Origin of the sequence: Pseudomonas sp. WS 5503 (genome assembly GCF_012985385.1) — a bacterium.
GTDB classification, from domain to species: domain Bacteria; phylum Pseudomonadota; class Gammaproteobacteria; order Pseudomonadales; family Pseudomonadaceae; genus Aquipseudomonas; species Aquipseudomonas paracarnis.
Window position 1 is genome coordinate 285,300 of record NZ_JAAQWI010000005.1, and the last position, 57,671, is coordinate 342,970.

General features: G+C 58.4%; 40 protein-coding genes (2 of these 40 cut by a window edge). 19 read left to right on the forward strand and 21 right to left on the reverse strand.

Annotation, left to right across the window (positions count from 1 at the left end; genetic code table 11):
• The 4 genes in view from nagA to nagE are tightly spaced (at most 30 nt apart) and all read left to right on the forward strand, a layout consistent with a single transcriptional unit that may run on beyond the window.
• Positions 1–591, forward strand: the 3' portion of a protein-coding gene (gene nagA / locus HBO10_RS15520; protein ID WP_034128645.1) for an N-acetylglucosamine-6-phosphate deacetylase. 516 nt of this gene lie to the left of the window's left edge; 591 of the gene's 1,107 nt are visible here — the last part of the coding sequence; its start codon lies beyond the left edge, outside the window; its stop codon occupies positions 589–591.
• Complete coding sequence (locus tag HBO10_RS15525; protein WP_152612743.1) at positions 572–1,594, forward strand: SIS domain-containing protein; 1,023 nt, start codon at positions 572–574, stop codon at positions 1,592–1,594. Before nagA ends, HBO10_RS15525 begins: the two co-directional genes overlap by 20 nt.
• A 30-nt stretch (positions 1,595–1,624) precedes the next feature.
• The gene (ptsP, locus tag HBO10_RS15530; protein ID WP_034128647.1) at positions 1,625–4,138 is read left to right on the forward strand and encodes a phosphoenolpyruvate--protein phosphotransferase; all 2,514 of its coding nucleotides are present in this window, start codon (positions 1,625–1,627) and stop codon (positions 4,136–4,138) included.
• 26 nt (positions 4,139–4,164) lie between these two features.
• Positions 4,165–5,862, forward strand: coding sequence for an N-acetylglucosamine-specific PTS transporter subunit IIBC (gene nagE, locus HBO10_RS15535; RefSeq protein WP_034128648.1), 1,698 nt, complete (start codon positions 4,165–4,167; stop codon positions 5,860–5,862).
• 115 nt (positions 5,863–5,977) lie between these two features.
• Here nagE and HBO10_RS15540 read toward each other — a convergent pair whose 3' ends face one another.
• The 3 genes from HBO10_RS15540 to purL form a co-directional block, all read right to left on the reverse strand.
• Positions 5,978–6,271, reverse strand: a complete 294-nt coding sequence (locus tag HBO10_RS15540; protein WP_034128002.1) for a DUF6124 family protein — start codon at positions 6,269–6,271, stop codon at positions 5,978–5,980.
• A gap of 233 nt (positions 6,272–6,504) precedes the next feature.
• The gene (locus HBO10_RS15545; protein WP_034128003.1) at positions 6,505–6,816 is read right to left on the reverse strand and encodes a YqfO family protein; all 312 of its coding nucleotides are present in this window, start codon (positions 6,814–6,816) and stop codon (positions 6,505–6,507) included.
• Positions 6,817–6,820: 4 nt separating this feature from the next.
• Positions 6,821–10,717, reverse strand: a complete 3,897-nt coding sequence (gene purL, locus HBO10_RS15550) for a phosphoribosylformylglycinamidine synthase (RefSeq protein ID WP_034128004.1) — start codon at positions 10,715–10,717, stop codon at positions 6,821–6,823.
• Positions 10,718–11,003: 286 nt separating this feature from the next.
• On the opposite strand from purL, the gene mltF reads away from it, so the two are divergent.
• A complete protein-coding gene (gene mltF, locus HBO10_RS15555; protein ID WP_034128005.1) occupies positions 11,004–12,464 on the forward strand; it encodes a membrane-bound lytic murein transglycosylase MltF in 1,461 nt (486 codons plus the stop codon).
• A 136-nt stretch (positions 12,465–12,600) separates the two neighbouring features.
• On the opposite strand, the gene HBO10_RS15560 is transcribed toward mltF, so the two are convergent.
• The 5 genes from HBO10_RS15560 to treP all read right to left on the reverse strand — a co-directional run bounded on the left by HBO10_RS15560 (position 12,601) and on the right by treP (position 20,224).
• Positions 12,601–12,879: a PTS transporter subunit EIIB gene (locus tag HBO10_RS15560; RefSeq protein ID WP_034128006.1), complete on the reverse strand. Its 279-nt coding sequence runs from the start codon at positions 12,877–12,879 to the stop codon at positions 12,601–12,603.
• Positions 12,880–12,881: 2 nt separating this feature from the next.
• Positions 12,882–15,416 (reverse strand): phosphoenolpyruvate--protein phosphotransferase, encoded by a 2,535-nt coding sequence (gene ptsP, locus HBO10_RS15565; RefSeq protein ID WP_034128007.1) that lies wholly within the window; start codon positions 15,414–15,416, stop codon positions 12,882–12,884.
• 209 nt (positions 15,417–15,625) lie between these two features.
• Positions 15,626–16,846: a carbohydrate porin gene (locus HBO10_RS15570; RefSeq protein WP_034128008.1), complete on the reverse strand. Its 1,221-nt coding sequence runs from the start codon at positions 16,844–16,846 to the stop codon at positions 15,626–15,628.
• Between the two features lie 166 nt (positions 16,847–17,012).
• Entirely contained in the window at positions 17,013–18,659 is a 1,647-nt protein-coding gene (gene treC / locus HBO10_RS15575) for an alpha,alpha-phosphotrehalase (protein ID WP_034128009.1), read from the reverse strand.
• 122 nt (positions 18,660–18,781) lie between these two features.
• Positions 18,782–20,224 (reverse strand): PTS system trehalose-specific EIIBC component, encoded by a 1,443-nt coding sequence (gene treP / locus HBO10_RS15580; protein WP_034128010.1) that lies wholly within the window; start codon positions 20,222–20,224, stop codon positions 18,782–18,784.
• A 254-nt stretch (positions 20,225–20,478) separates the two neighbouring features.
• Between treP and treR the strand changes: the two genes are divergently transcribed.
• From treR to HBO10_RS15595, 3 genes are all read left to right on the forward strand, one after another.
• The gene (gene treR, locus HBO10_RS15585) at positions 20,479–21,183 is read left to right on the forward strand and encodes a trehalose operon repressor (protein ID WP_034128011.1); all 705 of its coding nucleotides are present in this window, start codon (positions 20,479–20,481) and stop codon (positions 21,181–21,183) included.
• Positions 21,184–21,197: 14 nt separating this feature from the next.
• Complete coding sequence (locus HBO10_RS15590; RefSeq protein WP_034128012.1) at positions 21,198–21,968, forward strand: APH(3')-II family aminoglycoside O-phosphotransferase; 771 nt, start codon at positions 21,198–21,200, stop codon at positions 21,966–21,968.
• Between the two features lie 327 nt (positions 21,969–22,295).
• A complete protein-coding gene (locus HBO10_RS15595) occupies positions 22,296–24,368 on the forward strand; it encodes a TerD family protein (protein ID WP_034128013.1) in 2,073 nt (690 codons plus the stop codon).
• Between the two features lie 429 nt (positions 24,369–24,797).
• Here the strand turns inward: HBO10_RS15595 and HBO10_RS15600 are convergent, their stop codons facing one another.
• Together HBO10_RS15600 and HBO10_RS15605 are read right to left on the reverse strand one after the other, a co-directional pair.
• The gene (locus HBO10_RS15600) at positions 24,798–29,654 is read right to left on the reverse strand and encodes a type ISP restriction/modification enzyme (protein ID WP_169922022.1); all 4,857 of its coding nucleotides are present in this window, start codon (positions 29,652–29,654) and stop codon (positions 24,798–24,800) included.
• 103 nt (positions 29,655–29,757) lie between these two features.
• The gene (locus HBO10_RS15605; protein ID WP_169922023.1) at positions 29,758–30,132 is read right to left on the reverse strand and encodes a CopG family transcriptional regulator; all 375 of its coding nucleotides are present in this window, start codon (positions 30,130–30,132) and stop codon (positions 29,758–29,760) included.
• Between the two features lie 285 nt (positions 30,133–30,417).
• On the opposite strand from HBO10_RS15605, the gene HBO10_RS15610 reads away from it, so the two are divergent.
• From HBO10_RS15610 to HBO10_RS15630, 5 genes are all read left to right on the forward strand, one after another.
• The gene (locus HBO10_RS15610; protein ID WP_169922024.1) at positions 30,418–30,783 is read left to right on the forward strand and encodes a TraK family protein; all 366 of its coding nucleotides are present in this window, start codon (positions 30,418–30,420) and stop codon (positions 30,781–30,783) included.
• Positions 30,784–31,200: 417 nt separating this feature from the next.
• Positions 31,201–31,896 carry a P-type conjugative transfer protein TrbJ gene (gene trbJ, locus HBO10_RS15615; protein ID WP_186353443.1) on the forward strand — a complete coding sequence of 232 codons (696 nt, stop codon included), beginning with the start codon at positions 31,201–31,203 and terminating at the stop codon, positions 31,894–31,896.
• Positions 31,897–31,898: 2 nt separating this feature from the next.
• Positions 31,899–32,084 (forward strand): hypothetical protein, encoded by a 186-nt coding sequence (locus HBO10_RS15620; protein WP_053932020.1) that lies wholly within the window; start codon positions 31,899–31,901, stop codon positions 32,082–32,084.
• A gap of 2 nt (positions 32,085–32,086) precedes the next feature.
• Positions 32,087–33,703: a P-type conjugative transfer protein TrbL gene (trbL, locus tag HBO10_RS15625; RefSeq protein ID WP_169922025.1), complete on the forward strand. Its 1,617-nt coding sequence runs from the start codon at positions 32,087–32,089 to the stop codon at positions 33,701–33,703.
• Positions 33,704–33,705: 2 nt separating this feature from the next.
• Positions 33,706–34,026 carry a hypothetical protein gene (locus HBO10_RS15630; protein WP_169922026.1) on the forward strand — a complete coding sequence of 107 codons (321 nt, stop codon included), beginning with the start codon at positions 33,706–33,708 and terminating at the stop codon, positions 34,024–34,026.
• A 283-nt stretch (positions 34,027–34,309) separates the two neighbouring features.
• Here the strand turns inward: HBO10_RS15630 and HBO10_RS15635 are convergent, their stop codons facing one another.
• Both HBO10_RS15635 and HBO10_RS15640 read right to left on the reverse strand, forming a co-directional pair.
• Entirely contained in the window at positions 34,310–35,665 is a 1,356-nt protein-coding gene (locus HBO10_RS15635; protein WP_169922027.1) for a replication protein, read from the reverse strand.
• Positions 35,666–35,791: 126 nt separating this feature from the next.
• Entirely contained in the window at positions 35,792–36,010 is a 219-nt protein-coding gene (locus HBO10_RS15640; RefSeq protein ID WP_169922028.1) for an AlpA family phage regulatory protein, read from the reverse strand.
• 82 nt (positions 36,011–36,092) lie between these two features.
• Between HBO10_RS15640 and HBO10_RS15645 the strand changes: the two genes are divergently transcribed.
• Positions 36,093–37,043 (forward strand): LuxR family transcriptional regulator, encoded by a 951-nt coding sequence (locus HBO10_RS15645; protein ID WP_169922029.1) that lies wholly within the window; start codon positions 36,093–36,095, stop codon positions 37,041–37,043.
• 121 nt (positions 37,044–37,164) lie between these two features.
• Here the strand turns inward: HBO10_RS15645 and HBO10_RS15650 are convergent, their stop codons facing one another.
• The 6 genes from HBO10_RS15650 to HBO10_RS15675 form a co-directional block, all read right to left on the reverse strand.
• Positions 37,165–39,303 (reverse strand): hypothetical protein, encoded by a 2,139-nt coding sequence (locus tag HBO10_RS15650; protein ID WP_169922030.1) that lies wholly within the window; start codon positions 39,301–39,303, stop codon positions 37,165–37,167.
• 318 nt (positions 39,304–39,621) lie between these two features.
• Complete coding sequence (locus HBO10_RS15655; protein ID WP_169922031.1) at positions 39,622–40,833, reverse strand: site-specific integrase; 1,212 nt, start codon at positions 40,831–40,833, stop codon at positions 39,622–39,624.
• A 307-nt stretch (positions 40,834–41,140) separates the two neighbouring features.
• On the reverse strand, positions 41,141–42,718 hold the full coding sequence (gene guaA / locus HBO10_RS15660; protein WP_014719806.1) for a glutamine-hydrolyzing GMP synthase: 1,578 nt from the start codon (positions 42,716–42,718) through the stop codon (positions 41,141–41,143).
• A 126-nt stretch (positions 42,719–42,844) separates the two neighbouring features.
• Complete coding sequence (gene guaB / locus HBO10_RS15665) at positions 42,845–44,314, reverse strand: IMP dehydrogenase (protein WP_034128014.1); 1,470 nt, start codon at positions 44,312–44,314, stop codon at positions 42,845–42,847.
• A 271-nt stretch (positions 44,315–44,585) separates the two neighbouring features.
• Positions 44,586–45,134, reverse strand: a complete 549-nt coding sequence (locus HBO10_RS15670) for a hypothetical protein (RefSeq protein WP_005791157.1) — start codon at positions 45,132–45,134, stop codon at positions 44,586–44,588.
• Positions 45,135–45,271: 137 nt separating this feature from the next.
• A complete protein-coding gene (locus HBO10_RS15675; RefSeq protein WP_034128015.1) occupies positions 45,272–46,039 on the reverse strand; it encodes a sulfite exporter TauE/SafE family protein in 768 nt (255 codons plus the stop codon).
• A 100-nt stretch (positions 46,040–46,139) separates the two neighbouring features.
• Here HBO10_RS15675 and HBO10_RS15680 point away from each other — a divergent pair, with 100 nt between their 5' ends.
• The 4 genes from HBO10_RS15680 to HBO10_RS15695 all read left to right on the forward strand — a co-directional run bounded on the left by HBO10_RS15680 (position 46,140) and on the right by HBO10_RS15695 (position 53,589).
• Positions 46,140–47,030: a LysR family transcriptional regulator gene (locus HBO10_RS15680; RefSeq protein ID WP_034128016.1), complete on the forward strand. Its 891-nt coding sequence runs from the start codon at positions 46,140–46,142 to the stop codon at positions 47,028–47,030.
• Positions 47,031–47,040: 10 nt separating this feature from the next.
• Positions 47,041–48,420, forward strand: coding sequence for an exodeoxyribonuclease VII large subunit (xseA, locus tag HBO10_RS15685; RefSeq protein ID WP_034128017.1), 1,380 nt, complete (start codon positions 47,041–47,043; stop codon positions 48,418–48,420).
• A gap of 3 nt (positions 48,421–48,423) precedes the next feature.
• Positions 48,424–49,245, forward strand: a complete 822-nt coding sequence (locus tag HBO10_RS15690) for a M23 family metallopeptidase (protein WP_034128018.1) — start codon at positions 48,424–48,426, stop codon at positions 49,243–49,245.
• Positions 49,246–49,647: 402 nt separating this feature from the next.
• On the forward strand, positions 49,648–53,589 hold the full coding sequence (locus tag HBO10_RS15695) for a membrane-targeted effector domain-containing toxin (protein WP_178112611.1): 3,942 nt from the start codon (positions 49,648–49,650) through the stop codon (positions 53,587–53,589).
• Between the two features lie 133 nt (positions 53,590–53,722).
• On the opposite strand, the gene HBO10_RS31355 is transcribed toward HBO10_RS15695, so the two are convergent.
• Positions 53,723–53,944, reverse strand: a complete 222-nt coding sequence (locus HBO10_RS31355; RefSeq protein ID WP_229999534.1) for a hypothetical protein — start codon at positions 53,942–53,944, stop codon at positions 53,723–53,725.
• A 43-nt stretch (positions 53,945–53,987) separates the two neighbouring features.
• Here HBO10_RS31355 and leuA point away from each other — a divergent pair, with 43 nt between their 5' ends.
• A complete protein-coding gene (gene leuA, locus HBO10_RS15705) occupies positions 53,988–55,667 on the forward strand; it encodes a 2-isopropylmalate synthase (RefSeq protein WP_034128019.1) in 1,680 nt (559 codons plus the stop codon).
• A gap of 167 nt (positions 55,668–55,834) precedes the next feature.
• Here leuA and HBO10_RS15710 read toward each other — a convergent pair whose 3' ends face one another.
• Both HBO10_RS15710 and HBO10_RS15715 read right to left on the reverse strand, forming a co-directional pair.
• Positions 55,835–56,626: an amidohydrolase gene (locus HBO10_RS15710; protein ID WP_034128020.1), complete on the reverse strand. Its 792-nt coding sequence runs from the start codon at positions 56,624–56,626 to the stop codon at positions 55,835–55,837.
• Positions 56,614–57,671: the 3' portion of a pyridoxal phosphate-dependent aminotransferase gene (locus HBO10_RS15715; protein WP_034128021.1), read on the reverse strand. It continues 91 nt past the right edge of the window; the window shows 1,058 of its 1,149 coding nt (coding positions 92–1,149); its start codon lies off the right edge, out of view — the gene reads right to left on this strand; it ends in the stop codon at positions 56,614–56,616. The genes HBO10_RS15710 and HBO10_RS15715 overlap by 13 nt, the downstream gene beginning before the upstream one ends.

Sequence of the window (57,671 nt, forward strand, 5' to 3'; positions counted from 1 at the left end):
AGCCAACGCGGCGTGCGCATGCAGATCGGCCACACCCTGGGCAGCTATGAAGAAGGCGTTGCCGCCCTGGCCGCTGGCGCCACCAGTTTCACTCATTTGTACAACGCCATGAGCCCGCTGCATCACCGCGAACCCGGCATCGTCGGCGCCGCGCTGGCCCACGCCCAGTACGCCGAGCTGATCCCGGACTTGCTGCACGTGCACCCCGGCGCCATGCGCGTGGCCCTGCGCTCTATCCCGTGCCTGTATTGCGTCACCGACTCCACCGCCGCCGCCGGCATGCCCGACGGAGAGTACAAGCTGGGCAGCCACACCGTGACCAAATGCCTGGGCGGCGTGCGCCTGGCCGACGGCACCCTGGCCGGCAGCACGCTGACCATGGATCAGGCGCTGCGCAACCTGGTGAAAATCGGCCTGCCCATCAGTGAAGCCTCACAACGCCTGTCGCAATTTCCTGCGGACTACCTGGGCCTGGAAGAACGCGGCCGCCTGCAACCGGGCAGCTTTGCCGACTGCGTGCGTCTGGACCGCTCCCTGACACTCACCGACGTAATGGTCGAAGGAGAAACCATTGACTTCAAAAATGCTTGAAGAGGCCCTGGCCTCCTGCGACGCCGTCGCGGCCCAACTGCAGCGCCTGGACCCGATGCTGGAAGAAGTCGCCGGCCGCCTGCGCCGCCAGCCGCCGCAAGTGGCGATGACCATCGCCCGCGGCAGCTCCGACCACGCCGCCAGTTACTTCGCCTACCTGGCCATGCAACACGTGGGCATTCCGGTGGCGTCGCTGCCGATGTCGGTGGTGACCCTGTTGCAGGCGCCGATGAAAGTCAGCGGCCAGGTAGCGTTTGGTTTTTCCCAATCGGGGCAGAGCCCGGACCTGGTCAACAGCCTGCGCCTGCTACGCAAGCGGGGTGCCTTGAGCATCTCCCTGGTCAATGCCGAAGACTCACCGCTGGAAGCCGCCTGCGAGTTCCACGTGCCGCTGTGCGCCGGGCCGGAACTCAGCGTGGCCGCCACCAAGAGCTTTATCGCCACCCTCAGCGCCAGTGCACAGTTGATCGGCCACTGGAATCAAGAAGCCGACTTGCTGCAAGCCTGTCGGGCCTTGCCCGAGGGCCTGCGTGACGCCGCCAGACAGGATTGGCGCCTGGCCGTCGACGCCCTCAAAGGCAGCCAACGCTTGATGGTGATCGGCCGTGGCGCCGGGTTTGCCATCGCCCAGGAAGCCGCGCTCAAGCTCAAGGAAACCTCGGCGATCCAGGCCGAAGCCTTCAGCAGCGCCGAAGTGCGCCACGGGCCGATGGCCTTGATCGACGAGAACTACCCCCTACTGGTGTTCGCCCCCCGCGGCGCCGAGCAGGCCGGCCTGCTGAGCCTGGCCGCCGATATGCGCCAACGCGGTGCTCGCGTGTTGCTGGCTGCGCCGGACGATATCGCCGAACGCGACCTGACGCTGAGCCGCGCCGAACACCCGAGCCTGGACCCGATCCTGGCTATCCAGAGCTTCTACGTGATGGCCGCAGGCCTTGCTGAGGCACGGGGCATGGACCCGGACCAGCCGCGCCACCTGAGCAAAGTCACCCGCACGCACTAAAGCGGCGTTTTCCTGATGAGTACCGTGCCCATGCCCAACAACAATAATCCATTGACCCTTAGCGCCCCCTTGAGTGGGCCGGTGCTGGCCCTGAACCGCGTCCCCGACGAAGTGTTCGCCAGCGGCGCCATGGGCGACGGTCTCGCTATCGACCCGTTGAACGACTGCCTGCACGCGCCCTGTGACGGCGTGATCATCCACGTCGCCCGCACCGGGCACGCCCTGACCATCCGCGCCGATAACGGTGCTGAGATGCTGATGCATGTGGGCATCGACACCGTGGAGCTCAATGGCGAAGGCTTTGCCTTGCTGGTGAAGGAAGGCGCACGGGTGAGCGAGGGTCAGCCGTTGGTGCAGTTTGATCTGGACCGCATTGCGCGCCAGTGCAAGAGCCTGGTGAGCTTGATCATCCTGACCAACAGTGAGCGCTTTGAGCTGACGCCCGTGGCGCTGAAGACGGTCAAGATCGGTGAGCCGTTGTTGCAGATTGCTGCGCGCACCACCGCCACCGCCCAAGCAGCTGTGGATAACTCCAGCTTCGAGGCCAGCGCCAGCGTACGCATTACCCATCGAGGCGGTTTGCATGCACGCCCTGCCGCCCTGATCCGCAAGACCGCCCAGGGTTTCAGCAGCCAGTCGCACCTGCACTTCGCTGATAAATCGGCGTCGTGCGACAGCCTGATTGGCTTGATGGGACTGGGCATCGGCGAAGGCGACGAAGTGCGGGTGAGTTGCCGTGGCCAAGACGCAGAGGCGGCGTTGCAAGGGCTGGTCGCGGCGCTATCCGTGGCGGTCAGCGAAGCCCATCACGCCCCGGTAGCCACTGCTGCGCCACGTCGCGCCAGTGTGGAAGCCGATGTGCTGCAAGGCGTGTGTGCAGCACCCGGCCTGGTGTGCGGGCCACTGTTCCGCCTGTCCGGCATCGAGCTGCCCGAAGACACCGGTAACCATAGCGCCGACGAACAACAGCAGCGCCTCGACACGGCACTGGAGCAGGTGCGTGACGAAATCCGCAGCACCCTCGAGCATGCCCGCCAACGCAAGAATGTCGAGGAAGAAGACATCTTCGCCGCTCACCTTGCACTGCTCGAAGACCCGGCGCTGCTGGAAGCGGCCACCGACGCCATCGCCCACGGCAGCGCTGCCACCCACGCCTGGCGTGATGCGATCCAGGCCCAGTGCGCCGTGCTGTTGGCGTTGGGCAAGCCGTTGTTTGCCGAGCGCGCCAACGATCTTCGCGACCTGCAACAACGCGTATTGCGGGCCTTGCTGGGTGAGGCCTGGCACTTCGAGTTACCCGCCGGATCGATTGTCAGCGCCCATGAACTGACCCCGTCAGACTTGCTGCAACTGAGTGAGCAGCACGCAGCCGGTATCTGCATGGCCGAAGGCGGCGCCACCTCCCACGTCGCGATTCTTGCCCGAGGTAAAGGCTTGCCCTGCGTGGTCGCACTCGGTGCCGAGGTATTGGATGTGCCTCAGGGCCAGCGCGTGGTGCTGGACGCCGTTAATGGCCGGCTGGAACTGGCCCCTACGGACGCGCGCCATGCTGAAGTACACCAGATTCGCGACGCGCAAAAACTGCGTCGCCAGCAGCAACAGGCCCAGGCGCAACAACCGGCACGCACCAGCGACGGTGTGAGCATTGAAATCGCCGCCAATGTTGCTTCCAGCAGCGAGGCCCAAGTGGCGTTTGAAAACGGTGCCGATGGCGTCGGCCTCCTACGCACCGAATTCCTCTTCGTCGACCGCCGTACCGCGCCGGATGAGCAGGAACAGCGTCAGGCTTATCAGGCCGTATTGGATGCCATGGGCGACAAGTCGGTGATCATCCGCACCATCGACGTGGGCGGCGACAAGCAGCTCGACTATTTGCCGCTGCCGATCGAGGCCAACCCGGTGTTGGGCCTGCGCGGCATTCGCATGGCCCAAGTGCGTCCGGAATTGCTCGACCAGCAACTGCGTGCCCTGCTGCAAGTCTCGCCGCTGGCGCGTTGCCGCATCCTGTTGCCGATGGTCAGCGAGGTGGATGAACTGCTGCAGATTCGCCAGCGCCTGGATGAACTGTGCGCCGAGTTGGGTTTGAGCCAGCGCCCCGAACTGGGGGTGATGATCGAAGTGCCCGCCGCTGCGCTGATGGCTGAACAGCTGGCCGAACATGCGGACTTTTTGTCCATCGGCACCAATGACCTGTCCCAGTACACCCTGGCCATGGACCGCGACCACGCAGGCTTGGCCGCGCGCGTCGATGCGCTGCACCCGGCCTTGCTGCGACTGATCGCGCACACCTGCGCCGGTGCGGCGAAACATGGGCGTTGGGTCGGCGTATGCGGTGCGTTGGCTTCTGACCCGCTGGCCACGCCGGTACTGGTCGGCCTGGGCGTCACCGAGCTGTCGGTGAGCCCGCCGCAGGTCGGAGAGATCAAGGACCGCGTTCGCCATCTGGACGCGGCGCAATGCCGGCAGCTGAGCCAGGAACTGCTCAACCTGAGCAGCGCCAAGGCCGTTCGCCAAGCCTGTCAACACCACTGGCCGCTGAGCTGAAAACAACAAGAATAGGGAGACACGCCATGTACCAACACTTTATCGAAGGCCTGCAACGCCTGGGCCGTGCACTGATGCTGCCGATCGCGATCCTGCCGATTGCCGGGCTCTTGCTGCGCCTGGGCGACACCGACTTGCTCAACATCGCGGTGATGCACGACGCCGGCCAGGCGATCTTCGCCAACCTGGCGCTGATCTTCGCCATCGGCATCGCCGTGGGTTTTGCCCGTGACAACAACGGCACTGCGGGCCTGGCCGGGGCGATTGGTTACCTGGTGATGATCTCCACGCTCAAGGTGATGGACACCACCATCAACATGGGCATGCTCGCCGGTATCGCCAGCGGCTTGATGGCCGGTGGGCTGTACAACCGCTTCAAGGACATCAAGTTGCCGGAGTACCTGGCGTTCTTCGGTGGGCGGCGGTTTGTGCCGATTGTCACCGGGTTCAGCGCGGTGGGCCTGGGCGTGATTTTCGGCCTGATCTGGCCCCCGATCCAGCACGGCATCAACAGCTTCGGCGTGCTGTTGATGGAAAGCGGCAGCCTCGGTGCGTTCGTGTTTGGCGTGTTCAACCGCCTGCTGATCGTCACTGGCTTGCACCACATCCTCAACAATATGGCGTGGTTCGTGTTCGGCAGCTTCACCGACCCGGTAACCGGCGCGGTGGTCACGGGCGACCTGACCCGCTACTTTGCTGGCGACCCCAAAGGCGGCCAGTTCATGACCGGCATGTTCCCGGTGATGCTGTTCGGCTTGCCGGCTGCCTGCCTGGCGATGTACCGCAATGCGTTGCCTGAGCGGCGCAAAGTGATGGGCGGGATTTTCCTGTCGATGGCGCTGACCTCGTTCCTCACCGGGGTGACCGAGCCGATTGAATTTGCCTTCATGTTCCTGGCGCCCTTCCTGTACCTGATTCACGCGCTGCTCACCGGCCTGTCGATGGCGGTCACCGACCTGCTGAATATCCACCTGGGCTTTACCTTCTCCGGTGGGTTTATCGACATGGTGCTGGGCTGGGGCAAGTCCACCAATGGCTGGTTGGTGGTACCGGTAGGCCTGGCCTACTCGGTGATCTACTACACGGTGTTCAGCTACTGCATCCGCCGCTTCAACCTGAAGACGCCGGGCCGTGAAGACATCCAGGTGGTGCAGGCTGAAGCGATGAGTGATAACCAGCGTGCGACGGCTTATATCCAGGCGTTGGGAGGCGCCGAGAACTTGCTGAGTGTGGGTGCTTGTACCACGCGGCTGCGCTTGGACATAGTGGATCGCAACAAGGCGGTGGATGCAGAGTTGAAAGCGCTGGGTGCCATGGCTGTGGTTCGGCCGGGTAACGGCGGCAGTTTGCAGGTAGTGGTCGGGCCGATGGCCGATAGCATTGCTGATGAAATCCGCTTGGCGATGCCGGGGTTTGTTGCTGCAGCGCCTGTAGCGGTTGCACCTGTGGATAAGCCGGTGACGGTGAATGTGCAGGAGGCCGAGAAATGGCTGAGTGCGCTGGGTGGCCGAGAGAATGTGCGCCAGCTGGAAGCGGTGGCTATGACCCGGTTGCGGGTGGAGTTGGGGGATGATTCGAGATTGTCAGAAGCTCAGCTCACTGCGCTGGGTTGCCAGGGTGTGAGTCAACTTAAAAGCGGTGTTTGGCACTTGTTGATGGGTGACAAGGCGTCCGGGTTGGGTGAAGCGTTGGAGCGGTTGGTGACTCGCCCGATCAACGCCTGATTTCCCCTGTGGCGAGGGAGCTTGCTCCCGCTGGGCTGCGCAGCGGCCCCAAAAATCCTGGGAGCGCTTCGCACTCCAGCGGGAGCAAGCTCCCTCGCCACAGAGTGTGGTGTATTCAGTTACTGGTGGGTACTTCGTGTAGATCCAGTACTCGATCCACCATCAACTGAATACCCTCTACCATCCGATGATTCCCCAGCACCGCATCACGGTGCGGGCCGTCGATTTCAAAAGCCAGATTACCCGCCAGTGCCTGTACGGATGCCAGGTCTTGGGAGGCATTGGCGAGCAGGGTTTCGGTGTTCAGACTGGGTAGTACGGTGAAGATCTGGTCGGACGGTGAATCACCAGCTTGGCGGGACTCGGCTTGAGATGAGATTGAACCAGTTAGCAAGTTGTCGCTGATCATCATTAAACTCCATATGGAATAGGCTCCTAGTGACTTTTCAGGCTTGTGGGAAAGGTCTGAGGTGCCTGAACCGACGCCATCGCAGGCAAGCCAGCTCCCACATGGGATTGATGTACGGTCTGACAACGGGGTCAAATGTGGGAGCTGGCTTGCCTGCGATTGGCACTTAAAACCAACAAAAAACCCGCTGACCAAACTGGCCCAGCGGGTTTCTTGTTTACACAATCAACGAATCAAAAATCCGCCAACTGCCACACCTCATACGCCGGAGTCTCATACGGGTGACTGAGTTTCAAAGCAGCCACAGCGGCCACGATCAATTCATCTGCCACCACCAACTCAACCTTCCACTCTTCAACTAGTTCAACCTGGCCCACCTGCCCGATAAACGGCTGACTGCCGTCCAACGCGCGGAATTGGCCCTGGCCCAGCACTTGCCAGGCGCAGCTGTCGTAGTCGCCGATGCGCCCGCCGCCGGCTGCGAAGACGGCGGTTTTTACCGTCTCCACATGGCTGTCGGGCACGAAGAAGGCGAGCTTGTACACGGCCTTAGTTCACCCACACGCGAGCGTTGCGGAACATGCGCATCCAGGCGCCGTCTTCGCTCCACTCTTCCGGGCGCCACGAGTTTTGCACGGCGCGGAATACGCGTTCCGGGTGCGGCATCATGATGGTCACGCGGCCGTCGCGGCTGGTAAGGCCGGTGATCCCGCGCGGCGAGCCGTTCGGGTTGGCCGGGTAGCTTTCGGTGACCTTGCCGTGGTTGTCGACGAAACGCAGGGCTACAGTGCCGGACAGGTCGGCTTCAAGCAGCGCTTCTTCGCTGCTGAATTCGGCGTGGCCTTCACCGTGGGCGATGGCGATTGGCATGCGCGAACCGGCCATGCCCTGCAGGAAGATCGAGTTGGACTCCTGCACCTGCACCATGGCGACACGGGCTTCGAACTGCTCGGAACGGTTACGCACAAAGTGCGGCCAGAACTCGCTGCCCGGGATCAGTTCGCTGAGGTTGGACATCATCTGGCAACCGTTGCACACACCCAGGGTGAAGCTGTCGTTGCGTTCGAAGAAGCCCTGGAACGCGTCGCGGGCACGGCTGTTGAACAGGGCCGACTTGGCCCAGCCTTCACCGGCACCCAGCACGTCGCCGTAGGAGAAACCGCCGCAGGCCACCAGGCCTTTGAACTCATTGAGGTCAACGCGACCGGCGAGGATATCGCTCATGTGCACGTCGATCGCATTGAAGCCGGCGCGATCAAACGCCGCGGCCATTTCCACCTGGCCGTTGACGCCCTGCTCACGCAGTACGGCAACTTGTGGACGAATGCCCTTCTTGATGTAAGGCGCGGCGATGTCCTGGTTGACGTCGAAGCTGAGCATGGTGCTCAGGCCCGGGTTGTCTTCTTCCAGGATCACGTCGAATTCCTGCTCGGCGCAGTCGGCGTTGTCGCGCAGACGCTGGATCTGGTAGCTGGTCTCGGCCCACTGGCGTTGCAGCAAGCGGCGCTGACCGGTAAAGACCGTGTCGCCGTTGAAGGAGATATTGACTTCGCCGTTGTTGATCGGCTGGCCAATCACCGCCACGCACTCGGCCAGGCCAGCGGCGCTGAACTGCGCGAGCACGTCTGGGGTCGCGTCCTGGCGTACCTGGATCACTGCACCCAACTCTTCGTTGAACAGGATGCCGTTGATTTCGGCAGCATCCTCGGCAACGCTGTCGAGCACGATGTTCAGGCCGCAGTGACCGGCGAAGGCCATTTCGACAACGCTGGTCAGCAAACCACCGTCGGAACGGTCGTGGTAAGCCAGCAGATGGCCGTCGGCGTTGAGGCCCTGGATCACGGCAAAGAAGGCCTTGAGGTCTTCGGCGTCGTCGACGTCCGGAGCCTGTTTGCCGAGCTTGCCATGGGTTTGCGCCAGGATCGAGGCGCCCATGCGGTTCTGGCCACGGCCCAGGTCGATCAGGATCAGGTCGGTGGTACCCTTGTCCATGCGCAGTTGCGGGGTCAGGGTCTGGCGGATGTCAGTGACCGGCGCAAAACCGGTGACGATCAGCGACAGCGGCGAAGTGACGCTCTTATCGGTGCCGTCTTCGTTCCAGCGGGTGGCCATGGACATGGAGTCCTTGCCCACCGGAATGGTGATACCCAGTTCCGGGCACAGCTCCATGCCGACGGCTTTGACCGTGTCGTACAGGCGCGCATCTTCACCCGGGTGGCCGGCAGCGGACATCCAGTTGGCCGACAACTTGATGTCGGACAGCTTGCCGATACGCGAGGCCGCGATGTTGGTGAGGGTTTCACCAATGGCCATGCGACCCGACGCCGGAGCGTCCAGCAGGGCCAGCGGTGTGCGCTCGCCCATGGCCATGGCTTCACCGGTGTACACGTCGAAGCTGGTGGCGGTGACGGCAACGTCGGCGACCGGCACCTGCCATGGACCGACCATTTGGTCACGGGCAACCAGGCCGGTGATGGTGCGGTCGCCGATGGTGATCAGGAAGCTTTTGCTCGCCACGGCCGGATGGTGCAGCACGCGTTCGATGCTGTTGGCCAGGTCCAGCGTGCTTGGGTCGAAATCATCGCCCAGTTCAGCTTCACGGTTGGCCGAACGGTGCATGCGCGGGGCTTTGCCCAGCAGCACTTCCAACGGCATGTCCACCGGGCTGTTACCGAAGTGGCTATCTGTAACCGTCAGCTGCGGCTCGGCAGTGGCTTCGCCGACCACGGCAAACGGGCAACGCTCGCGTTCGCAGATGGCCTGGAAGCGTGCGAAGTCTTCAGGGCCAACGGCCAGTACGTAGCGTTCCTGGGATTCGTTGCTCCAGATTTCGTGCGGGGCCATGCCCGGCTCGTCGTTTGGAATGTTGCGCAGCTCGAAACGGCCACCACGGTCGCCATCGTTGACCAGTTCCGGGAAGGCGTTGGACAAACCGCCGGCACCGACGTCGTGGATGAAGCTGATCGGGTTCTTGTCACCCAACTGCCAGCAACGGTCGATGACTTCCTGGCAGCGGCGCTCCATCTCAGGGTTTTCGCGCTGTACGGAAGCGAAGTCCAGGTCGGCCGAGCTGGTGCCGGTGGCCATGGAAGAGGCCGCACCGCCGCCCAGGCCGATCAGCATCGCCGGGCCGCCGAGCACGATCAGCTTGGAGCCGACCAGAATCTCGCCTTTCTTGACGTGTTCTTCACGGATGTTGCCCATACCGCCAGCCAACATGATCGGCTTGTGGTAGCCGCGCACTTCATCGCCACGCGGGGTGGTGATGGACTGCTCGAAGGTCCGGAAGTAACCGGTGAGCGCCGGGCGCCCGAATTCGTTGTTGAACGCGGCGCCGCCCAGCGGGCCTTCGATCATGATGTCCAGCGCGGTGACGATGCGCTCAGGCTTGCCGTACGGCACTTCCCACGGCTGTTCGAAGCCCGGGATCTGCAGGTTGGACACAGTGAAACCGGTGAGGCCCGCCTTGGGCTTGGCACCACGGCCGGTGGCGCCTTCGTCACGGATTTCGCCGCCCGAACCGGTGGCTGCGCCCGGGAACGGGGCAATCGCGGTCGGGTGGTTGTGGGTTTCAACCTTCATCAGGATGTGCACCGGCTCCTGCACCGCGCCGTACTGGCGGGTTTCCGGGTCCGGGAAGAAGCGACCGGCGACGGAGCCGACGATCACCGAGGCGTTGTCCTTATAAGCCGACAAAACGCCTTCGCTGTGCATCACGTAGGTGTTCTTGATCATGCCGAACAGGCTTTTTTCCTGGCTTTGGCCGTCGATGTCCCAACTGGCGTTGAAGATCTTGTGACGGCAGTGCTCGGAGTTGGCCTGGGCGAACATCATCAGTTCGATGTCGTGGGGGTTGCGCTTCAAGCCGGTGAAGGCGTTGACCAGATAGTCGATCTCGTCTTCGGCCAGGGCCAGGCCCAGCTCGGTGTTGGCCTTCTCGAGGGCGGCGCGGCCACCGCCCAGCACGTCAATCGCGGTGAGCGGCTTGGGTTCGGCATGGCTGAACAGGCCGGCAGCCTGTTCCAGCTGGCTGACGATGATTTGGGTCATGCGGTCGTGCAGGCTGCTGGCGATCAGCTCGGCCTCGGCGTCGCTGAACTGGCCGGCGACGTAGAAGGCGATCCCACGCTCCAGGCGCTGGATTTTATCCAGGCCGCAGTTGCGGGCGATGTCGCTGGCCTTGCTCGACCAGGGCGAGATGGTGCCGAACCGTGGCAGAACCAGGAACAAGCGGCCAGTCGGCTCTTGAACGGGAACGCTTGGGCCGTACTTCAGAAGGCGTGCCAGCACTTGCTGTTCGTCGGCGGTCAAGACGCCGGTTACGTCGGCGAAGTGAGCAAATTCAGCGTACAGGCCTGTAACAGCTGGAACCTTCTGGCTCAGTTGCTCAAGGAGTTTGCTGTGGCGAAAGGCAGAAAGGGCAGGAGCGCCGCGCAGGATCAACATCTTCGGGACAGCCTCGGGAAGGGGTGTGCTTTGAGGCCGTGCATTCTAGCGTAAACCTTCGCCAACGGCACCCGAAACGCTACCGGTGGCCGCCGCCGAACGTCAGTTGGCACGCTTTGCCTGCGATCACGGCGTTATCCAGGGTATTGGGCGCAGTTATTTTAACCGTCACAATCGCTCGCCAAGCCCCGTTTCTGCGGGCTGCAGCACAGTTTTACGCTGGCTAGCAGACAAGTGCACCGCTGTCGAGATATGGCGCCGTGAGCCGTTTGCGTATACTGCGCAGATGTTCTTCCCAACTGTTTCGCGCCTGCGATGCGCCAAATGGCTCATCGCCACCTTGCTCTTCCTGATGCTCAGTGCCTGTGTTGATAAACCCAGCACACTGGAGCGAATCAAGGAGGATGGCGTATTGCGGGTGGTCACTCGCAACAGTCCCGCTACGTATTTCCAGGATCGCAACGGTGAGACCGGCTTCGAATACGAACTGGTCAAGCGCTTTGCCGACGAGCTGGGGGTGAAGTTGGAAATCGAGACGGCCGACAACCTCGACGACCTGTTCAGCCGGCTGGGCAAGCCCAATGGCCCGGTACTCGCCGCCGCCGGCCTGGTGAGCAGCGACCAGCGCCAGCAGCAGGTGCGCTTCTCCCACCCGTACCTTGAAGTCACCCCACAGATTATCTACCGCAACGGCCAATCGCGCCCCACCAACGCCGCCGACCTGGTGGGCAAGAAGATCATGGTGCTCAAGGGCAGCACCCACGCCGAGCAACTGGCGGCGCTGAAAAAACAGAACCCGGCGATTGAATACGAAGAATCCGACGCCGTTGAGGTGGTGGATTTGCTGCGCATGGTCGACGAAGGGCAAATCGACCTGACCCTGGTGGACTCCAACGAAGTCGCCATGAACCAGGTGTACTTCCCCAACGTGCGCGTGGCCTTCGACCTCGGCAATGCCAGCAATCAAAGCTGGGCCGTAGCAGCAGGCGACGACAACAGCCTGCTAAACGAGATCAACAGTTACCTGGACAAGGTCGAGAAGAATGGCACCTTGCAACGCCTGAAGGACCGCTACTACGGGCACGTCGATGTCCTCGGCTATGTCGGCGCCTACACCTTTGCCCAGCACTTGCAACAACGCCTGCCCAAGTACGAGAAGCACTTTCGCGCCTATGCCAAGGCCGAGAAAGTCGATTGGCGCTTACTGGCAGCCATTGGTTATCAGGAATCGCTGTGGCAACCCACGGTCACGTCCAAGACCGGCGTGCGCGGCCTGATGATGCTGACCCAGAACACCGCGCAAGCCATGGGCGTGTCCAACCGCCTGGACCCCAAGCAGAGCATCATGGGCGGCGCCAAGTACCTGGCCAGAATCAAGGATGAGCTGGACGACAAGATCGCCGAGCCCGACCGCACCTGGTTCGCCCTCGCTGCCTATAACGTGGGCACCGGCCACCTGGACGACGCGCGCCTCCTGGCGAAGAAAGAAGGCCTGAACCCGAACAAGTGGCTGGACGTGAAGAAGATGTTGCCACGCCTGTCGCAGAAGCAGTGGTACAGCAAGACCCGCTACGGCTACGCCCGCGGCGGCGAGCCGGTGCATTTTGTGGCGAACATCCGACGTTACTACGACATCCTCACCTGGGTGACCCAACCGCAGTTGGAGGGTAACCAGGTGGTGGAAGGCAACCTGCATGTGCCGGGCGTGGACAAGACCAAGCCACCGCAAGACAGCCCACAACTCTGATCACGACAGCCCGCACACTGCAAATCCCTGTGGGAGCCGGGCTTGCCCGCGATGGCGGCCTGACAGTCGAGGTATTCGGCGCCTGACACACCGCTATCGCGGGCAAGCCCGGCTCCCACATCTGATCATCGTCGCCTTATAGGCCGGTGAGCAGATGAACCACGCCGCCCGGCAGTACCATCACTGCGGGTATACCGGCAGCCTTCAACGCCGACTCATCCAACCCACCCACCTCCTTCAATTGCACGCGCACCCGCGTGAGTGCCACGCGCTGCTGTGACGTGACATTGCCCTCCCCGCCCAATGCACTCACCACATCGGCCGACAACAGGCTCGGCGTCGTCGGTGCGACCGTCTCGGCCACCAAATCAGGCGTCAGGGCTTTCCAGAACGCCCGCTGCAATTTCTCGAACATGCTCAGTGCTCCACGACAGGTGAGGTTTCAACGGTGGCCGCGTGGTACAGGCGCAGGGCCTCGCGCACTTGATCGGCTTCTTCCAGGCCCAGCACTTGGCGGGCAATGATCTGGCAGTCGTGCAGGTCCAGTTCGCGCACGGTGGCCTTGATGGTGGGGATCAGCGGCACGCTGACCGACAGCTCATCCACACCCAGGCCGATCAACGCCGGCACAGCAAGGGTTTCGGACGCCAGCGCACCACATACGCCCACCCACTTGCCATGGGCATGGGCCGCCTTGACGGTGATGTCGATCAGGCGCAGGACGGCCGGGTGAAAACTGTCGGCCTGGCTGGCCAGGCGCGGGTGGTCGCGGTCCATGGCAAGGGTGTACTGGGTCAGGTCGTTGGTGCCGATGGAGAAGAAATCCACATGGGGCGCAAACACATCCGCCATCAGCGCTGCGCTGGGGACTTCGATCATGATGCCCAGCTTCGGTAACTCGGTCAGCCCGAGGGCCAGCGCCTCTTCTTCCAGCATCTTGCGCGCCAGGTGCAGCTCCGACAGCAGGCTGACCATCGGCAACATGATATGCAGCCGCGCCAAGCCTGCACTGGCAAGAATCGCACGCAACTGTTCACGCAGCAGTTCGGGGCGTTCCAGGCACAGGCGGATACCGCGCAGGCCAAGGAATGGGTTGGTCTCGTTTTCCATCGGCACATAGGCCAAGGGTTTATCGCCGCCCACATCCAGGGTACGTACCACCAGATTACGCTCGGGGCCGAGGGCGCGGGCGATGGCGCTGTAGGTGTCGGCCTGCTCCTCTGCGCTCGGGGCACGGTTGCGTTCCAGGTAGAGGAACTCCGAACGCAGCAGACCCACGCCCTCAGCGCCCAGGGTCAGTGACTGTTCCACTTCCTGCAATGAGGCGACGTTGGCTGTGACCTCGATGTGGTGACCGTCGCGGGTGACCGCCGCCTGTGAGGCCTGTGCCACTTCACGCTGCAGCCGTAGCTTTTGCTGTTGACGAACCGCCTGCAGTTGCTCGATTTCAGCCAGGTTCGGCTCCAGCTGCAGCTCGCCTTTGTCGGCGTTGAGCAGTACCCGCTTGCCGTTGGCCAAGGCCAATACTTGACTGGGTACACCGCAAAGGGATGGCAGGCCGAGGGCCCGGGCGAGGATGGCCACGTGGCTGGTAGCGCCACCGGCGACCGTGACGAAGCCCAGCACTTTGCTGGTATCCAGGCCGGCGGTTTGTGAGGGGGTCAGTTGTTCGGCGACCAGAATGGCGCACTCCGGCAGCTCCATGGAACGCTCCGGCACCCCCAGGATCAACTTGAGCACGCGCTGGCCGACGTCGGCCAAATCCGCCGCACGCTCAGCCAGCAGCGTTTTACCCAAGCCTTCGAAGAGCCTGGCGGTCGCCACCGTGGCCGTATTCCAGGCAAAGGCCGCGCTCTTGCCTTCGGCCAGCAGGCTATGGGCTTGTTCAAGCAGGGTCGGGTCTTCGAGCAGTTCCTGGTGGGCGCGGAAGATCTCGGCCTGGGCACTGCCGGCCGCCTTGGCCTGCAACGCTTGCAGCGCTTCGTTTGCCGCCCGCAGGCCACGGGCCAATGCGGTACGTTCGAAGGTTTCTCCGGCACCGGCTTCGGGAATCTCAAGCGCCGGTTCAGCCACTTGGACAACCTGGCCGAACGCCGAGCCCGGCGACGCGCAGACGCCTCGCAACACGGACGCAGAAGACGCTGGCGTGGCGGGCTCGTTGATCGCCTCGACCGCTACCGGCAGCGTCTCGCCACAGCCGTCGAGCAGCAACGCCACCAGCGCCTGGATTGCCGCCTCGGCATCTTCCCCCGCCGCGCTCACTTGCACGCTGTCGCCCTGGGAGGTCTGCAGCGCCATGATCGCCACAAGCGACTTGGCATTGGCGCTCAGGGTTTGCTTGTGCAGGAAAATGCTGGAACTGAACCCCTTCGCCGCCTGGGCAAACACCGCCGCAGGGCGGGCGTGCAGGCCGCTGGCATTGGGCAATGTCACTGGCTTGGAAAACAGCGCATTGCCCTCTTCCTCGTCCACCTCAGCGGGCATCGGCCCCGGTGAGACCTGCACCAGAGGCTGGCCGGACTCCACCAGCGCCTGACCGGCCACCAATGGCACAAACGGCTCGCCGCTCACAATGAGCATCAAGGTCAGCAGGCTGCGTGCATTGAGCGCCACGTAATCGGCATCGAACTCGATCAGCGGCTGCCCGGCCTCCACCCGCTGGCCCTCCTCGACCAGCCGGGTGAAGCCCTGGCCCGCCAGGTTCACGGTGTCCAGGCCAATATGCAGCAGCACCTGCACTCCGTTATCGGCGGTGACACTGACGGCGTGTCCGCTGTCCTGAATATTGCTGATCACCCCGGCCAACGGCGCGCAGAGGGTCTGCGAGGTAGGGTCGATGCACAGGCCATCGCCAATCACGCGGCCGGAAAATACCGGGTCGGGGACCTGATCCAGCGCCAGCAAAACCCCGGACAAGGGTGCCAGCAGTTCCAGGGGTTGAGATGTGGTCATGACTTCACCTGTTTGTGTTGTTCTTTAAAAATCATTGAGCCGATGCAAGGTTGAGGATGACGAAGATCAAAGGTGGGAGCGGGCTTGCTGTGGCGAGCAAGCTTGCTTGCGCTGGGGTGCGAAGCGCCCCCAAAAGCCTGCGACTGCTGCGCAGTCGAGCGGGAGCAAGCTCCCTCGCCACAGCAAGCCCGCTCCCACACGAGCCCGGCTTACTTCCACCAATATTCGACCTGCACACCGACGTTTGACCCATGCCGCGCCGTGCCATAGGCGCCGGTGTCGGACAACGCCGAGCCCGCCGCCAGCTCATTGGCCGCACGTTTGGCCGCTTTGTTCCAGGACGCATAGGTGTAATACAACCGCACTTCCGGCCGCGCCCAGAACTCAGGGCCTTTGGGCGACCAGGTCGGGGCGAAGGTAAATTTGCTCAATTTGCGCGTACCGCCGGTGGCCTCGACCTGATCGTGCCCCAGCTCAGTGACCAGTTTGAATTGCTCGCTGAGCGCATACGCAGGACGCACACCGAGCGACATCCAGTTCTGGTCCTGACGCCCTGGGCGCACATCTTTCTGGTACACCGCCTCGACTTGCCCGCCGAAACGCGGGGTCACTTGCCAATCAAAGAACTCCACGGCGCGGTAACTTTTGCTGCTTTTGTCCAACGTGGTATTGCCGGTGTAACCCAGACCGGTGCCGGGGCCTTCGCCGTACTGCAGGGCAAACTTGTTCTTGCCACCCAGGAAGGCCGCTTGTACATGCTGCGCCGTCAGCGCCCAGCCACTGTTGGTGTCACGCCCACCGGCCTTGGCGATGTAGCTCAAGCCAAGTTCCAGTTCGCCACCGGCGTTGGTCTTGAAACCTGCGATGTTGAAGTCGTGACGGGTGGCGTATTCCTTCTGGTACAGGTTGTCCTTGCGCGACAGGGCGTAGCTGTATTTCAAGCCGCCGATCAACACGTCCTCGATCCCTCCACCGGTGGCGCTCTGGTTCCAGTAGTAGAAGTCGGAAATATGGATGTCGTTACGTTTGTAGTAACGCCGCCCGGCCCACAGCGAACCGCCATTGAGACTGGGCAGGTTGGACCATTGCGCATACATCTGCGGCATGCGCGCCGAGCCATTGTTTTCACCCTGGAACTTCAGGGCACGGTCGTACTTGTTATAGAGGGAAGCCATGGCATCGACGCTGAACACCGAACCGTCATCGAGGGTCAGCAAATCCTGACGCAGTTCCAGCTCGGCGTACTGCTCGCATTCGTTGCCCAAGCGGTACTTGGTTTGCGCACCCGGCAGTTGGAAACATTGCTGCTTGCCGCTGCCAGTTGACGTGCCCGCGCCGCTGCGCAAATACCCGGCAAATTCCAGGGCCTGCGCGCCAAAAGGCACCGTGAGGCAGGAAGCAATAAGGCCCAGTTTTATTGTTGTTTTCATGAAGTGCTCCTTTTATTTTTATTGTTTTTTCTTGCTGTCTTGCGTGACGCGATCACCTGTAGGAGCGAGCTTGCTCGCGAAGAATTTGCAACCTCCACGCAACACCTGGAGGGGCGCGTTAGCGTTGGCGATCTTCGCGAGCAAGCTCGCTCCTACAGGGGGCATTTCAACCAGTCAGGTGCAGCACGAAGGATTCATAAGGGCGTAGCACCATCGTGCTCGTGCGCAGCGGGCAATCGGGGTAGTTGCTGATCAGAAGGCGTTGCTCGTTTGCGGCGTTGATCACGCCTTCGGGCAGTTGGATCTCGCACGACGATCCATAGAAGTTGTTGAGTACCAACAGGCGCTCGCCATGACCTTCACGCAGGTACGCCCAGACCTGGAGATGGTCTTGCAGCAACGGACGGTAAACGCCTTGCTGTATCAGCGGTTCGCGACGGCGCAGGTCGATCAGCCTGCGGTAGTGATGCAGCACCGAATCCGGGTCATCCATCTGGCTGTTGGCATTGATCTGCGCAGCATTCGCGGGAATGCCGATCCAGGGTTCACCGCGGCTGAACCCGGCGTTCGCTTCGGTGCTCCACTGCATGGGCGTACGCCCGTTATCGCGGGACTTCTGCATGATCGCCGCCATGCTCGAGGCTTCGGACTCTCCCGCGTCGCGCTTGAGGCGGAAGATGTTCAGGGTTTCCACATCGCGGTATTGCGAAATGCTGTCGAAGCCGGGGTTGGTCATGCCCAGCTCTTCGCCCTGATACACATATGGCGTGCCCTGCAGAAAGTGCAGCGCCGTGGCGAGCATCTTGGCCGAGACCACGCGGTATTCGCCGTCGTCACCAAAGCGCGAGACCACCCGTGGCTGGTCGTGGTTACACCAGAACAACGCGTTCCAGCCGCCACCGGCCTGCATGCCCACCTGCCAGTCGGAGAAAATCTGCTTGAGTTGCAGGAAATCGAAATCGGCCTTCACCCACTTCTGCAGGTTGGGGTAATCGACTTTCAGGTGATGGAAATTGAAGGTCATCGACAGCTCTTTCGACGCTGGATTCGAGTAGCGAATGCAGTGTTCCAGGCGGGTGGATGACATCTCGCCCACGTTGATCAGGTCATGGCCTTCAAAGACCTCGCGGTGCATTTGCTGCAGGTATTGGTGCACGTTCGGGCCGTCGGTGTAGAAACGGCGACCGTCGCTGTTGTCTTCGGGGAAATCGGCGGGCTTGGAGATCAGGTTGATCACATCCAGGCGGAAGCCGCCCACGCCTTTGTCGCGCCAGAAGCGCATCATCTTGAACACTTCGGCGCGCACCTTGGGGTTGTCCCAATTGAGGTCGGCCTGGGTATGGTCGAACAGATGCAGGTAGTACTGGCCAGTCTGCGCTTCGTATTCCCAGGCCGAGCCGCCGAACTTGGATTCCCAGTTGTTCGGCTGGTCACGCCAGATGTAGAAGTCACGGTAGGGATTGTCGAGGCTGCTGCGCGCCTGCTGGAACCATTCGTGTTCGATGGAGGTGTGGTTGACCACGATGTCGAGCATCAGCTTGATACCACGCTTGGCGGCTTCGCTGATCAGCAGGTCGCAGTCGGCCATAGTGCCGTAGCTGGGGTCGATGGCGTAGTAGTCGCTGATGTCGTAGCCGTTGTCGCGCTGGGGCGAGCGCAGGAACGGAGTAACCCACAGGCAGTCCACGCCCAGCCACTTGAGGTAATCGAGTTTGTCCACGATGCCCAGCAGGTCACCGGTGGCGTTACCCGCGTGGCTGTGGAAGCTTTTGGGGTAGATCTGGTAGATCACCGAGTGTTGCCAGGTTTGCATGGTGGATTCCTTCAGTAGAGTTGGGTGTTGGCCCTTCCGGCCTCATCGCAGGCAAGCCAGCTCCCACATTTGAATGTGTTCACACATCACTGTGGGAGCTGGCTTGCCTGCGATAGCGATCTTCAGGCGACCCGGTAACCAGGCCGAACGATCTTCATGCTCAACATGCACGTCAGCGCAAACGGCACGACCATCGCCACGACCATGCCAATCACGAACATCGGAATGGCGCTCGGTACGATCGAGATAAACCCGGGTAGCCCACCGACGCCGATGGCCGAGGCCTGCACCTTGTTCAACGACAGGAAAATGCTGCCCAGCGCCGAGCCCAGCAGCGCGGCATAGAACGGGAATTTGAAACGCAGGTTCACCCCGAACATCGCCGGCTCAGTGATGCCGAAGTAAGCTGAAATGGCCGAGGTCGAGGCCATGCTTTTGTCCCGCGCATTGCGAGTCATGTAGAACACCCCAAGCGCGGCGCTGCCCTGGGCCAGGTTGGACATGACGATCATCGGCCAGATAAAGGTGCCGCCCTGGGTGGAAATAAGCTGCAGGTCGACGGCCAGGAACATGTGGTGCATACCGGTGATCACCAGCGGCGCATAGAGCAGGCCGAAAATCGCGCCGCCGATCATAGGTGCGATTTCAAACAGGGTGACCAGGCCTTCGGTAATCAGGATGCCGAGGTGACGCGTCACCGGGCCGATGATTGCCAGGGCCAGCACACCAGTGACCACGATGGTGGTGATCGGCACCACCAGCAGTTGAATGGCATTCGGCACCCGCGCCCGCAGCCACTTCTCGATCACGCTCATGACAAAGGCCGCCATCAGGATCGGCAGGATCTGCCCCTGGTAACCCACCTTCTCGATCTGGAACCAGCCGAAGATATCGAAGTACGGCAGGCTCTGGCCGTCGAGGCCGGCTACCGCCTTGCCGTAGTTCCAGGCGTTGAGCAGGTCCGGGTGCACCAGCATCAGGCCCAGCACGATGCCGAGGATTTCACTACCGCCGAACCGCTTGGCCGCCGACCAGCCCACCAGTGCCGGCAGGAACACGAAGGAGGTGTTGGCCATCAGGTTGATCAGGCTCCACAGGCCATCCAGGTTCGGGTAGGCCTCCAGCAGTGTCTGGCCTTCGATGAACATGCCCTTGGCCCCCATCAGGTTGTTCACGCCCATCAACAGGCCGGCGATGATCAGCGCGGGCAGGATCGGCATGAACACATCGGAGAACACCCGCACCAGGCGCTGCATGGGGTTGGCCTTGTCGCCGCCGGCTTTCTTGACGTCGGCAATGGTCGAAGCGGCAAGGCCGGTCAGTTCGCGCAGGGCGGCGTAGACCTTTTCCACTTCGCCGGGGCCGATCACCACCTGGAACAGGCCGCCGGTAAAGAACGAACCCTTGACCAGGTCAACCTGGTTCAGGGCACTGCTGTTGACCAGGCTGGGGTCCTTGAGCGCAAGGCGCAGGCGGGTCACGCAATGGGCAGCCTGCTCAAGGTTTTCGCGGCCTCCGAGGTTGTCGAGGATCTCGCGGGCAATCGTTGAATAGTCGTGGCTCATGCTCGTTTTCCACTGTGATTGTTTTTATGGGTGGCAGTCGTTGGCAGCACGCCGAGGAGGGAAAAGTACTCGTCTGTACGAGTTAAATCAACAACTCGTCTGTACGAGTTACACTTTTGTTTATTCATACGATCTTTCCGTCAGGTTTTTCACCTACGGGCACGGGTGTCCAATGGACAAACCCAACCTCTGCCACTAAGGTTCCTGCCTTGAACGCGCAGTCCACCTTCATAACGCCGGGCAAGAGCCATCCCATGAGCAAATACAACCAGATCTATACGGATCTGCTTGCCAGCATCACCACCGAGCGCCTGCAACGCGGTACGCGCCTTCCCTCCGAAACCGAACTGATGGACGCCTACCAGGCCAGCCGTGGCACCGTACGGCGCGCCATCGAGCAGTTGCAGGAACGTGGCTTTGCGCAAAAGATCCACGGCAAGGGCACCTTTGTGTTATCGCCCAACCCGATCGAGTTCCAACTGGGCGGCATCGTCAGCTTCCACGAGACCCACGCAGACCTGGGCGATGACGTACGTACCGACGTGGTCGAGTTCACCCAGATCCCGTTGGAAGGCTCACTGCTGCAGCACATCGAGGCCGAACCCGGCACACTGATCACGCGCATCAAACGGGTGCGCCGCATCGGCGGCAAACGCGTGATTCTGGACATCAACCACTTCATCAGCGACCTGATTCCCGGCCTGGACCGCGACATCGCCGAGCAGTCGATCTACGCGTTTATCGAGCAAACGCTGCAGTTGCAGATCAGCTACGCGCAACGCACCATCGAAGCCCTGCCACGCAGCAAGGACGACCAGGCGCATCTGGATCTGGAGGGGCAAAGCCATGTGATTGTGGTGAGTAACCAGACGTTTTTGCAGGATGGAAGACAGTTCGAGTACACCGAGTCGCGGCATACGTTGGATAAGTTTTATTTTTCTGATGTGGCGCGGCGCTGACGCCGGAGACAACGATGAATATTCCCCACAAATGGCGGGAACAATTTCCCCATGCACTGATTGAACAACAGGCCATTGGTGAATCGCGCGCTGACGTCTTTCGCCTGCGCCAGGACGGCGGCACGGATCTGTTCCTGAAATCCGAGCTCCTGGAGGAACACAGTGAGTTGGCAGACGAAATTGATCGACTCAGATGGCTGCAGCAAATGGGGCTGCCTGCGCCTGTGGTCCTGGATGAAGTTACAGCGGCCCATAGCCATTGGTTGCTGATGACCACCGTACCGGGACAGGACCTGGCCAGCGCCAGCGAGCTTTCAGCCGAGCAAATTATCAACATCCTGGCGACCGCGCTGCGTACTTTGCACCAGTTACCCGTGGCACTGTGCCCCTTCGATCACTCCCTCCAGCTGCGCATCGCACGCGCACAGCAGCACGTCAGTGCCGGCCTCGTGGACGAGACAGACTTCGACGACGAGCGACTGGGGCAAAGCGCTGAGGATGTGTTTGCTGAACTGGTGGCGACTCAGCCAAAGACTCATGATCTGGTAGTGACCCATGGCGACGCTTGCCTGCCGAATTTCATGGCGGCAGAGGGTTGTTTCAGCGGCTTCATCGACTGTGGACGGCTGGGGGTCAGCGATCGGTTCCAAGACCTTGCCTTGGCAGCACGAAGTATTGAAAGCAATCTGGGGCTGGCATGGGTGAGGCCATTTTTTGAGGCTTACGGCGTTGAGCCCGATGAGCAGCGGATGAAGTTCTATTGTCTGCTGGATGAGTTTTTCTGACGCTGAGCGTACCGCCGTCCCCCCTGTTCAAGCCTGTAATGCCACCACCTAAGGACACAATGTAACCCTGTGGCGAGGGAGCTTGCTCCCGCTGGGGCGCAAAGCGGCCCCTCTTCTGCTGACGAAGCAGCTTGTTACCGTTGAATTACGCAGCGACCTGACAAACAGATTCAACCTTTCGTAGAATGCCGCCGTGGCTATGGAACACCTTCCTTCTAACCTCCTATGACCTAGGGGTTTCGCTCTCCACACTGCGCCTGCTTCTAGCAGGCGTTTTTACTTCAACTGCAACGCGAGCACGACGGTGGCCAAGGGAGAAAATCTAGTATGAATCAGGGGTTGTTCCTGCGTCGCCGTAGCAAAGTTCACGTCCCCATCGGCACTGGCGGTGCCACGCGTGCGCAGGTCGCATCGGCGGTCCGGGAAGTCGCGGCGTTCCGATGTGTACTGTCAGAATCCCTGATTGAGCAAATCGCCAAGTTGTCAGCAACAGAACTCAAGTATTGGCTGCGCGAAATTATCGGCGTTCTTCGGCGGGAAACTGGCGCTCATGTACATTACAAACCCTTCTACCCAGACTTTCCAGAGCAGGTCCTGACGGCCTCAGAGGCGGAGTTGTACCTTAATGCCGTCATTCACTGCTTAACGCTATTACGTTTACCACCCACCGAACACGCTCGACCTGCGATGCTTGAAGGCAACTTCATATCCCGCGTTATCGAACCGGGAAGCGTCTCCGAGTTCGAGTCACTCCTCGAACCGCTGATTTCATCACGCACCTCGCTCTCCGAACAGGAAACAGCCGACGTCATCTGGTTTATTCGAAAGTATCAAAGCGATGTGTTTCGACTGCTGCCTGAGTCCGTGCCGTTTCGGGAGATCCGTGCACTAGTTGGCGGTGCACTTATCCTGCACGTAGCCGGCGATGCGCGGGTAGATACATTCCTGGAACGAAACGCCGAAACGGCGACAGACGTGCTACGGCTCGCTGTTGCGCTAAGTGGAGGAGACGTGTCACTGACGACAGCTTCGACACGTTTTAAAGCGATGAAGCGCTCAATGCGTCGCCTGCTGTTGCGCCTGCTCGACAAAACACTCAACGTTGCAGAAGACGTGATGCGGCATGCAGAGCGATGGAAACGCCTGGCTGAAGTACTGCATCCGGGCGACTATGCCGATAAGTACCCACGAGCGCTGGCCGCCATCACGGCAGCACGTCGCAACGAAACGCCAGACTCATTTGGATCACGAGTCGAAACATTGCTTGCCCAGCGTGACATCGCCGCGCTTACGCCCATACTACAAAACCGCCCAGGCGAGTTCGCAAGACGGCTGGACGTGACCCTTCGGCGTGCAACGGCACCAGAATCGGTCCTCGACGCGTTCGAGGCGGTTGCGGCACAAGTGTCCTCACCTGTTCTGCTGCAGTTGCTGGCTCAGGTACGCGCTCCTCGCCCACTCCCCCTGCGAGCATTCACACCCAAAGGCGCACTCGCCAAAGTCTACGCAATCAAGGATCGACGCGAACCTCTAGCCCCCAACGTGTTGGCTCGTGCAGCCACAATCTGTGAGAACGCTCTCGTAACGCGTTTTGCGTCACTACCGCCGCTAGGTCGCTGCTTTATCGATCCAGTACTACGCGAGTACAGGGTACCGCTGGCGCAGCGTGCCTCATCGAAAGCCCTGCGCACATTGGTTCGGGGCAGTCGGCTGCCTATACCTGACACCCGCTTCATTCGCCTGTTCCTCTGGTGGAAGAACGGCCATGGGCGTACAGATATCGACTTGTCCGCTGCATTTTTCGACGCCAACTTCGTGTTCATAGAAACAGTCGCTTACTACAACCTGAAGAGTTTCGGCGGCTACCACAGCGGCGACATCGTCGACGCGCCCGATGGAGCTTCAGAGTTCATCGACCTCGACCTTGATGTTCTCGTAGAGAAGGGTATTCGCTACGTTGTTACCTCTATCAACTCATACACCGAGCAGCCTTACTGCGACCTTCCAGAATGCTTCGCTGGCTGGATGGCTCGCGTCGATACGGCGTCAGGTGAAGTATTCGAGCCAAGCTCCGTGTTCGACCGTATCGATATCGCATCCAACACAGGGATCTGCCTGCCATTCGTAATGGACTTGCAAGAGCGACGCATAATTTGGGCCGATCTGGGGCTCACATCATCTCCGAGGTGGAACAACGTCGAGAACAACCTCAGCGGGGTGTCCTTGATGCTGCGAGCTTTAATACATACACCAAGGCCGGATTTGGAGACGCTATTCGACTTACATGCTCGAGCGCGGGGAGAAGGCGTAGCCTCATCGCAGTTGGCACAGACGGTGTTTGCGCCTGATCAAGGGATAACACCGTTCGATACGGATTTGATTCGATCACAGTTTCTCTAATATCTACGTCAGAATTTGCCAACGCCAAAAAGCCAAAAGCCCGCAATTACGCGGGCTCCAGGGCATTTCTTGCTAGATCGTGCCGGACAATGCCGGACGTCCCATCATTCCCACTCTATTATCAATGGACCTATCCAGGCCTTATAAATCAACACATTCAAACCACAGCGAAAAATAAGGCCATGAAAAATGCCATGCAGAGCCAGAAATCGGTCAAGACGCGGACTCAGAGCTGCTCGCTGCAAAGGCAGCCGATAGCTGCCGCTCCAAGATCGCCAACTCATCAGCATCCCCGTCACGAATAACCTCGGCCAACAGCTCAGCCGCGTACGCCGGTTCAGCCTGGAAAAGCTCTGACATTGCCTCATCGTGACTACGGTCTTTCATCGCTACCTCTGCACTCAATCCAGCGCATCACACGCTCAATGGTCAGATATCAAGAGCCGGTAAACCGTTCACGATGTCTTGGGTTTTGAGGCTCACGGTCACCACTCGCTGGAACAGCTCCAGCGGATACTTGGGATTACCCATGGTCTGGACAGCCCAATCATTCGCATCATTAACGATGCCGCTGGCCTTGTCGGGGCGTACCGCTTGGCGCTCCATAACCCAGTCCAAGGCGGACTTGCCATTAACCACATAGTCCCAGGCAGCCTCGGGGATGCCTTTCAGGGTGATACGTTGGTTGTATATGACGGTAGTCTTATCGCCCTTCTTGGCAAACTTCATCTTCTCTACATGGTAATCGGCGTCGGTGAGCGTGCTCTTGGTCTCGATGGTAAGCGGGTAGGGCTCGACGGTTTCGTAGTTTAGGTGAAGGCCGGCCAGAGCGCGACCAGCCTTGCTGAAGGCCCAGAAATCGGTGCCTTTCTTCACTGCCGGGATACGTGGCAGCTCCTTGCTCAGGTTGTCCGCATAGAGCTCGCGATAATCACGCGAGTGAAGGATGCCGTAAACGTAGTAAAACAGGTCTTCTTTGCTGATTTGCTCACCGGGATAGGCTGCCTGAAAGTGAGCTAGGCCAACATCGGTGATGGCATCGCGGCGGCGCATGTCACCTTCAATTGGCTCGTCAAAAAGATCGTTTTTTGAGGCGCGAGCAGCTCCATCATAGAGATACAAGGGGAAACCTTGATAGCCACCCATTCCAGGAGCGAGATTTAAGTCATGTGGCAAATTGGAAATCAAAGCAGAGAACCCTTTATCCCCTCCTTTCCCCGGGATACATATGGTTAAATTTTCAACAGAAGAAGCCGGATAAATAACAGGTATCTTATAGATACTGTTATTTAGTTTTTTATCAAAATAAAGCCAGCATTTTGAGAAGGGACGATACAACGCCGGAACAATTGCACGCTCATTGAATTCAAGCTTTCTACCCTTGACCAACTCACTAACCAAGTCATCAGACCAGCTTATGCTTTCAGGATTCCGATCAATCGCCAGGGTAGCATTTTTCTTGTCACCAGAGAAACGATCCACCTCACAATTGTAATTTTCAATCATTCTTTTTATATTTTCAGCTAACGAAATATCTGAATAATTGTAACACCACGCATCGCGATTGGTCTTTACCCCGCTTGAATACTCGGAAAATATAGATGCTTCACTCTTGCCCTTGTCGCCCAATACAATATGGTCTGAAAAACTGTTATCACGCTGATTCAGCCAATCCCCGTGCTCATCCGGAACAATTTTCTGCCATTGTTCAATACCTTGCACACTTGCATAATCAGCAATTTTTTCAAGCTTCTGCTCGCGGCTGAGGTAGTCCCCAATGTCATGGAAGTAGATTTGACCGCAAGCCTGCGCGTCCGGATTTTTGACCAATATTGATATGGCGATAGGGGCACGGCTGCCACTACCGAAAATCTTGCCCCCTTCCTTGCGAGAAGTTTCACCTGAAGTGCGCTGATTACCTCGCAGATGGAAGATATACAGGCTAGAAAATTCATCCGCTAAACATTTGCGAAGCCCATCTGCCGAATTTGACTCAAGGAAGCCCGCATTGGTAACAAACCCAATAATCCCCGCATCACCAACACGATCTGTCGCCCAGCGAATAGCTCGAATATAACTGTCGTACAGAGATTTTGTTAGTCTTGCAGACGAACGCACGGCATAAGTAGATTCAATATTTTTATCCAGCACAGTGTAAGATACATTCTTATTTCCGTCGTTTGCATCTCCCTGCCCGACCGAATATGGTGGATTGCCCACAATCACCCGAATATTCAGCTCTTTCTGTCGCTTGCGGCGAGCACTGTTATCAACCAATAAGGTATCAACCAGATCTTCCTTTTCATACATCTGGAAGGTATCGGTTAGACAGATGCCTTCGAACGGGGTGTATTCGTCAAGAACCTCGTCATGGTAGGCCGCTTCGATATTAATGGCCGCAATATAGTAGGCCAGCAGCACTAATTCGTTGCAGTGGATTTCATTCTGGTACTTGTGCGCAAGCTCGTCCGGCTTAATCAACCCAGATTGGATTAGGCGGGTAATAAAGGTACCGGTGCCGGTGAAGGGGTCAATGATGTGAACGCCCTTGCTGCCAAGGGTCTGGCCGAACTCCTGCTTCAGCAGGTGATTCACGCTGTGGAGGATGAAGTCCACTACTTCAACCGGGGTGTATACGATACCGAGGCGCTCTGTCATTTTGGGAAAGGCGTTGCGGAAGAACTTGTCGTACAGCTCGACGATGATCTTCTGCTTGCCTTGGGCGTTGTCGATGCCCGCTGCGCGTTGGCGCACGCTGGAGTAGAACCTCTCCAGAGTATCTGCTTCTTTGGTCAGGTGGTGCTCATGAAGCGCGTCCAGCACGCCTTGCATCGCCTTGGAAATGGGGTTGTGGCTGGCAAAGCTATACTGATCAAACAGCGCATCAAACACTGGCTTGGTTACCAGATGCTGAGCGAGCATTTCGACAATCTCGCCATCGGTGATGCTGTCGTTGAGGTCGTCGCGTAGCTCGGCGGCAAAGGCCTCGAAAGTGGCTTTTTCGTTGGTGTATTCCGGGTTCTCCAGAATGCCCTGGATACGGTCGATGTGGGTACGGGCGATCTTGGCAATGTCGTTGGCCCAATCCTCCCAGTGGTGGCGGTTGCCGCACTTATCGACGATCTTGGCGTAGATGGCCTTTTCGATTTCGCCGACTTCATAGACCAGATCACCCTGCTGGGTCATTTGGCCGGGAGCATCATGGTTCTTGGTACCAATCCCGTACTGACCTTTACCGGCCTTGCTGTTGCTGGTTCCAGAGGCTTTCTTGGCCTTCTTCTCGGCTTTGTCGGTGATGGCGATAACTTCCATCTTGCGTGGGTCAGAGCCAATCAGATCGAGCTTGTTGACCATGGCGTCGAAGCTGTCGTCATGCGAACGCAGCGCCTGAAGTACCTGCCAGACTACCTTGTAGGTCTGGTTGTCGTTGAGCGCTTCGTGCGGCTCCATGCCCGCCGGGATAACTACCGGCAACACGACATAACCACGTTTCTTGCCCGGTGCGTTACGCATCACGCGGCCTACGGACTGCACCACATCTACCTGGGAGTTACGCGGAGTTAGGAATAGCACCGCGTCCAATGCCGGCACATCCACGCCCTCAGACAGGCAGCGCACGTTGCTGAGAATCCGGCAAGTATTGGCAGGTGCTTCAGCCTTCAGCCACTTCAGCTTGGCTTCCTTCTGGCTGGCATTCATACCACCATCTACGTGCTCGGCCTCGCAGGTCAGCCGCGCAGCCTCGTCAATTTCCTCGGACTCCTGATAAGCCTCCACGACCGACTGGAACATGTCTGCAATGTTGACGGAACTGACCTTATGCTTGGTGCCCTTGTAATTAGGCGAAATGACCTGGCAGAACGCGACAGCACGCTTCATCGGTTCATCATCACCGACTAGCTGCTCATGTAGGCCCTGCTTTGCCAGCGCCTTCCAGCAACCGACGATCTTGGCCGCGTCATCTACTTTGAGCTGGTTGTTCTCGTCCTTCAGCATGTCTTGAAGGCGGCGACTGATGGTGCTCTCCTCGACGGTGAGTACCAGTACCTTGTAATCCGTGAGCAGGCCACGCTGGACAGCCTCGGAGAAGTTGATGACGAACAACTCCTTGCCGTAAAGGGCTTCGTCATCCATCGAGCAAAGCGTGACCTCACCGGACTCTGCCTTGACCTTGGCGCTGTCACCGTAGATACGTGGCGTGGCTGTCATATACAAGCGCTTGGCAGCGCGAATATCGGCACCATCGTGAATCCGTACGAAATTGCTTTCGTCGTCATCACCGAAGGTCGCACCTGTGGTGCGGTGAGCTTCGTCGCAGATGACTAGATCGAAGTCAGCCAAGCCATGCTCATGCTGGGCACGGCTGATCACATCGATAGAGTGATAGGTGGAGAACACCACGCTCATGTGCTCAGCGTCATGACGCTTGAGCATTTCTGCTGCCAGACGGTCCGCTTTGGTTGTGGCCGGGTAGCGCAGCTCGTGGGTGAACACCTGAACCGCGTCATCCTCGGCCTTGCGCTTCTTGCCTACGTCACTGTCGGAACAGACTGCGAAGCTGTGCAGCGGGATTACAGTTTCCTGCGTCCACTCTGTGAGTGTCTGCGACAGGAGGGACAAGCTAGGCACCAAAAACAGCACACGCTTGCCCTTACCAGCCAGGTGCTCAGCAATCTTCAAACTGGTAAAGGTTTTGCCAGTGCCGCAAGCCATGATCAGCTTGCCGCGCTCAGCATCCTTGAGGCCTGCGGCGACAGCATTCAATGCCGTCTGCTGGTGTTCACGCAGTTGCTTCTTGGATTTGAGCGCAACCGCTTTGCTGGACTGGTATTTGGCCCAGTCAATCTGGCTGTCTTCCAAGGCTTGCAGATCGATCTTGTTGATCGAAAGATGTTGGCCCTGCAAAGCATCCTCAGCGTGCTCGCTCCAGTTGTTGGTGGTCGTAACGATGATGCGGTGCGAGAACGGAGCTTTACCCGAAGCGGTGAAGAAACTGTCGATGTCCTTCTTCTGGACTTTGTAGTCTTCGGCGTACAGCTTGCACTGGATGGCGTGGTACTCGCCTGTGCCCTGAGTGCGCGCTACCAGATCAATGCCTGCATCCTTACCGCTCAAGCCCTGCTCTTTGGCCCAATCAGCGTACGTCCACACCTGGTCGTACAGATCACGGTAGGTCGCTTCGTTGCGTAGGTAGACGCAGATCAGCTCCTCAAAGTAGGTGCCCTTCTCGCGCTCAGTGACTGAGGTCGAACGATACAAATCCAGAAGCGCGGCAAGGGCCGACATATGCAATTCCTTTCAAAGCGGCTGACAGAATAAAAAATCGCCATTCTAGCAACTGCTGATACTGAATTGGATTGCACAATCCAGAGATTTCAGCCATGAGCCCTTACGATTTTCGAGGAAAAACGACAGCGCTCATTTTTTCTCGAATAGCCGCTTGCAACTCACGAAACTCAATCATCATCTGCTCGACCTCGACTGCGCTTGCTCCCTGGCCGTTTTTCTCCGCAAGCCAGAGCTTCAACAACCCAGCGACCCGTCCCAAGTCGCCATTGATCCTGCCTAGATCAGCCACCGCCTTGAGATCGACGACCGAACGGATCGGATGGTGGAGAGCTCCCGCCCGCAGTAAAGCAGATAGGGAAAGCCCAGCGTTGCGGGCGCGGCTTTCTATTTCTGCTTCTTCAACAGCAGTCACGCGAAACCGAAGCGTGCGGTCGCGGTTCAATCCCTCCTTTTTGGTGTCGCTTTGTTTTGGCATGGCTCCTCCTTTCTTGGATCGCGGCAGCGATTGATGGCCTCGCAGAGCAAGATGCCGTCGAACCGCAGGTGAGTAAGGTGGCGGTGTTTGTAGAGGAAGGGCGAAGCCGTGTAGCTACAAACACACATCTTGCCGTCCAGCTAGGCGCAAACATATGCGTATCTATGCGAACAGCTCAGAAGGAGCGATCATAAGCATACTTACGCATGTCTACGCTAGATTACGCATGTAAAATATGCAACTTTATGCGCATACTTGCGCAACCATGCTTAGGCGGACTCTGCGATGACAAAAACACCAAAAAAAGGGCTTACAGGTGCTGGCCGGGTCGCATTTTTAGCGCGTCTTGAGGAATTCCGTAGCCTGATCCAGGCGGGGTGGCCGGTGACGGTCGTGTACGAGAACCACGGTGGGGATAAAACTGGTCTGAGCTACAGCCAGTTCGCCCGATATGTCGGAAAATACATCCGCACGCCGACCAAGCGCGGAGATCAGCGCCCAAAGGTTGCAGAAGAGACACTACTTTCTACGACGCCACTGGTAGAACAAACGCAGTCTGGCGTGACGGTGCAGCCAAGCACCATGTCAAAGCGTCAACCTGGGTTCAGGCATGATCCTAACAGTGGCAACAATCGTGACGACCTGATCTAACATTGGTGGATGTCCGAGAGCTTCAGCGACCTCGCCTCTCTCAAGCGTACACGGCCATTAACGACGCAAAGATTTGCCCCCCCCCAGCATGCGACGCCGACTGATTGAAAATCACATTCCGTCGGTTCTTTGAGAGTTTTCTAGGAAACCTCATCGGCATTCGCCGCCAAATCGGCATCCTCCATGTCAACCTAATTAGCCAATCATTCCATCGATGCAACCGGCATATCGGGGCACGATCAAGCACGAATAATAGTGACTGATTGAGGTCGGCATATGCACCAAATAATCTCAAAGCCCATCAAAGACAGAACGCTGTCAGCTAATACCCCGCATAGAACGACCGCTTATGCGCTCGGGAAGCTTATTCGCCAAATGGCCAACAGCGCCAAGATTCTCGGAGCCGTTTTTGTAGGGATGGTATGCATCTCCCCTGCCCGTGCTTACGCAATCTATTGCTCGAACTGCTCGACGTTCTATCAGCAGATGTTCGAGTACGTCGAGGCCGTTAATACCGCCTTGAACACCGCCGAGACGTTACAGACGCAAATTCAGCAGTATCAGAACATGGTCACTCAAGGCACCGGCTTGCCTAGCTCAATGTTCGGCAGCGTCGCGGCCGATCTCAAAAAAGTGGCCCACATCTACACCCGCTCGCAGTCTCTAGGCCGCCAGATCCAGAACATGGACTCGCAGTTCAATACGGCTTTTCCCGGCTTTCAATCCTACCTGAATCAAGCTGCAAACTCGGCAGAAGTACCGTCGGGTGAGCGCTATCAGAAGTGGTCAGAGCAAAACCGCGACAGCGTGAAAATGGCGCTTGAGGCGGCGAACCTCAACACCAGCACTTTCGAGTCTGAGGATACCCAGCTCGATCACATGGTGGCTCGCTCACAGTCGGCCGTGGGCCGGATGCAGGCCATTCAGGCAGGCAACGAGATAGCCTCTCAGAACGTTCAGCAGTTGCAAAAGCTGCGCGATCTACTGGCCACGCAAATAACCATGCAAGGTAACTATATGGCTCAGCAGGGCGACCGGAAGGCTGCTAGCGAAGCCGCCGAGCAAAAGTTTGAGGCCCGTAAAAATAACTGGGGGCCTTCCGAGGATTTCTAACCATGTTCATATCCAAAAATCTGATCGTTGGGTTATGCATCGCCTCTGCTCTTGGAGGCTCTGCTCTATCTGGATTCATTGTTTCTATCCGCACCGATTGCGTGGCTGTTGAGCGGTCGATGCAATCAGACACGGATAAGAACTTTGAAGCACGGAAAAACAACTGGGGCCCGTCTGAGGATTTCTAACTATGCAACGCTCAGCATTTGTAGCACTGGTTATTGCAATACTCTTGCTTTCGACCGGTAGCGCGATGGCAGCAGGAGATGTAACTCAAAGCAATGAAATGAACGGGCTTTTGCGGATGCTCTATCAAGCCGCAAGTGAATGGTCGCCACGGCTACAGGGCTATGCACTCAAATTACTGGCATCTCTCGCTCTCATCCAATTGGTTTGGACGTTCATGCCATTAGTGATGAGACAAGCTGACTTAGGCGAAGTTGTCGGCGAGCTGATCCGCTTCTTCATGGTCATTGGCTTTTTCTACGCAGTCATTGAGCATTCCGTGCCATGGGCGACAGCCGTAGTGGACAGTTTTCGAGAAGCTGCGGGCACGGCTAGCGGTTTGGGCCGTGCGCTTCAGCCCGGTGATATGTTCGCGGTGGCGGTCAACTTCTCACGCACCATCGTGGAAGGCATTTCACTTTTTTCTCCGGGTAAAGCAATTCTTATCGCGCTTGTTGGCTGCTTGGTTTTACTGTGCTTCGCCTTTATCGCGGCATTTATGTTTGTGACGCTTGTAGAGTCGTACGTCATCATTAATGCCTCCGTACTGTTCTTCGGTTTCGGTGGTTCACAATGGACACGCGATTTTGCAATTGCACCACTCCGCTTCGTTGTCGCAGTAGGTGCCAAGCTGTTCGTCTTAACCTTGATCGTAGGAATTATTGTCACGTCGGCTAAGTCCTGGTTAGCGGCTTATACCAATGACGAAGCATCTCTGATGACATTGGCAGGTTTGGCTTTGGTATGCGCCTACCTGACCAAAACTATTCCCGAACTGATTGGCGGGATGATCAGCGGCACGTCAATGGGTGGAGGTTCGGCCATCGGCGCAATGGCAGCGGCTGGCGCTGCCGGTGCTGCTGCCGCAGTCGCCACCATGGCCACGGCCGGTGCCGCTGCGCCCGCCGCAGCTGGTGCGCTTGGCGCTGCCGGTGGTGGTGCAAGTGCCGCAGGGGCGGCTGGTAGCGGAGGATTGGCTAACTCTATCAACTCCAGCTTTGCCGGTGCGGCAAACTCCGGCATCGGTGCAGCGGCTTCAATGGGCAACGCCGCGTCCTCTGGAGTGGGTGCCAGTACTGGTGGCGCTGCAACCATCAAAGTCTCTACACCAGCAGGTTCGAGCGTAGGTGGCGGTACCACTAAAGCGACGCCCAGCCCTGCCCAGCCACCTAACAGCGGCGTGCAGCAGGCCGCCAAGCAGGCTGGAAAGGTAGTGCAAGACAACGACGACAAAGACAAAGACAAACAACAAGAGACACCCAAAAGGGGTACTGAAGTGTCGGGAAATTCCCTTTCTCAAGCGGCGAATGGAGGTGCGAAGGTGCTCGGGGTGATGGCTTCAATGGCTGTACCGGGCATGGAGAATGCGCACGGCCTATCCCTTGGTGCTGGATCAACCCCACCTTCAAATAGCGAGGCCAATTCGGCCGCTCCAAAGAGCGGCGGAGAGTTAGCCGCTGATTCCGAGCAGGGGGATTCCAACGTGATCCGTCCAGCCTCAGACGCAAGCCCTACTACTGGTCGCCTAGCCTCGCTGAGTGTGCCGGGTACGGCCTCCAACAACGAAAAAACGGAGAAATAATCATGATGGGCTTTCTGATGTTCGCTGGATTCGTAGTATTCGCCTTTACATTCGCCGTTGGCATGTGGGCACTCGGCCGGTGGCTGCGAAGCAAAGGTTACGGGCCGCAGCTAGACAAGTTGGATCGGCAGTACACGGCGTTGCAACTTTGCGTTAGGCCGCTCGCAATGTCCGCTTCATATCGCATGTTTGTCGGGGCACAGGCTCTGAATCGTATGCCTTTGCTGGGTAGCAAGACTAACGCTAACTTGAACCAGCAGGTTCTGACGGCGATCCGAGCGGCGCAGGAAGCCCAAAGGCTCGACTCCTCCGTCAACCGCTGACCCTACAATCCCCCGCCAGAGTGCGGGGGTTTGTTTCCTGGGGCCACCAAATCCAAGTAGTACGCACGGACTTGTCTCAACTCACCCCTTCAGCCCCCGCACGTAAGCGCAATCTCCCCCGGAGTTCGAAATCCATGCCGCCTATTACTTCGGACCTGCACCCTACTGGCACTCCTTCAGAACGACGACCCCAGACAGCCTTGATTCAACGCGCGGAAGGCTCTGCCATTAGTAATACGCACGGACTTTGAACACTTGGACCATCGGCCTGGACGGGCCGCCGTCAAAGCGCGGGGGCTTCGCCATTAGTAATACGGACGGACTCTGAACACTCTACGTCCGGAGCTTTGAGATAGCCCGAGACGGCCCCCACGGACACCGCCATTCGCTTAGCGATGGCTCGCACGCTCAGGCCTTCGCGTCTGAGGGCCTGCGCCTGCGCCTGCTTAGCGTTGGCAGCCTCAAGGTAGGTTTCTCGGTCTACAGAACCGGCAGCTCGCCTCCGAAGCTCATGGCGCCTCCTATCGCGCTCAGCAGCCTCGACCCGACTGACTATAGTCTTGAGCTGGCGTTGTTCGTCGGCAGTGATCCCGAACAAGTTGATAAGGGTATCATTCTTCGGCGTGTACAGCGGCGCGTAGTCCTTGCCACCAAAGCTAACCTTCTCCCCGGCCTCATAGGCTTTGGCCTTGCTGAACAGGGTCATAAGCTCTTTCGAGCGGCTATTCCACTGCGGATCAAGTTCGCGGGCCAGCGCGGCCGCTTCGTGGTACATCTGCTTGCTGTTGGTCGCCCCGGACAGCAGCAGGAAATTCAATCGCCAAAACAGGTGCTGCATGCGGCTGCCTTCACCGACACCACCGCGCAGCTCGGCCAGCTTGCGCAGGTCTTCCAGCCGATCCCACGCGAGCTGTCGGCCGGAAAACCCGCGCAGATTGTCAGCTTTGCTGCCGGGCACCAAAAGGAAAGGCTTTCTCGTTGCGCGCTGTTCGGCCTGTTTCTGTTGCTCCTGCCGTTGCTGCTCGATAGTCCATCGGGCTGCCGGTAGCAGGGCCTCGGCCAGATACTCGAAGTTGTAGCGGATCGGTTGGCCATCGTGGCCGCTCTGGACATGAACCACGCGGCAGACTTCGCCGCTCTTGCTGTTGACCGTCTCGACGGTGCGCAGCACGCGGCTGGCATCCTTGGCCATCGGGTCGGCCCCGACGTGCGCGAGGCGATCCACAAGGTAGCGTTGGCAGGCGTTCCAGCGGGGCAGGGCCTGTCGTGGAATCGTGCCATCCAGCAGCCACTTGGCCTGAATGCCCCGGCCGCTGTAGATCAGCACCGACGGCGGCGGCAAGCCCTCTTCGGCGCAGAAGTATAGGACCGACGCGGCCAGTTGATCAGGCGTACGCCCCGTTAGTCCGGGCACGCGATAGGTGTCGAGGTCGGTGAACAGCAGACCAAGTCGCAGGAGATTAACGACTCGTCTATTGGGTCGGATGAACTCTGCTTGGGACATCCACGTGTCACGTTCTTTGTCCAACAAACTGAGCACTTTTGGCATATCAGTCAAACGATGAGAAGACTGGCGCTTTTCACCTCGGGAGTCGACGAGCAACGAAAAAAAACCGGCTCTGGCCCTATCGTGGTACATCTGCGCTTCGTCCTGAGAACTTAAAAGCGCAAGCTGTGAACTTACGCTATTCAGCTGTACCAGAGCGCTTGCAGTGTCTGAGTAAGGACACGATATCGACCTTGTCTCAGGCCTGACCCTCACCGCTCAGACTGCCATTCCTGGCCTAGGAGCGGGGCCAGACTCCCTGCACGTATCAATCCACTCCTCTACCTCGGCCAAATCCCACACGACCTTGCGGCTACTCACCGTAATGCGACGTGGGAATTTGCCCTTCATTTCAAAGTTATAGATCGTGCGCTCACATAGCGGGATCATCGCCAGTAGCGTCTTTTTGTCGATGAGTTTTTTGCTCGAAGAATTCATAGCTAGGCCCTACCAGTCACAAAGAATGTGTGCCTGATCGTGCCTTTAGGTGCCTATTGCTTCGACAGAATGATTGGCTATAATGGTTGACATGAAAAAAAAGACGGAAATAGCTATTTGGGAGGGTTGTGACACAACCGTTTCAGAGGCAATAGAACGGTTCAGCGATCATTGGAGCCCCTACTCAACAGCATCGAAGCGCTTTCCAATAGCCCGACTGATCGAAGAGCAAATCGACCAGGCTGTAGCGGTTTACGCCGAAGGACTTCCTGCGCGTTACTTAGGACACATACCGGGAGCCGGGACAGGTGTGTCGTTCAGCGGAATCATGACGCTGGTGGGACTTCCCGCCATGGCCCGTCTACAGCGCCAACTGCTACGAACCTTTGTTATGACCCATGACCAACAGTCCGAGAATGATCGCTGCTTTATTGCGACGCTCGAGACACTGATAGAACTGGTGATGGCATGTGACCGTAAAAAACCTGCAAGCAAAGATGTGCGCGGTTTGAATGGTCAGCGTTTGAAGGGATTTTGTAGATTTTGTGGCGCAACAGCAGAACTAACGTCCGTCACCGATGAAGGCCACCAGCGCGATAGCAATGACAAGCTTCGCCTTAGCAACCTTTACTGCACAACCCATCGTCCGAAGACTCATGATGGAAGCTGGAACCCGGCTTACAGACAAGCAAAAAGATCCGTGGTGCAGTTCGACCTCGAACTAGCGAGACTGAGTAGACAATGCGCTATGCGTGCTGAACCGCAGGCGAAATCAGGTGACGAACTCGTCGACGCGTATATCTTTCGATACATGCTTAGCCAAACGCTGCACCTTGCGGACGAAGCAGAGTTAAGAAACCTCGCTCGGCTAATGGTAGACATGAAGCTGACAGACAGGAGAAAGCAAATCCTTGTACTGAAAAAACTCGGCTTCAATCAGTCAGATATCGCTCGCCGACTGGAGATCGAGCGTCAAGCAGTATCGAAAGCTCTTCGTTCAGTTCCTGATTTTTTTCTATTTTCGCCAGAGTGAGCGCACCAGCTCAGTAATGTCACGCACTTAAGCATACACTTGCATTCGAGGCGAGCCGTCACCTGCGCTCGGCCTAATAAATCCTTTGCATAACTTTCCCAAACTACCTTGCCGCAGATTTTTACTCATCTTCTTGAAAATCTAACTTGAGGTTGAGCTTGCTTTGGTAGACACCAATTCTTTTCTTAGCTCGCTCAATTACGTCGCTGAAATGCAATATCTCAAAGTAGGTCTCACCCAACTTTACCCCACTTTCGGGGTCATTAAGAGAGCTCGATTGAAACCATCCGTTACCCATTGGGAATTTAGTCCAGCTACCAATTACTCGAAGCGGATTTACACTATCACCTATGAGGTATCCATAAAACTTCTTCAGCTTTCCGCCTGACTTTGCATTGAGGAGGTAAGCATACTCTTGAAGATCACCGATATGCTCATCCATCTTGACGCCAGGTGCTTTAAACTCCACTATGATAGCCGACCCTTCCTTGCTGAATATTGCAATGTCAGGCCGCTTTCCACTGTTTTCGCCTGAACGTCTCTCAAGTATCTCCTGAATTCCCTTGTCAACATCTGCTGAAAATATTTTGCTTCCATCATCCCAAGTTAGCTTCGAGAGCGGAAGATCTGAAGCGATATAGTCGTAATAATGATACTCTTCGTTCAAAAGCCAGATGTCGTGGTCGGAGACCTCTGAGCTGTCTTTCCGCATTGGGAAGAAGATACTATGAATTATTCGCTCGTCCTTGCGACGTGCATCACTATCAATATTTTGCATCGCCAACCCTTTCTTGCATGCCAGCTCGAGTATCTGGACGATAGCGGCACGTCGAACGATGACTTGGGATAAATTCGCCATATCGATATTTTTTAATGAGGCAGTATATTTCCACGAAAGCTCATTAATCTTCTCCCTAAAGCCTTCGGAGTCAGGCGCTGACTGAGTAATTTCGTCCTTAAGAGTCATGATCTCGGCGGTTTCATTAATGACTCGCTCTTGGTATTTCTTTAAGACTCGCTCGGCAACAGCCAGAGGTGTATCTCCATAGACGATGCGTGTTGATGTATCTCTCAGCATGTCTTCGCTAATCCCAAACTGATTTGAAGTCAGTTTAATTACCGACTCTTTTTTCCAATCTGCAGGGGTTGCCATTCTTTGAATGACAGGATCTATCGCTTCGTAAATGGCGGCGTATGAAATCCCTTCAGGTGAAAACATACCGCCTGGCGTATACTCGGAGGCGATATACTCAAAATCATCCCGCTGCTCATTGACGCGCAGGTCAAGATATTCGCTTTCGATGAGGATGATGTGATGGTAATCGCCAACTGGGTTGTTTTGCTCGCTTTTAGTGCGCAGGTATCTTGACGTAATATCTTTGACTGGGGAGGACTTGGCACATAGTGCGATAGAGTTTTTAGGAAGATCGTATTGCCTTGCGTCGAGTTTATAGTGAGAAATTTTAAAATTTTGAGGATCAGCCACGCACTCGCCAGTTTCTGGATCGTACTCTTTGGCTGTTACTGTTTCTACAATTGTGACGCTCGGTAGATCGGACCGCTTCAGAGTAGAGTTTTGAGCTTCTTCCTTCCAATGCTGGCTGCTGAACTTAATTTCAAAATCACCTAAACTGCTGTCAAGGCTGATTAACCGTTGAAGGAATGTTACAAGGAAATTTTTCTTCAAAGCTGACGCTGAGAAGAGAGAGCTTAATTCATCACCACGCATGATCTTGGCATGCACAAACGGCTTGAGTTTCTTCAGAGTGATACGCGTCCCGGCCCGAGCCTTGGTACTTGGAGCCGAACTGAAGTTATCGGCATCAATCTGCTTTTGAGGTTCCAGGTAGTGAAGTTTTCTCTCGGTGAACGCGTTCCCATCCGGGTAGTCGCTCTCAAGTAAAAGCTCTGAGAAATGATGAAAAAACTGGATCCGACCCGCACCCTTACACTGACCAATCCCTGAAATTGACAGGTCATCTTTATAGGATGTGTCCTTAGTTAGAAAGGCCTTAAGCTGTTCGTCTCCCAAGCCGCAGCCATTATCTTGGCAGGAGACACTCATATCTTCCTGGTTCTCATCCAGCCCGGCGGGGACGAATTTCACCTCAAGCTCAACCTGCATATCGGGAGCGTGTGGATCCATAGATTTACGGATTAGATAAGAGTCTATTGCGTTAGAGATGAGCTCTTCAAACACGACATACGGATTGGTGCTAAGCTTGGTATTTTTTATGCTTCCCCGGATGTCAAGTGTCATGGTTATCCCTACAATAAATTTTTAAGTATCAGGCTAACCTTCAAGGCTGCCGCATATTTATATCAATTTCTTTGCAATATGGCATTTTTTGAAGAGTCATACCGGCTAGCACCGCGCCTCATACGAGCCTCCGATGAGCTCAACGGCATGCCTGCTTCTGGCCGTTGGCTGCCGGATATGGATGGCTGCTTTCGCCCCTTAACCATGCGTGCGACTGCTCATGGCGATGTAAGCGGTTGTCCAGCACCGACGAAAACCATGTCTAATGCTGGGCAGTTCCCCATCAAGCGATTAGCTAAAACGAGTGACAGCCATGAGCTACCCATTTATTTTCCGAGGTTTCTTGAGCGTCCACTCATCAATCATATCGGCCCAATCCTGCAACATCGCACGACGCTGATCCCGGTATTCGGCCTTGTTGTAAACGGCGCGCACGCCTTTCTGCTCGTGCGCAAGACACTTCTCGATCCAATCGGAATTGTAGCCCGCCTCGTGCAACAGCGTGCTGGCCGTGCGTCGCAGGTCGTGGGGACCGAACTTGCCTAGTGGCACCCCTTCCTTTTGGGCAAGGCGATAGGTGAGTGTCAGTACCTGGTTGATCGTGGCGGCACTCATTGGCAAATCGGAGTCGTAGCGTGACGGCAGGATGTACTCAGAACCTCCGGCCAAGGTCTTCAACGCAATGAAGAAATCTAATGCCTGCCGGGACAGAAACACCAAATGAGGGTTTCGGCGCTTCATCCGCTCTTTGGGGATTGTCCACAGCGCCTCACTGAAGTTGATCTCGCTCCATGTCGCGTTGGTTAATTCGCTTTTACGCACCATCGTGAGCAGCAGGAGTTTAGCTGCGGCACGAACCGATGTCGCTGTCCCGATCCGGTCCATGTACTGGTACATCAGCGCAATTTCATCAGGCGTCAATGCTCGGTCGCGTGGCTCGAATTTAGCAATGCTGGCAGACCTTACTAGATCCGCTGGGTTTTCAACCTTCTGACCACGCTCAATGGCCCAACGGAAAACCTGCAGCACGATCTCACGCGAGTGGACGGCGGTTGCAGGCGCACCCCGCTCTACTATCGCGTCAGTCAACGCTCGCAGGTCCTCATGGTTTATTTCTACCAGCTTCTGATTGCCAAACTTCAGCTTCAACTCGCGCTCATAGACTGATCGGCGCATGTCTCGTGTCGAGTCCGCCATCTGGTAGCCGCGTAGCCATTTTTCAGCCCAAGCATCAAAAGTCTCAGCGCCCTTCGTGCGGGCCTTCGCACGTGCTTTTTCCTTAGCTGGAGACTTGCCAGCGGCGACCATCTTCTTCGCCTCCCCTAGCCGTTCGCGAGCCTCTGCCAGAGTGATCCCGCCTGAGCCATAACGACCGAAGGTGATGGTCTCCTGCCGGCCATTGATGGAGTAGTTGTAGCGAAAGGAGATCGAGCCAGCTTTAGTGACGGCTACGTACAAGCCGTCACGGTCAATAACCTTGTAAAGCTTGTCCTGGGGCTTGAGATTTCGAAGCTTGGTATCGGTGAGCATGGCGTCCACTATTTCTACGAAAAAATACCATGCCCTGAAAAGCGCGGAAAAATTGGGGCCATCCCCAGTAAAACCGGGCCTTTAGGCTAGCTCGATACCATGCCAACCCTGAGGCAAAGGGCATGGTATTGAGCGTCATGCATGGCATTGGATACAGTCAGTACCCCGTACCATGCCACATAAACACCGTGCTTGGCGATGCAAAACGCTACCTGTATTTGCCAGACCCAAAAACTCAAAAGCCCGCAATTACGCGGGCTCTAGGGCATTTTTTGCTAGATCGTGCAGGACAATGCCTGACGTGGGATCATTCCCACTCAATCGTCGCCGGCGGCTTGCTCGACACGTCATAAGTCACGCGGGAAATACCTTCGATCTCGTTGATAATCCGGCCGCTGACCGTCTCCAGCAGTTCGTAAGGCAGGTGTGCCCAACGCGCTGTCATGAAGTCGATCGTCTCTACGGCACGCAACGCAACAACCCATGCGTAACGACGACCATCGCCTACAACGCCAACCGATTTCACCGGCTGGAACACCACGAACGCCTGGCTGACCTTGTGGTACCAGTCGGCCTTGCGCAGTTCTTCGATGAAGATGTGGTCGGCGCGACGCAGCAGGTCGGCGTATTCCTTCTTCACTTCACCCAGGATACGCACGCCCAGGCCAGGGCCTGGGAATGGGTGGCGGTAGACCATGTCGTACGGCAGGCCCAGTTCCAGGCCCAGACGGCGGACTTCGTCCTTGAACAGTTCGCGCAGCGGTTCTACCAGCTTGAGGTTCATCTCCTCAGGCAGGCCGCCCACGTTGTGGTGGGACTTGATCACGTGGGCCTTGCCGCTCTTGGCGCCGGCCGACTCGATCACGTCGGGGTAGATGGTGCCCTGGGCGAGGTATTTGATGTTGTCCAGTTTGTTGGACTCGGCATCGAACACGTCGATGAAGGTGCGACCAATGATCTTGCGCTTCTTCTCCGGGTCGGACTCGCCGGCCAGGTTGTTGAGGAACTGGTCCTCAGCGTTGGCGCGGATCACCTTGACGCCCATGTTCTCGGCGAACATGGCCATCACTTGCTCACCTTCGTGCAGGCGCAGCAGGCCGTTGTCGACGAATACGCAGGTCAGCTGGTCGCCAATGGCCTTGTGCAGCAAGGCGGCCACAACCGAGGAGTCAACGCCGCCGGACAGGCCAAGCAATACGTTGTCAGTGCCGACCTGGGCGCGCACTTGGGCGATGGCGTCTTCAGCAATTTTCGACGGGGTCCACAGGGCTTCACACTCGCAGATGTCGAGGATGAAACGCGACAGGATGCGCCCGCCTTGCTTGGTATGGGTCACTTCCGGGTGGAACTGCACCCCGTAGTAGCGACGCTCATCGCTGAACATGCCGGCAATCGGGCAGCTCGGGGTGCTGGCCAGGATGTGGAAGTCTTCCGGCATCTTGGTGACCTTGTCACCGTGGCTCATCCACACGTCGAGGCCGAACAGGCCGTCGGCGTCGATGTGGTCTTCGATGCCATCCAGCAGGCGGCTCTTGCCGACCACGTCGACACGGGCATAACCGAATTCACGCAGCTCGGAGCCTTCTACCTTGCCGCCCAGTTGCTCGGCCATGGTCTGCATGCCGTAGCAGATGCCGAATACCGGCACACCCAGGTCGAATACCGCTTGCGGGCAGCGCGGGCTATTGGCTTCGTGCACGGACTCGGGGCCACCGGCGAGAATGACGCCTTTGGGTGCGAATTCGCGGATCGCTTCATCGTCCATGTCGAACGGATGCAGTTCGCAGTACACGCCGATTTCACGCACGCGGCGGGCGATCAGCTGGGTGTACTGGGAACCGAAGTCGAGGATCAGGATGCGGTGGGCGTGAATGTCGAGGGCCATGAAAGAAACTCTGAAGAGCAGTTGCAAGCTTCAAGCTGCAAGCTGCAAGTAATCGGAAGCCGCGCGGTAGCTGTACGAACACAGCCCCGCTTGCAGCTTATAACTTGTGGCTTTTAGCTGTCGGCGTCAGCCGACCCGATAGTTTGGCGCTTCCTTGGTGATCTGCACGTCGTGGACATGGGATTCAGCCATGCCGGCGCCGGTGATCCGTACGAACTCTGGCTTGGTGCGCATTTCTTCGATGTTGGCGCTGCCGGTGTAGCCCATCGAGGAACGCAGGCCGCCCATCAGTTGATGGATGATCGCGCTCAGGGTGCCTTTGTACGGCACACGGCCTTCGATGCCTTCCGGTACGAGCTTCTCGGCGCCTGCCGAAGAGTCCTGGAAATAACGGTCGGAAGAGCCTTGCGCCTGGGACATGGCGCCCAGCGAACCCATGCCACGGTAAGCCTTGTACGAACGGCCCTGGAACAGTTCGATCTCGCCCGGCGCTTCTTCGGTACCGGCGAACATCGAGCCCATCATCACGCAGGAGGCACCGGCTACGATGGCCTTGGACAGGTCACCGGAGAAACGGATGCCACCGTCGGCGATCAAGGGTACGCCAGTGCCTTCAAGGGCAGCGGCGACGTTGGCGATGGCGCTGATCTGCGGCACGCCCACACCGGCGACGATACGCGTGGTGCAGATGGAGCCTGGGCCGATACCGACCTTGACTGCATCGGCGCCAGCTTCGGCCAGGGCCTTGGCGGCAGCGCCGGTGGCGATGTTGCCGCCGATCACCTGCACTTCAGGGAAGTTCTGCTTGACCCAACGCACGCGGTCGATCACGCCTTTGGAGTGGCCGTGGGCGGTGTCGACCACTACCACGTCAACACCGGCAGCGACCAGCGCCGAGACGCGATCACCGGTGTCTTTACCGGTACCGACAGCAGCGCCAACGCGCAGACGACCTTGGTCATCCTTGCTGGCCAGTGGGTAAGCCTTGGCTTTTTCGATGTCGTTGACGGTCATCATGCCTTTGAGGGCGAATTTGTCGTCGACGATCAGCACGCGCTCGATGCGGTGCTTGTGCAGCAGTTCGCGCACATCGTTCTTGTCGGCGCCTTCCTTGACGGTGACGAGGCGCTCTTTAGGCGTCATCACTTCACGGACGGTGACTTCAAGACGGTTCTCGAAACGCACGTCACGGGAAGTGACGATGCCGACCAGGTCGCCATCGTGCAGCACCGGGACGCCGGAGATGTTGTGCATACGCGTGAGTTCGAACAGGTCACGCACGGTGGCGTCAGCTTCGATGGTGATCGGATCTTTCACCACGCCGGCTTCGTAACGCTTGACCTTGCGCACTTCGGCAGCTTGCTGCTCGATGGTCATGTTCTTGTGGATGATGCCGATGCCGCCTTCCTGAGCCATGGCAATGGCCAGACGGGCTTCGGTGACGGTGTCCATGGCAGCGGAAACCAGGGGAATATTCAGCTCGATGCCACGGGTTAGGCGGGTCTTGAGACTGACTTCGTTAGGAAGCACCTCGGAATAACCGGGCACTAGGAGAATGTCGTCGAATGTCAGAGCTTCTTGGCTGATACGCAGCATCGCGGGGGCTCCCGAGCGGGAAAATGGAAGCGCGCCATTATATACATGCACCCTGCCGGGCTCAATGTAAAACTCTGACAAACTTGGTAATACTGATAGATGGGTAATTTCATCGCCCCGATCATTCCCATGCTCCGCGTGGGAATGCCTCTGGTGACGCTCCGCGTCGCCTTGGGGCAGGATTCAAAATCTCCGACAACAACGGGACGCGGAGCGTCCCATGCGGCGTTGCCCACGCGGGAGCGTGGGAACGATCGTGTTCGGCAAAAAGTTACAGTTCGACTTTGACCCAGCTCATTTTTTGATCGAGCCAATCGGCAAACTCGTCGATAAAGCTCTGTTTGAAGCCCGCCTCCGCCCAGTTGTTGAAAATGAATCCCAGGTTGGAAAACCCGCATTCCTGCAGGAACAGAAAGCCATTGATGTCGTCTTCATGCCCACATAGCGGGCAGGTGAAGTTATCGGTGTGGCCAGGCATCCAGTCTTCCAGGCTTTCAAACAGCGCCTCGCCGACTTCCTTTAGGCACTCCGGGCAGCCAGCTTCTTCGAGGAACCCCTTGGCCGGCGTGTAGATGCAACGCTTGTAGATGATCTCCAGGCCATTGACCGGCTCGTTGAACGGCAGCGCTTCGGGGTGCAGCACCACCGCGCGGGCACCATCGGCCAGGGCGTAGCCCATGCGGTTGCCGGTACGCCCGCAAGTGGTGAGCTCTTCCTTGATGATGTTCTTGCGCACCAGCCAGCGCACAATCGCCCGGGCGCGGGGTTCGTGGACCGGCAAGGTGGAGATTTTCGGGACAAGGATGCTTTGGGAGTTCATGGGAGTCCTGCGGTGTGGCTATTGGCGCCATCGCGGGCAAGCCCGGCTCCCACAGGTGATCGCATTCCAATGTGGGAGCCGGGCTTGCCCGCGATGACGCCCGGGAGGACGGCAGCTTAATCCCTGAAAAAATCAGGTCAAGTACTCAAATACCGTCCGATCAACGCAATACCGCTGGCCAATACCAGCCAGGTCACCAACCGCACGAACGCCTCACGGGACAGCCGCATCGTCAGCCTGCGCCCACACCACAACCCCAGGGCCATCGCCGGCAACAGGCAAACCGCCAACATCAATAACGGCAAATCTGCATACACCCCGGCAATCAGGAACAGACTCAAACGCACGACCGTGCTGCAACTGATCAGCGCGCTTTGCGTAGCCCGCGCAGCGTCCTTGGGCAAACGGCTGTTCAGGTAAATCGCATATAAGAAGCCGCCACTGCCGAATAGCGCCCCAAACAGGCCGCCAACGGTGCCCATGGGAATCGACCAGCCCGCCGTCAACTGAGTCGGCCTTGCTTTCACCGCCAGGCTGTAAATCGCGTAGGCGCTGATAAACAGCCCCATCAATAACAGCAACAGGTCCGAATGCAGGTTGAGCAAAAACACCACGCCCAGGGTGCAGCCGATGGCCATGCAGGGCAGCAACCGCAACAGTTCCGGCTTGTTCACATCGCGCCGTGTTCGCAGCAGGCCGCCAAACGCAGCGACAAAGTCCAGAAGCACCAGCAACGGGATGATCTTCGACAGCGGCATGAATAAAATCAGGATCGGCCCCGCCACCAGCGCCGTGCCGAATCCGGCAACGCCGAACACGATATAAGCCACCGTCACGCCCAGGCCGATCACCAGCCAATCAATACCGCCGAAAGTCCCCTGGCTCATCAGCTCAACCGGGCTCATGACTTATTCCTTCTATTGAGATGCCGTTCACTTTAGCCATCGGCAAGGGTTGCGACTAATATCTTCCAAGCTCACTACTCATCTCAAAAAGGCATGACTCTTGATCTCCACCCGGCAACTGCGTTATTTCGTCGAAATCGCCGACAGCGGTAGCTTCAGTGCTGCCGCCGAGCGCCTGTTCGTGGCGCAATCAGCCTTGAGCCGGCAGATCAAGGAGCTTGAATCTCAACTGCATACCCCACTGTTCGAACGCACTGCACGCCAGCCAAGGCTGACGGCCGCCGGCGAAGCCTTCTACCCACGGGCGCGCAACCTGCTGAGTGAGTTGCTCAAGGCCAGCGACCTGGCGACACAAGTGGGCCAGGGCCAGCTCGGCACCTTGCGCCTGAGCCATTCGAGCACCGTGCCGATGAGCGGCGCGTTACTGCAAGGCATCAGCACGTGGCTGGAGCGCTGCCCGGGTGTGTCGATGGATATCGTCAAACTCTCCTCCGAAGCCCAACTGGAGGAAATCGCCGAGGGGCGCCTGGACGTCGGCCTGCTGCGGTTGCCGGTGTTGCGCCAGCGCGAAGGCGTGCGCGTGGTGCCTTGGTACACCGAGCCGTTGGCGCTGGCAGTGCCTGCGGGTCATCCCTTGGCACGCGGCAACGCAGCGGTCGAGTTAATGCAACTCAAGGATGAGGCGTTTATTTCAATCCCCCACCCTCAGCGCGGCGGGCTGAGCTATCTGTCGGCTGAATTGTGCATGCGTGCAGGTTTTTTCCCCAAGGCGGCGCGGGTAATGTCGCGCAAGACCACGCAGTTGCAATTGATCCAGGCCGGTTTCGGGATTGCCCTGTTACCAAAATCCATGCAGGACATCGCCCCGCCCAACGTGCAATTTTTGCCCTTGGCCGACCCTGACTGCGACAGCACGGTAGCCCTGGCCTGCGCGCAAGCGCCGAACGCGCTGGTGGAGCAATTCTGTCAAACCCTGCACGAATGCCTATAAACTGCCGCCCATGATTAAAGATCCTTTTGCCCGCTTGGGCCTGGACCGCGAAGTCCTGACTGTCAGCCAACTCAACGGCCGCGCGCGGGTGTTGCTGGAAGACGTGTTCACCAATATCTGGGTGGAAGGCGAGATCTCCAACCTCGCCCGCCCGGCCTCCGGCCATGTGTATTTCACGCTCAAGGACAGTGGCGCCCAGGTGCGTTGCGCGCTGTTTCGCAATAACGCGGCGCGGGTACGTCAGGCGTTGAAGGATGGCCTGGCGGTGAAGGTGCGCGGCAAGGTCTCGTTGTTCGAGGGCCGCGGCGATTACCAACTGATCCTCGATACCGTGGAGCCGGCCGGTGATGGTGCGCTACGCCTGGCCTTCGACGCACTGAAGGAAAAGCTGAGCGCCGAAGGCCTGTTCAGTGCCGAACGCAAAGTGGCGCTGCCGGCGCATCCTCGGCGCATCGGTATTATCAGCTCGCCCACCGGCGCGGTAATTCGCGACATCATCAGCGTATTCCGCCGCCGCGCGCCGAACGTTGAACTGACCCTGATCCCTACTGCCGTGCAAGGCCGCGAAGCAATCCCGCAGATCGTGCGGGCGCTGAAACTCGCCGACGCCCGGGGTTTCGACGCGCTGATCCTGGCCCGTGGCGGTGGCTCCCTGGAAGACTTGTGGTGCTTCAACGAAGAGGTGGTGGCCCGCGCAATTGATGCCTGCGTTACCCCTATCGTCAGTGCCGTTGGTCATGAAACCGATGTGTCCATCAGCGACTTCGTGGCGGATGTCCGCGCCCCTACTCCCTCCGCCGCCGCCGAGTTGCTGGCTCCCGACGCCAGCCATCTGGTGCGTCAAGTGGAAAACCTGCAGCGCCGCCTGGTGATGCTGATGCGCAACCGCCTGAGCCACAGCCGCCTGCGCCTGGAAGGCATGGCCCGGCGCCTGCGTCACCCGGGCGAGCGCTTGCGCCAGCAGGCCCAGCGCCTGGATGACCTGGACATGCGCTTGCGCCGCGCCTTTGAGCGTAGCCTCAATACCCGTCGCGAGCGCTTGATCCGCCTGGAAACCCGCCTCGCCGGCCAGCACCCCGGCCGTCAACTGGCACTCTTGCGCCAGCGCCTGAACAGCCTCGCCGAACGCCTGCCCCGCGCCATGCGTGAAGGTCTCAAGGCTCGGCGTCTGCAACTGCAGAGCCAAGTGCAGACATTGCAGGTAGTCAGCCCGCTGGCGACCCTGGGCCGCGGCTACAGCATCCTGTTGGACGAGCGCGGCCAGGCGATTCGCAATGCCGCACAAACCCACACCGGCCAGCGCCTCACCGCGCGCCTGGGTGAAGGCCAATTGCAAGTGCGGGTGGAAGACAACCACCTGACACCCGTCACCCTTTCATTATTGGATTGATCGATGCCACGCCTACTGAGCCTGTTGATACTGTTGTGCCTCACATTTAACGCCCACGCCGACAGTTACATCACGCGAACCCTGAACAAACCGGTGCCAGGCGGCGTGGCCGTCGTCGAACTGGGCCCTTCGGCCACGGCGCCGAAAGCCACCTACCAGGGCAAGCCGGTGCTGGTGGTCAAGGAGCAGGACAACTGGCTGGCGATTGTCGGTATCCCGTTAACGGTCAAGCCTGGCAACGAGCGCATCAGCAGCGGTGGGCGCAACCTGCCGTTTATCGTCGGTTACAAGAAGTATCCGGAACAGCGCATCACTTTGAAGAACAAGAGCCAGGTCAACCCTGACCCGGCCCAGCTCAAGCGCATCGAAGGCGAACTGGCAGTGCAGCTCAAGGCTTACCGCAGCTTCAGCCCGAACCTGCCTAGCAACCTGGTGCTGGATAAACCGGTGAACGGGCCGCTTTCGAGCAAATTCGGGGTGCGCCGCTTCTTCAACGGTGAAGAACGCAACCCGCATTCGGGCCTGGATTTCGCCGTACCGGCCGGCACACCGATCAAGACACCCGCCAATGGCAAGGTGATTCTGGTCGGCAATTACTTCTTCAACGGCAATACCGTGTTTGTCGACCATGGCCAGGGCTTTATCAGCATGTTCTGCCATATGTCGAAGATCGATGTGAAGGTGGGTCAGCCACTGGTGCGCGGTGCGGTAGTCGGCAAAGTCGGCTCGACAGGCCGGGCCACCGGGCCGCATATGCACTGGAACGTCAGCCTGAACGATGCACGGGTAGATCCGGCGATTTTTATCGGCGCGTTTCAACCCTGAATACCGTGGCCGTGAGGGGCGTCAGTGATTTCCTGCGCTGGCGCCTGATCTGCCGGAGGTTCGCTGCAATGCATTGTGATCTTCTTACACTTTTGCGATGAACCATCCGACACCCGAGACTCACTCAACCAGCGATTTACACGGACGTAATGAGCAGGACCTGAGCATTGGAGATCAAATTCCCATGAGACTCTTTCCATGTCACTTACCCCAGCACTGTCAGAGCGACATTCGCAAAACCTCCTGACCTCATCTCACGCCTCACCCGGTACCCCCCCGACCAGCCCGCCTACACCACCCGCAACTCTGCAACAACCTGCATCAGCCCCCTTGCCCGCCGCCGCCAATTACGCCCCCGATGACCCGCCTACTCCCGCCTCGTCAGGTATAACCCCGGCGAAAATGCGATACCCGCAGTTGGTGAAGCATTTCAAACCCAGCAATGAAACACAGTTCACCGCTGAACACGCGTTGCTGACCGAAGACAAGCAACGCCTGCATAGCCAGCAACCCGGCTTCAAGGCCTTTGTACAGTCGCAACTTGAGGAGGCCTTCCCCGCGATCAGGCCGCTGAATCCGGACATGTTCAGTTTCAATCGCTACAGAGTGGGCGATGGACGCGAATCACTGGCCTCTTCAGAGCCCCTGATGGCTGCACTGGCCAGGATGATCCGCGACATCCAGGCCAACCCGAATGCGTTGATGCGCCCGGAGCGAGGCATAAGCACTGAATTCACTTATCGACGAACCATTGCCGACATGGCGGTACCGGCCTTTACCGAAGGCACGCTGCAATCCATTGCTCGCAGCATTGCCACGCAATACCCGCAGGCGCTTGAAGAATACTGGAGCACACCGCGGCCGGTGGAAAATCAGCCGACGCTCCAGATGCCGCCGCAAGAGCAACTGTTGTTCCTGCACAAAAAACAGCTGTCGATCCTCGCCTCACTGCGCCTGAGCGATGGCACCCTGAGCGCGACCAGCAAAGACCTGATCGACTCCGCGTTGCGCTACCCCACCCTGCAAGACCGGGAAAAACGCTTCACCGACGGTGATCGCTTAGGGGTGTACCCCGTCACTGTGGATGACCAAACGGAACATGGCGCGATGCTGCCAGGGGCCTTTCTCATCACCCGAAAAGACGGCTCCTATGCTACGCCGCCCACCTGGCCGAATGGGCGCGCACTTGCGCTCAACGATGACAATGGCCCCGTCGTGATGTACACGCCCAGCGAAGGTTTCGAGGAATTCGCAACCCCGGCCCAGGCACGCCAGGCTTTGGCCAGCCGCCTGGACCAGGGCGGTGTCGAGGCCAAGTTGCTCCTGCAAGGCCTGCCCCCCGCTCTGCAAAACAGGCCCGACCCCATTACCGGAAAAGATCTGATGTCCAGTGTCGAGCCATCGGCCGGGGATGTGTTGGCGCAATCCATCCCCTGGATGCTCAAACGCCAGCGGGCAGACATTAATACCCACCTGAGCACAGCATTGGCGCCAGGCAAAACCGTCAACCCTCTTCTCGACAGTGCCACATTGGAAGGTATCGATAATGCGGCCGACTGGTCGTACCTCACCGATGGCACCAACGCCATGCTGGCCCGGGACGCCAAACTGACCGACAAACTCCAACCCGAATGGTTGAAGAATCTAAGCCCCTTTCAAGAAGCCTTGTTTTTGCACTTGGACAAGGCGCAGGAACGGAGCCTGGATGCGCTGACGCCCCTGCTTGAAAAAATCCCCGCGCTGAACGCCTTCGCCCGTGACCGCCTGAATGCAGCCATCAAGCAGCGATACCCGGCAGCAGAAATCGATGCGGATCAACTCATGGTGCAGGTCCACACCCGCACCGCCATCCACGGCGGCAGAGGGACTGGCCAACCCCTCTATTCGAAACAAGACGCGGTGTCCCTGACCGACTTGGCGCTGAAGAATCCCAGTGGCTTCCCTGCCGTCGAAAGAGGTGTATACACCGATGAGAAAATGACCTTGCCTCTGCGCGACAAGCACGGCAAGCCCGTACGAGACCTGAGCGGCAAGCCGGTTACCCTGGATACCGACGATCTCAAGGCACTGGTCAATACCGCCGATGTCGGTGGCGAATACACCAAACTGCTCAAACAGGAAATGGCCCCAGATGCCCAATCGGGGAGCGCTGTGCACTTGCGCACAGCGTGGAAAGCTCATCTGGCAGACGCGATGGACAAAGAGGCGTTTCTGGCAGAACTCAGCCCCGACGCCTATACGGAACTGGCCAGCGACAACATCCATAAACGCGCGGCGCAGTGGGCGGATGCGGTACTGACTCACCCCGACCCGGCCACCCGCCCTCAAGTCGATGGGAAAACCATCGTCGCCAACAGCCTGCTGCACAGGGGGCTAGCGGTGCAGGGCGTGATGGTGATCGGCAACCAGACAGATCCATCGCTGGTGCTGTACACCCCCAAGGCTCCCGACGGCATTACTTATCGCGAAGTCGCGGACCACAAGGCCCTCGACACCCTCCTGGAGAAAAAAGAGTGGGCAACCTATATCGCGCAAAGAAAATCACCCGTCAGTAAAGATGAGGTCGATCAGTTCAAGGGAGCGCTTAAAGAAGCTGCGTACAGCCCAACGAAATTGATGTCCCCCGAGCTGGCGGTCTCGTCGATCAAGCTACTGGGAGGCGCCACTCGCCTTGAGCCCATAAAAGGTGATTTCCAAGACCATCTGTACAAGCAACACGTACAGATGGCGATCGACCGAGCGGACCACCAGTCCGTAAGCAGTGCGGAGGTCGCACGGCAATCGCTCAAGAACAAAATCGAGTTCGGCATTGAAGTGGCATTGATCTTTACCGACCTGATACCAGTGGCTGGCAAAGGCGTGTCTGCGGGTTTTCGTCTGGGCAAAGCCGGCATCAGCGCACTGCGCGCCAACAGCAGAGTGTTGCCGCACCTGATCAAAAGACCCGGCCTGGGACGGGCGATCTACAGTGATTTCACCCTGTCTGCGGCGGGTATCTCCAATGTTCGCGCGGCCCCCCTACGCCCGGTATTCAAGTCGTCGACGGCGACAGGCGCGATTACCCCGCGCCCAGGGCCAAGAGCACTGCCTGCGCCCGTCAGCCCAGTGCCGGCACGACCCTTAGCCAGCACCGGCAACACTATCGCTGGCTCACGCACGCCCAACGACGCCGTCATTCCCGAGCGCGACTTGAGTGCGTACGCCAGGCCTGGCGATATGATCAACGGCCGGACGCTAAGGAGTGACGGTACCTATAACGTTGGCGACGAGTGGTTCATCCGATTTACCGACAGTACCCGCGTGAGCAGGGTTTATCAGATCGATTCAGCCTTTCACGCTCGCAGTGGCTGGGTCAATATCATCGACCCGAACGTCCCAGCAACTGCGCCCAAAAGCAGCAGAATCGTCGCCTCTGTACAACATGCGGGCAACGGTGAATGGCGCCTGAATCAACTGCCCGGTGGAGCCCCCACGCCGACACCGGGAGCTTCGACGACAGGCGCCGAGGCCCCTGCCCGACCAGCGTTACCAGACGCCGAGTATTTCAGCCTCAACAGAGGGCGGCTGGTCGAAGCAGACTTCACCCCGAAAACCCTGCCACTGGCCAGGTATTGGTTCAGGCGGGATTTGTATAACTTCTACAAGAACATGCTCACTCAAGGCCAGATGCCGCCGCGCCCGTCCCGGCTGGAGCTCGCACCCGGCACCTCGCCGGCCGACCTGTTGCGTAAGGCCTACGAAATCACTGATGTGGTGGTACTGGGCGAGCGCCATAACGAAATCGCCAGTTTCCAGATGCTCAAAGAGAATATGCAGGCCCTCAAAGAGTCGGGGGTTACCACGTTTTATATTGAAGGTGTCGAAACCAATGCCGCGGGCCAGCTCATGGATGTGGGCATGGGTGGCCACCGTCCTCAAGGCGCGTCTCCCACGCTCTCGGAACTGGTTCAACTTGCCAGTGACAATGGAATCACCGTCAAACCCTTGGAACACCACTACTTGACCCGCCGATCGGATATGCCCGATTTCTACAAGTACGTTGGGGACAACGACAACGGCATTACGCGCCTGCAAGAATTCAATTACTTCGCGACCCGTATCTTGGAAACACGCAAGCCGGGCGAAAAAGTACTCGCCTTGGTAGGCCGGGCCCATATGAACACAGCCCGAAACGTTCCAGGTCTGGCGGAACTCACTGGAGGGGTGGGCATAGGCGTTTACCCGGACAAAGCATTCAACAAGAGTGTTGCCATCAGCGGCCCGTCAATCCCAAGGGATCCCGGGGCCAACGTCACGGATAGCTTTACGGCAGGGGATTATCAGATCTTCCATAAAGTGATTTGAGTAATCACCGTCGTGCGTTGTTTGCGCGATGGTGAGCCCTTCACTGCCGCATGCGGCGCCACGGGAAAACCTCATCACCAAAATTGCGCCACCACCTACAGCAGCGCAACAGTATGAAGAAAACAAGACACTGCTAGCAATAAATATTCATAAAGCTTGTTTTATACAGAAAATCTATCAATTTTTCCTGACCACCTTGCCATCTCACTTGGCCACGGTTAGGGTTGGGCTTATGAAAACCTCTCACACCCTCATTCAGCTCCGCCAGCACCGCAGCCTGTGCCTTGTCAGCGCACGACTGCCAGGCTGAATCGATCTGCCTCGCCCTCAGTTTTATCCCCAATAACAGTTCCACGGCAGGCCGCCTTTTCTCGGCCCCTACAACCAAGGATTTCCCGATGAGCATGCTCAAAGACCCGTCTTCGAAGTACCGCGCGTTCCCCACCATCGACATTCCGGACCGTACCTGGCCGTCGAAAACCATCACCCAAGCGCCTATCTGGTGCAGCTCCGACCTGCGTGATGGCAACCAGTCGCTGATCGAGCCGATGGACGCGGTGAAAAAGCTGCGCTTCTGGAAGACCCTGGTGGCCGTTGGCGTGAAGGAAATCGAAGCCTCGTTCCCGGCCGCGTCGCAAACCGACTTCGACTTCGTGCGCACCCTGATCGAAGACAACCACATCCCCGAGGACACCACCATCCAGGTGCTGACCCAGGGCCGTGAAGACTTGATCGCACGCACCTTCGAATCCCTGCGCGGCGCGAAGAAAGCCATTGTGCACTTGTACAATGCCACCTCGCCGTCGTTCCGCCGCATCGTGTTCAACCAGGACAAGGACGGCGTCAAGGCCATCGCGGTCAACGCCGCCAAGCTGTTCGTCAAATACGCCGCCCAGCAGCCGGAAACCCAGTGGACCTTCGAATATTCCCCAGAGACCTTCAGCGCCACTGAGCTGGAGTTCGCCAAGGAAGTCTGCGACGCGGTGATCGAGGTGTGGAACCCGACGCCTGAGCACAAGATGATCCTCAACCTGCCAGCCACCGTCGAGTGCGCCACGCCGAATATCTATGCCGACCAGATCGAGTGGTTCGGTCGCCATATCAACCGTCGCGACAGCGTGATTATCAGCCTGCACACCCACAACGACCGTGGCACTGGCGTGGCGGCCACCGAGCTGGGCCTGATGGCCGGCGCCGACCGTGTGGAAGGCTGCCTGTTCGGCAACGGCGAGCGCACCGGTAACGTCGACTTGGTCACCGTGGCACTGAACATGTACACCCAGGGCCTGGACCCGCAGTTGGACTTCTCGGACATTGACGGCGTGCGCAAAGTGGTCGAGGAATGCAACCAGATCCAGGTGCACCCACGTCACCCGTATGTCGGCGACCTGGTGCATACCGCATTCTCCGGTTCCCACCAGGACGCGATCCGCAAAGGTTTCTCCCAGCAGAAAGACGATGCGCTGTGGGAAGTGCCGTACTTGCCGATCGACCCGGCCGATATTGGCCGCAGCTACGAGGCGGTGATCCGCGTGAACAGCCAGTCGGGCAAAGGCGGTATCGCCTACCTGCTGGAGCAGGAATACGACATCAGCTTGCCGCGTCGCATGCAGATCGAGTTCAGCCAGGTGGTGCAGGCCGAAACCGACCGCGTGGGCCTGGAGATGACCGCGCCACAGATCTACGCCTTGCTGCAGCGTGAATACCTGCAAGCCAACACGCCGTACGCGTTGGTCAGCCACCGCCTGCAGGAAGAGAATGGCAACAGCTTTGTCGAGGTGGAAGTCTCCGGCAAAGGCCAGGGCGAAACCAACCTGCATTGGAAGGGCAAAGGCAACGGTGCGCTGGAAGCCTTGGTGGCCGGCCTGCCGATTGGCGTGGAGATCATGGACTACAACGAGCACGCGATTGGTGCGGGTACCAATGCCAAGGCGGCGGCCTATATTGAACTGCGCGTGAACGGCGAACGCCCGGTGCATGGTGTGGGGATCGATGAAAACATTACTACCGCCAGCTTCAAGGCGCTGTTCAGTGCGCTGAACCGTTCGTTGAGCCAGCAGGAAGCCAAAGCGGCGTAAGCATTGCCGTAATGCAAAAGGCCCCTGGGTGAGAATCCAGGGGCCTGATCGTTCCCACGCTCTGCGTGGGAATGCAGCCCTGGACGCTCTGCGTCCGCCCTTAGAAGCGGTACGCAGAGCGTCCCAAGAGGCGTTCCCACGCAGAGCGTGGGAACAATCTCAGAGCCTTAGACAAACTGAAAGCTATCGGCATCCAGATTCGCCGGGAACCGTGTACGGTAAGCCGCCAGCTCCGCCGCATCCAGGATCACCTGGAACACCCCATCCGCCTCCCCTGCACTCAGCAAGGTTTCACCCTGGAAATCCAACACCTGGCTATCGCCGGTGTAGGCAAACCCCTTGCCGTCGGTGCCCACCCGGTTCACCGCCGCCACGTAACACAGGTTCTCAATGGCCCGCGCCGGCAACAGCCGATTCCAATGCTGACGCCGAGCGCCCGGCCAGTTGGCGGTGTACAGCAGCAGGTCCGTATCCTGGGCATCGCGGCTCCACACCGGGAAGCGCAGGTCATAGCAGATCAGCGGGCGAATGCGCCACCCCTTCAACTCGAACTGCACCTGACGTTCACCTGGGGTGTAATGGTCATGTTCACCGGCCATGCGGAACAGGTGGCGCTTGTCGTAATGCAACACCTCACCATCCGGCCGCGCCCACAGCAGACGGTTGCGGTGGCTGCCATCGGCGGCCTGGATGATCACACTGCCGGTAATCACGGCCTGATACTTTGCCGCTTGGGCTTGGAGCCAATGATGGGTGGGGCCGCTTTCCGGCTCGGCGAGGGCTTCTGATTCCATGGAAAAACCGGTGGTGAACATCTCTGGCAGCACGATCAAGTCGGCGCCTTTGGCCTGCTCCAGCAGCAACTCGAAGTGTTCGAAATTGGCATGCCGGTCATGCCAGGCCAGGCTCGTCTGCACCAGGGCAATGTTCAGATTGGGCAGTACACTCAGATCACGCATAGTTTTTCCGCCGCTTGTCGCAACGTCTCCTCGCGTTTGGCAAAGCACAGGCGCACCAGGCGCTGGCCTTGGGGTGGGTACTGGTAGAACACCGAAACCGGAATGGTCGCCACGCCATGTTCGCGGGTCATCCACAGGGACATGGCGACGTCATCCAGGTCTGGGCGTATCTGCGAGTAATCCACCAGTTGGAAGTAAGTGCCGGTCACCCGGGTAAAGCTCAAGCGCGATGGCGCCAACAGGTCGCAGAAAAGGTCCCGCTTGGCCTGATAGAAGGCCGGCAGTTCTTCGACATGTTCCGGGTGTTCGGCCATGAAGTCCGCCAAAGCGTACTGCAAAGGGGTGACGCCGCAGAAGTTGACATATTGATGCACCTTGCGCAGTTCGGCGCTGAGGGCCGGTGGCGCGACCACGTAGCCGGTCTTCCAGCCTGTGACGTGATAGGTCTTGCCGAATGAGCTGACCACGAATGCGCGCCGATACAGTTCCTGATGGGCCAATACGCTGACGTGGGGCACACCGTCGAATACCAGGTGCTCGTAGACCTCATCGCTGACCAGGTAGATATCGCGGTCGCGGATCAGTTCGGCCAACTGGTCCAGTTCGACACGGCTGATCAATGCACCGGTGGGGTTGTGCGGGCTATTGAGGATGATCATGCGCGTACGCGGTGAAAGCGCAGCCTTGAGTTTCTCGAAGTCCAGGGCGAAGCCTTGCAGGCTCAGTTGCACATGCACGCAGCGGCCACCGGCCAGTTCGACCGAAGGCTCGTAGCTGTCATAGCTGGGGTCGAACACGATGACTTCATCACCGCTGCGAATCACCGCCTGAATGGCGCAAAAAATCGCCTCGGTGGCGCCTGGCGTGATGGTCACTTCAGTGTCGGCATTCACCGTGACGCCATAGCTGCGGGCGATCTTGGCCGCCACTTGCTGACGCAGCACCGGCAGGCCTGTCATGGGGGCGTACTGGTTATGACCGAGGGCGATGTGCTTACCCACTGCATCGAGCAAACCCTGCGGACCATTGAAATCGGGAAAACCCT

Excerpts from the sequence above, each read along its gene's own strand:
- ptsP (WP_034128647.1), top strand. The coding sequence starts at position 1,625 with ATGCCCAACAACAATAATCCATTGACCCTTAGCGCCCCCTTGAGTGGG.
- nagE (WP_034128648.1), top strand. The coding sequence starts at position 4,165 with ATGTACCAACACTTTATCGAAGGCCTGCAACGCCTGGGCCGTGCACTG.
- HBO10_RS15540 (WP_034128002.1), bottom strand. The coding sequence starts at position 6,271 with ATGATCAGCGACAACTTGCTAACTGGTTCAATCTCATCTCAAGCCGAG.
- purL (WP_034128004.1), bottom strand. The coding sequence starts at position 10,717 with ATGTTGATCCTGCGCGGCGCTCCTGCCCTTTCTGCCTTTCGCCACAGC.
- mltF (WP_034128005.1), top strand. The coding sequence starts at position 11,004 with ATGTTCTTCCCAACTGTTTCGCGCCTGCGATGCGCCAAATGGCTCATC.
- HBO10_RS15560 (WP_034128006.1), bottom strand. The coding sequence starts at position 12,879 with ATGTTCGAGAAATTGCAGCGGGCGTTCTGGAAAGCCCTGACGCCTGAT.
- ptsP (WP_034128007.1), bottom strand. The coding sequence starts at position 15,416 with ATGACCACATCTCAACCCCTGGAACTGCTGGCACCCTTGTCCGGGGTT.
- HBO10_RS15570 (WP_034128008.1), bottom strand. The coding sequence starts at position 16,846 with ATGAAAACAACAATAAAACTGGGCCTTATTGCTTCCTGCCTCACGGTG.
- treC (WP_034128009.1), bottom strand. The coding sequence starts at position 18,659 with ATGCAAACCTGGCAACACTCGGTGATCTACCAGATCTACCCCAAAAGC.
- treP (WP_034128010.1), bottom strand. The coding sequence starts at position 20,224 with ATGAGCCACGACTATTCAACGATTGCCCGCGAGATCCTCGACAACCTC.
- treR (WP_034128011.1), top strand. The coding sequence starts at position 20,479 with ATGAGCAAATACAACCAGATCTATACGGATCTGCTTGCCAGCATCACC.
- HBO10_RS15590 (WP_034128012.1), top strand. The coding sequence starts at position 21,198 with ATGAATATTCCCCACAAATGGCGGGAACAATTTCCCCATGCACTGATT.
- HBO10_RS15595 (WP_034128013.1), top strand. The coding sequence starts at position 22,296 with ATGAATCAGGGGTTGTTCCTGCGTCGCCGTAGCAAAGTTCACGTCCCC.
- HBO10_RS15600 (WP_169922022.1), bottom strand. The coding sequence starts at position 29,654 with ATGTCGGCCCTTGCCGCGCTTCTGGATTTGTATCGTTCGACCTCAGTC.
- HBO10_RS15605 (WP_169922023.1), bottom strand. The coding sequence starts at position 30,132 with ATGCCAAAACAAAGCGACACCAAAAAGGAGGGATTGAACCGCGACCGC.
- HBO10_RS15610 (WP_169922024.1), top strand. The coding sequence starts at position 30,418 with ATGACAAAAACACCAAAAAAAGGGCTTACAGGTGCTGGCCGGGTCGCA.
- trbJ (WP_186353443.1), top strand. The coding sequence starts at position 31,201 with ATGGTATGCATCTCCCCTGCCCGTGCTTACGCAATCTATTGCTCGAAC.
- HBO10_RS15620 (WP_053932020.1), top strand. The coding sequence starts at position 31,899 with ATGTTCATATCCAAAAATCTGATCGTTGGGTTATGCATCGCCTCTGCT.
- trbL (WP_169922025.1), top strand. The coding sequence starts at position 32,087 with ATGCAACGCTCAGCATTTGTAGCACTGGTTATTGCAATACTCTTGCTT.
- HBO10_RS15630 (WP_169922026.1), top strand. The coding sequence starts at position 33,706 with ATGATGGGCTTTCTGATGTTCGCTGGATTCGTAGTATTCGCCTTTACA.
- HBO10_RS15635 (WP_169922027.1), bottom strand. The coding sequence starts at position 35,665 with ATGTACCACGATAGGGCCAGAGCCGGTTTTTTTTCGTTGCTCGTCGAC.
- HBO10_RS15640 (WP_169922028.1), bottom strand. The coding sequence starts at position 36,010 with ATGAATTCTTCGAGCAAAAAACTCATCGACAAAAAGACGCTACTGGCG.
- HBO10_RS15645 (WP_169922029.1), top strand. The coding sequence starts at position 36,093 with ATGGTTGACATGAAAAAAAAGACGGAAATAGCTATTTGGGAGGGTTGT.
- HBO10_RS15650 (WP_169922030.1), bottom strand. The coding sequence starts at position 39,303 with ATGACACTTGACATCCGGGGAAGCATAAAAAATACCAAGCTTAGCACC.
- HBO10_RS15655 (WP_169922031.1), bottom strand. The coding sequence starts at position 40,833 with ATGCTCACCGATACCAAGCTTCGAAATCTCAAGCCCCAGGACAAGCTT.
- guaA (WP_014719806.1), bottom strand. The coding sequence starts at position 42,718 with ATGGCCCTCGACATTCACGCCCACCGCATCCTGATCCTCGACTTCGGT.
- guaB (WP_034128014.1), bottom strand. The coding sequence starts at position 44,314 with ATGCTGCGTATCAGCCAAGAAGCTCTGACATTCGACGACATTCTCCTA.
- HBO10_RS15670 (WP_005791157.1), bottom strand. The coding sequence starts at position 45,134 with ATGAACTCCCAAAGCATCCTTGTCCCGAAAATCTCCACCTTGCCGGTC.
- HBO10_RS15675 (WP_034128015.1), bottom strand. The coding sequence starts at position 46,039 with ATGAGCCCGGTTGAGCTGATGAGCCAGGGGACTTTCGGCGGTATTGAT.
- xseA (WP_034128017.1), top strand. The coding sequence starts at position 47,041 with ATGATTAAAGATCCTTTTGCCCGCTTGGGCCTGGACCGCGAAGTCCTG.
- HBO10_RS15690 (WP_034128018.1), top strand. The coding sequence starts at position 48,424 with ATGCCACGCCTACTGAGCCTGTTGATACTGTTGTGCCTCACATTTAAC.
- HBO10_RS15695 (WP_178112611.1), top strand. The coding sequence starts at position 49,648 with ATGCGATACCCGCAGTTGGTGAAGCATTTCAAACCCAGCAATGAAACA.
- leuA (WP_034128019.1), top strand. The coding sequence starts at position 53,988 with ATGAGCATGCTCAAAGACCCGTCTTCGAAGTACCGCGCGTTCCCCACC.
- HBO10_RS15710 (WP_034128020.1), bottom strand. The coding sequence starts at position 56,626 with ATGCGTGATCTGAGTGTACTGCCCAATCTGAACATTGCCCTGGTGCAG.